The 54704-nt window shown below is 66.7% G+C and carries 60 protein-coding genes (1 of these 60 running past the window's edge); 23 read left to right on the forward strand and 37 right to left on the reverse strand.

Annotated elements, in window-relative coordinates:
* A partial coding sequence (locus N0B15_RS04180; protein WP_263018213.1) for a PKD domain-containing protein occupies positions 1-869 on the forward strand: 869 nt, incomplete at its 5' end.
* A gap of 269 nt (positions 870-1138) precedes the next feature.
* Entirely contained in the window at positions 1139-2773 is a 1635-nt protein-coding gene (locus N0B15_RS04185) for a cellulase family glycosylhydrolase (RefSeq protein WP_263018214.1), read from the forward strand.
* A 302-nt stretch (positions 2774-3075) separates the two neighbouring features.
* Here the strand turns inward: N0B15_RS04185 and N0B15_RS04190 are convergent, their stop codons facing one another.
* Positions 3076-3318: a hypothetical protein gene (locus tag N0B15_RS04190; RefSeq protein ID WP_263018215.1), complete on the reverse strand. Its 243-nt coding sequence runs from the start codon at positions 3316-3318 to the stop codon at positions 3076-3078.
* Positions 3319-3353: 35 nt separating this feature from the next.
* Positions 3354-4163 carry a tRNA pseudouridine(38-40) synthase TruA gene (gene truA / locus N0B15_RS04195; protein WP_263018216.1) on the reverse strand — a complete coding sequence of 270 codons (810 nt, stop codon included), beginning with the start codon at positions 4161-4163 and terminating at the stop codon, positions 3354-3356.
* Positions 4164-4302: 139 nt separating this feature from the next.
* On the opposite strand from truA, the gene N0B15_RS04200 reads away from it, so the two are divergent.
* Entirely contained in the window at positions 4303-5793 is a 1491-nt protein-coding gene (locus N0B15_RS04200) for a sulfatase (protein ID WP_263018217.1), read from the forward strand.
* Here the strand turns inward: N0B15_RS04200 and N0B15_RS04205 are convergent, their stop codons facing one another.
* From N0B15_RS04205 to hisS, 5 genes are all read right to left on the reverse strand, one after another.
* Positions 5794-6147 carry a thioredoxin family protein gene (locus tag N0B15_RS04205; protein WP_263018218.1) on the reverse strand — a complete coding sequence of 118 codons (354 nt, stop codon included), beginning with the start codon at positions 6145-6147 and terminating at the stop codon, positions 5794-5796.
* A 42-nt stretch (positions 6148-6189) separates the two neighbouring features.
* A complete protein-coding gene (locus N0B15_RS04210; protein ID WP_263018219.1) occupies positions 6190-7101 on the reverse strand; it encodes a peptidoglycan recognition protein family protein in 912 nt (303 codons plus the stop codon).
* Positions 7102-7189: 88 nt separating this feature from the next.
* Positions 7190-10450 (reverse strand): hypothetical protein, encoded by a 3261-nt coding sequence (locus N0B15_RS04215; RefSeq protein WP_263018220.1) that lies wholly within the window; start codon positions 10448-10450, stop codon positions 7190-7192.
* Position 10451: 1 nt separating this feature from the next.
* Positions 10452-12413 carry a hypothetical protein gene (locus N0B15_RS04220; RefSeq protein WP_263018221.1) on the reverse strand — a complete coding sequence of 654 codons (1962 nt, stop codon included), beginning with the start codon at positions 12411-12413 and terminating at the stop codon, positions 10452-10454.
* Between the two features lie 134 nt (positions 12414-12547).
* Entirely contained in the window at positions 12548-13846 is a 1299-nt protein-coding gene (gene hisS / locus N0B15_RS04225) for a histidine--tRNA ligase (protein ID WP_263018222.1), read from the reverse strand.
* A gap of 137 nt (positions 13847-13983) precedes the next feature.
* Between hisS and N0B15_RS04230 the strand changes: the two genes are divergently transcribed.
* Complete coding sequence (locus N0B15_RS04230) at positions 13984-15030, forward strand: sensor histidine kinase (protein ID WP_263018223.1); 1047 nt, start codon at positions 13984-13986, stop codon at positions 15028-15030.
* Positions 15031-15041: 11 nt separating this feature from the next.
* Here N0B15_RS04230 and N0B15_RS04235 read toward each other — a convergent pair whose 3' ends face one another.
* The 3 genes from N0B15_RS04235 to N0B15_RS04245 all read right to left on the reverse strand — a co-directional run bounded on the left by N0B15_RS04235 (position 15042) and on the right by N0B15_RS04245 (position 16716).
* Entirely contained in the window at positions 15042-15632 is a 591-nt protein-coding gene (locus tag N0B15_RS04235; RefSeq protein ID WP_263018336.1) for a DUF7411 family protein, read from the reverse strand.
* 102 nt (positions 15633-15734) lie between these two features.
* Positions 15735-16088: a DNA-binding protein gene (locus tag N0B15_RS04240; RefSeq protein ID WP_263018224.1), complete on the reverse strand. Its 354-nt coding sequence runs from the start codon at positions 16086-16088 to the stop codon at positions 15735-15737.
* A gap of 172 nt (positions 16089-16260) precedes the next feature.
* Entirely contained in the window at positions 16261-16716 is a 456-nt protein-coding gene (locus N0B15_RS04245) for a 30S ribosomal protein S19e (RefSeq protein WP_263018225.1), read from the reverse strand.
* A gap of 103 nt (positions 16717-16819) precedes the next feature.
* Between N0B15_RS04245 and thiL the strand changes: the two genes are divergently transcribed.
* Positions 16820-17695 (forward strand): thiamine-phosphate kinase, encoded by an 876-nt coding sequence (gene thiL, locus N0B15_RS04250; RefSeq protein WP_263018226.1) that lies wholly within the window; start codon positions 16820-16822, stop codon positions 17693-17695.
* A 4-nt stretch (positions 17696-17699) separates the two neighbouring features.
* On the opposite strand, the gene N0B15_RS04255 is transcribed toward thiL, so the two are convergent.
* The 3 genes from N0B15_RS04255 to N0B15_RS04265 all read right to left on the reverse strand — a co-directional run bounded on the left by N0B15_RS04255 (position 17700) and on the right by N0B15_RS04265 (position 20311).
* Positions 17700-18830 (reverse strand): site-2 protease family protein, encoded by a 1131-nt coding sequence (locus N0B15_RS04255; protein WP_263018228.1) that lies wholly within the window; start codon positions 18828-18830, stop codon positions 17700-17702.
* A gap of 147 nt (positions 18831-18977) precedes the next feature.
* Entirely contained in the window at positions 18978-19217 is a 240-nt protein-coding gene (locus tag N0B15_RS04260) for a DUF7123 family protein (protein WP_263018229.1), read from the reverse strand.
* Between the two features lie 257 nt (positions 19218-19474).
* Positions 19475-20311 (reverse strand): molybdopterin synthase, encoded by an 837-nt coding sequence (locus N0B15_RS04265; protein WP_263018231.1) that lies wholly within the window; start codon positions 20309-20311, stop codon positions 19475-19477.
* A 141-nt stretch (positions 20312-20452) separates the two neighbouring features.
* On the opposite strand from N0B15_RS04265, the gene pyrH reads away from it, so the two are divergent.
* The 3 genes from pyrH (at position 20453) to N0B15_RS04280 (ending at position 24844) form a co-directional block, all read left to right on the forward strand.
* Positions 20453-21184, forward strand: a complete 732-nt coding sequence (pyrH, locus tag N0B15_RS04270; RefSeq protein WP_263018233.1) for a UMP kinase — start codon at positions 20453-20455, stop codon at positions 21182-21184.
* Complete coding sequence (gene lysS, locus N0B15_RS04275; RefSeq protein WP_263018234.1) at positions 21174-22826, forward strand: lysine--tRNA ligase; 1653 nt, start codon at positions 21174-21176, stop codon at positions 22824-22826. Before pyrH ends, lysS begins: the two co-directional genes overlap by 11 nt.
* A 155-nt stretch (positions 22827-22981) precedes the next feature.
* Entirely contained in the window at positions 22982-24844 is a 1863-nt protein-coding gene (locus N0B15_RS04280) for a site-2 protease family protein (protein ID WP_263018236.1), read from the forward strand.
* 41 nt (positions 24845-24885) lie between these two features.
* On the opposite strand, the gene N0B15_RS04285 is transcribed toward N0B15_RS04280, so the two are convergent.
* The gene (locus N0B15_RS04285; RefSeq protein ID WP_263018237.1) at positions 24886-25407 is read right to left on the reverse strand and encodes a PadR family transcriptional regulator; all 522 of its coding nucleotides are present in this window, start codon (positions 25405-25407) and stop codon (positions 24886-24888) included.
* A 150-nt stretch (positions 25408-25557) separates the two neighbouring features.
* On the opposite strand from N0B15_RS04285, the gene N0B15_RS04290 reads away from it, so the two are divergent.
* Positions 25558-27036: a heme-binding protein gene (locus N0B15_RS04290; RefSeq protein ID WP_263018238.1), complete on the forward strand. Its 1479-nt coding sequence runs from the start codon at positions 25558-25560 to the stop codon at positions 27034-27036.
* Positions 27037-27146: 110 nt separating this feature from the next.
* On the opposite strand, the gene N0B15_RS04295 is transcribed toward N0B15_RS04290, so the two are convergent.
* The gene (locus N0B15_RS04295) at positions 27147-27332 is read right to left on the reverse strand and encodes a hypothetical protein (RefSeq protein ID WP_263018239.1); all 186 of its coding nucleotides are present in this window, start codon (positions 27330-27332) and stop codon (positions 27147-27149) included.
* A gap of 97 nt (positions 27333-27429) precedes the next feature.
* On the opposite strand from N0B15_RS04295, the gene N0B15_RS04300 reads away from it, so the two are divergent.
* A complete protein-coding gene (locus N0B15_RS04300; protein ID WP_263018240.1) occupies positions 27430-27888 on the forward strand; it encodes a hypothetical protein in 459 nt (152 codons plus the stop codon).
* Between the two features lie 21 nt (positions 27889-27909).
* Here the strand turns inward: N0B15_RS04300 and N0B15_RS04305 are convergent, their stop codons facing one another.
* The 3 genes from N0B15_RS04305 to N0B15_RS04315 all read right to left on the reverse strand — a co-directional run bounded on the left by N0B15_RS04305 (position 27910) and on the right by N0B15_RS04315 (position 29648).
* Positions 27910-28293, reverse strand: coding sequence for a DUF5611 family protein (locus N0B15_RS04305; RefSeq protein WP_263018241.1), 384 nt, complete (start codon positions 28291-28293; stop codon positions 27910-27912).
* Positions 28294-28364: 71 nt separating this feature from the next.
* A complete protein-coding gene (locus N0B15_RS04310; RefSeq protein WP_263018242.1) occupies positions 28365-28769 on the reverse strand; it encodes an SHOCT domain-containing protein in 405 nt (134 codons plus the stop codon).
* Between the two features lie 66 nt (positions 28770-28835).
* The gene (locus tag N0B15_RS04315) at positions 28836-29648 is read right to left on the reverse strand and encodes a DUF7093 family protein (protein WP_263018243.1); all 813 of its coding nucleotides are present in this window, start codon (positions 29646-29648) and stop codon (positions 28836-28838) included.
* Between the two features lie 125 nt (positions 29649-29773).
* On the opposite strand from N0B15_RS04315, the gene N0B15_RS04320 reads away from it, so the two are divergent.
* Together N0B15_RS04320 and ygfZ are read left to right on the forward strand one after the other, a co-directional pair.
* A complete protein-coding gene (locus N0B15_RS04320; RefSeq protein WP_263018244.1) occupies positions 29774-30067 on the forward strand; it encodes a DUF6432 family protein in 294 nt (97 codons plus the stop codon).
* A 72-nt stretch (positions 30068-30139) separates the two neighbouring features.
* Positions 30140-31258, forward strand: coding sequence for a CAF17-like 4Fe-4S cluster assembly/insertion protein YgfZ (ygfZ, locus tag N0B15_RS04325; protein WP_263018245.1), 1119 nt, complete (start codon positions 30140-30142; stop codon positions 31256-31258).
* A 1-nt stretch (position 31259) separates the two neighbouring features.
* Here the strand turns inward: ygfZ and N0B15_RS04330 are convergent, their stop codons facing one another.
* The 6 genes from N0B15_RS04330 to N0B15_RS04355 are packed head-to-tail and all read right to left on the reverse strand — an operon-like array spanning position 31260 to position 35414.
* On the reverse strand, positions 31260-32369 hold the full coding sequence (locus N0B15_RS04330) for a geranylgeranyl reductase family protein (RefSeq protein ID WP_263018247.1): 1110 nt from the start codon (positions 32367-32369) through the stop codon (positions 31260-31262).
* 47 nt (positions 32370-32416) lie between these two features.
* The gene (locus tag N0B15_RS04335; protein ID WP_263018248.1) at positions 32417-33001 is read right to left on the reverse strand and encodes a GTP-dependent dephospho-CoA kinase family protein; all 585 of its coding nucleotides are present in this window, start codon (positions 32999-33001) and stop codon (positions 32417-32419) included.
* 6 nt (positions 33002-33007) lie between these two features.
* Entirely contained in the window at positions 33008-33205 is a 198-nt protein-coding gene (spt4, locus tag N0B15_RS04340; protein WP_263018249.1) for a transcription elongation factor subunit Spt4, read from the reverse strand.
* Positions 33206-33207: 2 nt separating this feature from the next.
* Positions 33208-33777 carry a DNA-directed RNA polymerase gene (locus tag N0B15_RS04345; RefSeq protein WP_263018250.1) on the reverse strand — a complete coding sequence of 190 codons (570 nt, stop codon included), beginning with the start codon at positions 33775-33777 and terminating at the stop codon, positions 33208-33210.
* Positions 33778-33788: 11 nt separating this feature from the next.
* Positions 33789-34175, reverse strand: coding sequence for a type II toxin-antitoxin system VapC family toxin (locus N0B15_RS04350; protein ID WP_263018251.1), 387 nt, complete (start codon positions 34173-34175; stop codon positions 33789-33791).
* Positions 34176-34181: 6 nt separating this feature from the next.
* Complete coding sequence (locus N0B15_RS04355; RefSeq protein ID WP_263018252.1) at positions 34182-35414, reverse strand: translation initiation factor IF-2 subunit gamma; 1233 nt, start codon at positions 35412-35414, stop codon at positions 34182-34184.
* 305 nt (positions 35415-35719) lie between these two features.
* Between N0B15_RS04355 and N0B15_RS04360 the strand changes: the two genes are divergently transcribed.
* Both N0B15_RS04360 and N0B15_RS04365 read left to right on the forward strand, forming a co-directional pair.
* Positions 35720-36631, forward strand: coding sequence for a helix-turn-helix domain-containing protein (locus N0B15_RS04360; RefSeq protein WP_263018253.1), 912 nt, complete (start codon positions 35720-35722; stop codon positions 36629-36631).
* Between the two features lie 61 nt (positions 36632-36692).
* Positions 36693-37694, forward strand: coding sequence for a DUF5787 family protein (locus N0B15_RS04365; RefSeq protein WP_263018254.1), 1002 nt, complete (start codon positions 36693-36695; stop codon positions 37692-37694).
* 696 nt (positions 37695-38390) lie between these two features.
* On the opposite strand, the gene N0B15_RS04370 is transcribed toward N0B15_RS04365, so the two are convergent.
* On the reverse strand, positions 38391-39215 hold the full coding sequence (locus N0B15_RS04370) for an MBL fold metallo-hydrolase (protein ID WP_263018255.1): 825 nt from the start codon (positions 39213-39215) through the stop codon (positions 38391-38393).
* Between the two features lie 161 nt (positions 39216-39376).
* Here N0B15_RS04370 and N0B15_RS04375 point away from each other — a divergent pair, with 161 nt between their 5' ends.
* Complete coding sequence (locus tag N0B15_RS04375; RefSeq protein WP_263018256.1) at positions 39377-39637, forward strand: hypothetical protein; 261 nt, start codon at positions 39377-39379, stop codon at positions 39635-39637.
* Positions 39634-40098, forward strand: coding sequence for a type II toxin-antitoxin system VapC family toxin (locus N0B15_RS04380; RefSeq protein ID WP_263018257.1), 465 nt, complete (start codon positions 39634-39636; stop codon positions 40096-40098). The genes N0B15_RS04375 and N0B15_RS04380 overlap by 4 nt, the downstream gene beginning before the upstream one ends.
* Positions 40099-40155: 57 nt before the next feature.
* Here the strand turns inward: N0B15_RS04380 and N0B15_RS04385 are convergent, their stop codons facing one another.
* Positions 40156-41598, reverse strand: coding sequence for an ATP-binding protein (locus N0B15_RS04385; RefSeq protein WP_263018258.1), 1443 nt, complete (start codon positions 41596-41598; stop codon positions 40156-40158).
* Positions 41599-41763: 165 nt separating this feature from the next.
* Between N0B15_RS04385 and N0B15_RS04390 the strand changes: the two genes are divergently transcribed.
* On the forward strand, positions 41764-42132 hold the full coding sequence (locus N0B15_RS04390; RefSeq protein ID WP_263018259.1) for a universal stress protein: 369 nt from the start codon (positions 41764-41766) through the stop codon (positions 42130-42132).
* A 2-nt stretch (positions 42133-42134) separates the two neighbouring features.
* Entirely contained in the window at positions 42135-42698 is a 564-nt protein-coding gene (locus N0B15_RS04395) for a GNAT family N-acetyltransferase (RefSeq protein WP_263018260.1), read from the forward strand.
* Here the strand turns inward: N0B15_RS04395 and N0B15_RS04400 are convergent, their stop codons facing one another.
* Entirely contained in the window at positions 42699-43169 is a 471-nt protein-coding gene (locus tag N0B15_RS04400; RefSeq protein WP_263018261.1) for a universal stress protein, read from the reverse strand. It lies immediately after the preceding gene.
* A gap of 117 nt (positions 43170-43286) precedes the next feature.
* On the opposite strand from N0B15_RS04400, the gene N0B15_RS04405 reads away from it, so the two are divergent.
* The 3 genes from N0B15_RS04405 to N0B15_RS04415 all read left to right on the forward strand — a co-directional run bounded on the left by N0B15_RS04405 (position 43287) and on the right by N0B15_RS04415 (position 45355).
* A complete protein-coding gene (locus tag N0B15_RS04405; protein WP_263018262.1) occupies positions 43287-43745 on the forward strand; it encodes a universal stress protein in 459 nt (152 codons plus the stop codon).
* A gap of 133 nt (positions 43746-43878) precedes the next feature.
* A complete protein-coding gene (locus N0B15_RS04410; protein ID WP_263018264.1) occupies positions 43879-45045 on the forward strand; it encodes a DHH family phosphoesterase in 1167 nt (388 codons plus the stop codon).
* Between the two features lie 61 nt (positions 45046-45106).
* Positions 45107-45355, forward strand: a complete 249-nt coding sequence (locus tag N0B15_RS04415) for an antitoxin VapB family protein (RefSeq protein ID WP_263018266.1) — start codon at positions 45107-45109, stop codon at positions 45353-45355.
* Between the two features lie 192 nt (positions 45356-45547).
* Here N0B15_RS04415 and N0B15_RS04420 read toward each other — a convergent pair whose 3' ends face one another.
* The 8 genes from N0B15_RS04420 to N0B15_RS04455 all read right to left on the reverse strand — a co-directional run bounded on the left by N0B15_RS04420 (position 45548) and on the right by N0B15_RS04455 (position 52374).
* Positions 45548-46240 (reverse strand): hypothetical protein, encoded by a 693-nt coding sequence (locus N0B15_RS04420; RefSeq protein WP_263018267.1) that lies wholly within the window; start codon positions 46238-46240, stop codon positions 45548-45550.
* A gap of 74 nt (positions 46241-46314) precedes the next feature.
* A complete protein-coding gene (locus tag N0B15_RS04425; protein ID WP_263018268.1) occupies positions 46315-46758 on the reverse strand; it encodes a DUF5807 family protein in 444 nt (147 codons plus the stop codon).
* A 133-nt stretch (positions 46759-46891) separates the two neighbouring features.
* Entirely contained in the window at positions 46892-47896 is a 1005-nt protein-coding gene (locus N0B15_RS04430) for a DUF7958 family protein (RefSeq protein ID WP_460691609.1), read from the reverse strand.
* 1 nt (position 47897) lies between these two features.
* Positions 47898-48449 carry a hypothetical protein gene (locus N0B15_RS18235; RefSeq protein WP_317618587.1) on the reverse strand — a complete coding sequence of 184 codons (552 nt, stop codon included), beginning with the start codon at positions 48447-48449 and terminating at the stop codon, positions 47898-47900.
* 1 nt (position 48450) lies between these two features.
* Entirely contained in the window at positions 48451-49452 is a 1002-nt protein-coding gene (locus N0B15_RS04440) for a DUF7958 family protein (RefSeq protein WP_263018270.1), read from the reverse strand.
* Between the two features lie 2 nt (positions 49453-49454).
* The gene (locus N0B15_RS18295; protein WP_425494208.1) at positions 49455-50306 is read right to left on the reverse strand and encodes an eCIS core domain-containing protein; all 852 of its coding nucleotides are present in this window, start codon (positions 50304-50306) and stop codon (positions 49455-49457) included.
* A gap of 8 nt (positions 50307-50314) precedes the next feature.
* Positions 50315-51226, reverse strand: a complete 912-nt coding sequence (locus tag N0B15_RS04450; protein WP_464502955.1) for a DUF7958 family protein — start codon at positions 51224-51226, stop codon at positions 50315-50317.
* Positions 51227-51231: 5 nt separating this feature from the next.
* Positions 51232-52374, reverse strand: a complete 1143-nt coding sequence (locus N0B15_RS04455) for an eCIS core domain-containing protein (protein ID WP_263018273.1) — start codon at positions 52372-52374, stop codon at positions 51232-51234.
* A gap of 400 nt (positions 52375-52774) precedes the next feature.
* Here N0B15_RS04455 and N0B15_RS04460 point away from each other — a divergent pair, with 400 nt between their 5' ends.
* Positions 52775-52939 (forward strand): hypothetical protein, encoded by a 165-nt coding sequence (locus N0B15_RS04460; RefSeq protein ID WP_263018274.1) that lies wholly within the window; start codon positions 52775-52777, stop codon positions 52937-52939.
* Between the two features lie 110 nt (positions 52940-53049).
* Here the strand turns inward: N0B15_RS04460 and N0B15_RS04465 are convergent, their stop codons facing one another.
* Entirely contained in the window at positions 53050-53574 is a 525-nt protein-coding gene (locus tag N0B15_RS04465) for a DUF7500 family protein (RefSeq protein ID WP_263018275.1), read from the reverse strand.
* Positions 53575-53617: 43 nt separating this feature from the next.
* Positions 53618-54223, reverse strand: coding sequence for an archaellin/type IV pilin N-terminal domain-containing protein (locus N0B15_RS04470; RefSeq protein ID WP_263018276.1), 606 nt, complete (start codon positions 54221-54223; stop codon positions 53618-53620).
* Positions 54224-54654: 431 nt separating this feature from the next.
* Here N0B15_RS04470 and N0B15_RS04475 point away from each other — a divergent pair, with 431 nt between their 5' ends.
* Positions 54655-54704, forward strand: the 5' end (the start) of a protein-coding gene (locus N0B15_RS04475) for a FlaD/FlaE family flagellar protein (protein ID WP_263018277.1). It continues 967 nt past the right edge of the window; 50 of the gene's 1017 nt are visible here — the first part of the coding sequence; the start codon lies at positions 54655-54657; its stop codon lies beyond the right edge, outside the window.

Consider the following 54704-nt stretch of genomic DNA (forward strand, 5'->3'; position numbering starts at 1 on the left):
TGGGTCACGCACCGAACGCCCTGTCCGGGTTCGGCGTCGACGTAACGGTCGACAGTTCGGTGGCGGAGATCACTGGCGCCGCAGCCGGCGACGAGTTCGAACTGGGCTCCACCGACGTGGCGGCGGACGGCTCGGTGGTGGAGATCTCGGCGGTCGACTTAGAGAGTACGCTGACGGGAAGTGTCAGCGACATCCACCTGGCGACGATCGACCTAGACGGCGTCGCGGACGGTACGACGGACGTGACGGTGGTCGTGGACTCGATCCAGGACGACGACGGCGGCGAGATGGACATCGAGGACGTCTCGGTGGAACTGGTCGTCGGTGACGGCGTCGGCGACGACGATGACGACGATGACGATGACGACGATGACGACGACGTTGGAGACTACCCCGCCTGGGACGCAGACGAGGTCTACCTCGAGGGCGACCGCGTCTCCCACGACGGCACCAACTGGGAGGCCCAGTGGTACACCCAGAACCAGGAGCCGATGCACCAGGACTGGTACGTCTGGCAGCCTGTCGAGGGCGGCTCGGACGACCCGAGCGACCCTGGTAACGGCGACGACAACGGTGGCGACGACAACGGTGGCGACGACCCTGTCGACACGGGTGATCTCTACGCGGAGCTGGACCCCACGACGACGTCCGCGTCGGCTGGTGAGCGCATCGAGTTCCACGTGACCGACACCACCGACGAACAGCACTGGGTCACGGACCTCCAGTGGGACTTCGGCGACGGCACGACCGGCAGTGGCTGGTTCGGCGCTCACAGCTACAGTTCCTCGGGAACCTACACCGTCTCGCTGACCGCGACGAACAACGACGGCGACACGACGACCCACGAAGTCACCATCACGGTCTCCTGAACTGACCACCTGCGGTTCTGAGTGACCGACCTCGTTCGGTCGGTTTTGCTTCCATTTTTCGCTGGACTCGCTTCGTTTTTCGGTTCGTTCAGTACCCGTATCAGCCGCTGCACTCGCCTCTCTCCTGATAGCGATTCAATACGATTAGTCTATTAATTTCATTAAGCACTAGAAAGTTTTAATCTATTGTAGGAACCACTCTACTGTGTCTTGTCCGTAGGGTATGAGACATGGTACAACGGAGGTAGCGCATAACGCGCACACCAGCAATGAGTGAACGCACTACAGCACACGAGACGGACGAACAGCGACGCGACCGACCGGCGTTCGATACGACACGCCGAAGCTTCATGAAAGCGGCCAGCGCCGGTGCGCTGGCCACCGGTCTCGGTGTCGGACTCTCCGGCACCGCGGCCGCCTCCCAGGAGGACGGCCCGGGCCAGGACATCCCGCTCCCGAAGCTCTCGGTCGACGGCAACCTCGTCGTCGACACCGAGGGGAACACGGTCAAACTTCGCGGCCTCAACATGGCCGACCCGGGGAAGCTCGACCTCACCGCACACGTTCGCGGGAAGACGGCGCTCGACGTCGTCGACTATCTGACCAACCAGGACGAGGGCTGGCACCCACGCGTCCTCCGTATCCCGACGGAGCCGGGTAACATCGCCGGTCTGACGCCGGTGCCGCTCGCCGACGACTACGCGACCGGCGACTACCCGATCGGCGAGTTCGACGAGAGCGACCTCGAGGCTTACTGTGAGAACCACCTCGACGCCGTGATCGACCGGTGTGCCGAGCGTGGCGTCTACGCCATCATCGACTACCACCGCCACTGGGGCAGCGGTGACCAGCCGTGGGACGACCCGGCGCTCGACCCCGAACTCCAGCTCTACTGGGACTTCATCGCCGAGCGCTACGGCGACCGCGACCACGTCCTCTTCGAGGTCTACAACGAGCCGACGAACCCCGGTATGTGGGGCGACCCACAGGAAGAACAGTGGGTCGCCGACATCTGGTACGACTGGTTGGACGTCGCCCAGCCGTGGGTCGACACCATCCGCGAGCACACCGACAACATCATCCTCATCGGCTCGCCAAGCTGGACGCAGAGCCCCGAGGGTGCGCTCCTCGAGCCGTTCGAGGGTGAGAACCTCGCCTACACCTACCACATCTACGGTGGCCACACCGTCAGTATGAACCAGGCGTGGGGCGAGGCTGCAGGCAACGGTGAAGGCGTCGACGGCGTCTACGAGGAGTTCCCGCTGTTCGTCACCGAGTTCGGCTGGGAGCAGGCCCAGGGCGGTGGCGTCACGGACATGCACATCGCTGGCTCGTACGACGACTTCGGCGCGCCGTTCCTCGAGTGGCTCGAGTCACACGAGGCGATCAGCTACACGGCCTGGTGTGCCGACCCGATCTGGCGGCCGGTCATGTTCTACCGCCCCTTCCTCGACGAGGACCCGAACCACCCCGAGCACCAGGACGCCGCTGGTGACCCGTTCAACGAGGACCTCCCCGAGTACTGTGAGGACCTCCCGTGTGAGTGGGCGCTCGCGACCCAGGACGAAGGTGAGTTCCAGGGCGAGATCATCCGCGCACACCTAGAGGAGTACAAAGACGACCTCGTCCCCATCGCCGAGGGTGAAGGCGACGGCAACGGCGGTGAAGACCCTGAGCCGTCCGGTCTCGACGTCAACGGCGACGGCTACGACGCCCAGGACCTCACTGGCGACGGTCTCTACGAGGACATCACCGGCGACGGCAACCTCGGCTTCAACGACGTGGTGACGTTCTTCGAAGAGCACAACGGTGACGTCGTCCAGAACAACGTCGAGTACTTCGACTTCAGCGGGAACGGCAGCGTTGGCTTCAACGACGTCGTTGCCCTGTTCGAGCGTCTGTAAGACGCTCGGGCGTACGAGACTCTCGTCTCGGAGTGTTCGAGATGCTGTAGGGTCTCGCGAGTCGACGACCCCGCGATTTTTCGATCGGCACGTTCCGTTTCGAGGGATCCGTCTGCTGAGTAGCACTATCTCCCGTACGTCAGCCTGCGCTGTATAATACTGAAAATTCATTTCAGGCTGGAACCCTTCGAACCACCCTATTTCCTCGGAGAGGGGCCGTTCTCTCTCCGTAGGTCTCTCTCCCACACTCTCTGAACCAGAGAATTGTCGGATATCTCTGTATCATCGAAGGATTCTACGTCCTACCCTCGCATCTCCGCGTCGACGGCCGTTCGAATCACGCGAGCGAGACCGAGGACGATCAGGTAGACGCTCACGAGGACGATTCCTACGTAGAAGACGATGCCGAGGACGATGGGACCGACTTCCGAGAGGGCCAGCAGCGCGTCGGGCAGTCTGCGACCGAAGACGACGACGAGCACCCCGGCGGCGATGCGCAGCGACGCGCGCCAGTACGCGCCGTACTCCTCGGGTGAGAGATCCATGCCCACTGGTCACGTGGGGACTACCTAAAGGCCACTCACTCGAGTCCGGTCCCGATCGTTCGCGCCACCCGTGCGCCGGTGGTGTGAGCGATCCGCTGGCGCTCGAAACACTCGCGGGCGCGCTCGAGCGCGTCGGGGTCGGTCTCGAAAGAGAGGTCGGGATAGGCGACGCGCGTCAACACCAGCGGCTCCGGTGGTGCAGGAGCGATTCCCTCGTGGCCCGGGAGCGGGTCGGCCGCGAGCACGCGATCGATCTTCTCCAGCGGTGTATCGCCCGTCGCGACCGCCTCGACGAGCGAGACCAGTCGGCGGACGAGTTCCCGGCAGAAGCCGCCCGCTCGAGCCGTCAGTACGAGGTAGGCACCGTCGCGGGTCGCCTCGAGTTCGAGCGTCCGGTCGGTGTTCCAGTCGTCCGGGGTGAGGTTGTGTACGTCGTGGCGACCCGAGAGTGCCTCGAGCGCCGCCTCGGCGCGTTCGTCGTCGACGCGAGCGGGTGGCGCGTAGAGGTGGTAGGTGTAGGTGCGCTCGCTCGCGTGGTGGGTGGCGTGAAAGTCCGCCGGGGTGTCACAGGCGGCCCACGACCGGACCGTCTCGGGAAGCCGACTGTTCAGCGCACGCGGCGTGAGCCACTCGGGGGCGTCGAGGGCGACCGTCTGGGCGAGCGCGGAGACGCCGGCGTCCGTCCGCCCGGCGGCGGCGTAGCCGGGGGGCTTCTCCCCCTCGAAGACCTCGAGTGCGCCGAGAGCGTCGAAGATCGTCCCTTCGACGGTTCGAACGTCCGGCTGGCGCTGGAAGCCCGAGAACGGCGTTCCGTCGTAGGCGATGCGGAAGGCGCGTCGTGGCATTCGTCTCGAGCGTCGCGCTCGTCCGTGTTAGCACCATCTATCGTGCTCGGTGGACCGGACCCGGGTGTCGGCTGGCGTTCTCAACGGCCTGCACACGCCGGGGGGTCGACCTTCTCCGTGACGGGTGGATATCGCTGTGATGGCCGACTCTTCCGATCGTGAGGTTCCTGCGTCACATGAACGCGTAGAGAACGTCGTCCTCGTCGTCCTCGACACGGCTCGAGCGACGAGCGTCGACGAGGGGACGATGCCGACGCTCACGGCGCTCGGCGAGGCGGGAACGACGTTCGAGCGGGCGTTCTCGACGGCGCCGTGGACGCTCCCCTCACACGCGTCGCTGTTCACCGGCGTCTACCCGTCAGAACACGGCGCACACGGCGGGCACACCTACCTCACAGACGACTACCGGACCGTCGCGGAGGCGTTCTCCGACGCCGGCTACGAGACGATCGGCGTCTCGAACAACACCTGGATCACCGACGAGTTCGGCTTCGCTCGCGGCTTCGACCACCTCCGTCGCGGCTGGCAGTTCGTCCAGTCCGACGTCGACATGGGCACCGTCGTTCGCGCCGAACACTTCTCGGGAAAGTTCGAGGCCGCACGCGACCGTCTCTTCGAGGGCAACCCGCTGGTCAACGCCGCGAACGTCCTCTACAGCGAACTCCTCCAGCCGGCGGGTGACGACGGCGCGGACCGGACCACGACCTGGATCACCGACTGGCTCGAGAGCCGCGACGACGAGCGGCCGTTCTTCCTCTTCGCGAACTACATCGAACCCCACGTCGAGTACCGACCGCCCCGCCGCTACGCCGAGGCGTTCCTCCCCGACGGCGCGAGCTACGAGGAGGCGATCGCGATCAGACAGGACCCACGCGCCTACGACGTCGGTGCCTACGAACTCACCGAGCGGGAGTTCACGCTGCTCCGGGCGCTCTACCACGCCGAGGGTGCCTACGTCGACGACCACCTCCGGCGACTCGTACGCGCGCTCGAGGTGAGCGGTCTCCAGGAGAACACCCTGCTCGTCGTCTGTGGCGACCACGGCGAGAACGTCGGCGACCACGGCTTCTTCGGCCACCAGTACAACCTCTACGACACGCTGTTGCACGTCCCGCTCGTCTGCTACGGCGGCCCGTTCGTCGACACGCCCGCACGCGAGGACCTCGTCCAGCTGCTCGACCTCCCGGAGACGCTGCTCGAGACCACGGGCGTCGACGACCCCGAACTCCGCGCACAGAGCCGTGGCCGCTCGCTCCACCCGGCCAGCGACGACCCGCCGCGCGAGGCCGTCTTCGCCGAGTACGCCGCGCCACAGCCGTCGATCGACCGACTCGAGGCTCGCTTCGGCGAACTTCCCGACCGCGTCTACGACTTCGACCGGAGCCTCCGGGCGATTCGAACCCGCGACGAGAAGTACGTCCGCGGCGACGACGGCTTCGAGCGTCTGCACGACCTCACGACCGACCCCGACGAGTCGGTCGACCTCGCCCCCGACCGGCCAGCGCGTGTCGCCCGCCTCCGCGAGCGACTCGAGGCTCACGCCGAGGGGCTCGACGCGGCGACGCCGACGGGCAGCGTCTCGATGCGCGCCTCGACCGAAGAGCGCCTCGCAGACCTCGGCTACCTCTGATCACTCCTCGCTGACGGCGTCCGGCGCGTGCTCGCGGACGAACGCGACCACGTCGGCCGTCGGCTGGAACCCCTCCGCGAGGCGGGCGACCTCCTCACCTTCCGCTACCAGCACCAGCGTCGGGACCGACCGGATCGCGAACCGGTCGGCGAGGTGCACGTCGTCACCGGGGTTACATAGCCCGACCGGGACGCCCGTTGCCCGCGCGACGTTCCCGAGCACCGGCTCCATCGCCTGACACATCGAACAGCCAGCCGTGTAAAACTCGAGCAGCGCCAGGTCGTGCTCGTCGAGAAACCGCTCGAGTGCGGCGGCGTCGGCAAGGTTGACCGGTTTCGCGTCGTGCTCGGCCATACGACGCGTACGGGCCGACGGCACAAAGGCTCCCGGTCCCGCTCAGAACCCCTCCCAGTCCCACCAGTGCGGTTCGCCATCGGCCGGCGGGGCCGCTTCCTCTTCTTCCTCCTCTTCTGGTGGCTCCTCGAGCGGGATGACCGGCCGGCCGTCGAGTCCGTGGTCCGTGAGGCTCCCCGCCGGTGCGTACCGGCCGTCTCCGGCGAGGTGGATGGCTCGCTCGAGCGCTGCGGTGTGGCCGAGACGGCCGCCAGCGCCGCTCAGGCGCAGCCACAGGTAGAGCGTGGGGACGTGGCCATCGACTTTCGACGTGAAGTTCGCGTGGGCGACGACGCCCCTGATCGGGTCGGGATTCGGCCCTCGGAGCGCCGGAATCGGGAACGCGACGTAGTACTCCCCGATGACGCCCGGCCACTCGAGCGGCACCGAAAGCGGTGAGCCGGTCCCGCCGATCACGACGTGCTCGAACAGGTGGTACGTTGCCCGGAGCTGCTCGCCGGTCGGCAGCCGGTAGGGCCGATCACCGGAGGCTTCGGTGTTCCAGATCGTCGATTCGATCTGTGGATCGCCACTCCCGGCGGGGTCTGGCTGGTTGACGAGTTCGATCCCGATCGAGGAGCCGTTGTGCGGTCTGGCGTGGCCCAGCCGCTGGACCACGTCGTTGTGCTGGTAGACGGTCCCGTCTCGCAAGACGGCGAAGTGGACTCCTTCACCTCTGTTCTGGAGGGCCTGCATGCTCGCTTCGGTCCACTGCATCGAGTCGGTCTCGTGGACGACGATCGCCTCGACGTCGTCCGGGTGGCGACACTCGTTCCGGCGGCGCTGGAAGTGGTGTATCTCCTCGTACGACCAGTTGCGGATCTCGGGCCGGTCGGCGAGGAGCTGGCGTCCGTCGACGATCAACGCGTCGCTCTCGAGCGGCGTGTAGTTGTAACAGTCCTGGTGGGTGCTCATCGGTACTCACCTCGTGGGGGTTGGCGCGCTCTCGCTTCCGCGGCGGTCCATCGGTCGGCGTGTGGTGTGTGGTTCATCTGTCCTCCGTTCACTCGAGTCCGACGTCGTCGGCCCGCAGGTGGAGCGTCGCCGAGTCGCCCAGGTGGTGGCGCTGCCAGCCGAGCACGCGCTCCTCGCCCGACTCGAGCCGGACGGTCACCTCGTACTCGAGTACCCGCTCGTCGGGCGAGAGGTAGTAGGTCACCGGCAGGCGGAAGTAGGCGACGCCCGTCACGCCAGCGAACCGTCCGTCCTCGGGGACGAGCTCGAGACGGCGCGTCTCACCGACGCCCGGGAACCGGACCTGGAGCTCGAGTCCAGCAACCGCCTCGGCCGCCGCGCCGAGCTGGGCGGTCACCGTCAACGGCACCTCGAGTCGGTCGACGTCGATCCGGCGCTCTTCGAACGCGCCGTCGGGGTCCTCGTCGATGCGAAACGCCGGTGCCGCTCGCGTCTCCCCGGCCGCGAGGACGTCGTCGATCCGTGTCTCGCCACCGGCCTCGAGTTCGAGTGGCTCGTCGAACGTGTGGGTCGTCGGTTCGGTGTGGTCCTCGGCGAAGAGCAACAGCTTCTCGACGAAGACGGGGCGGTCACAGCGACTCTCGAGGGTGACACGTCCGGTGTCCGGATCGGCCCTCGCGTCGAGGACGTCGCCCGCCGTCTGCGCTAAGTCGAGGGTGACGGCCGACCCTGCGCTCGTCGCGTCGCCGAACGCCCACTCGACCGACCCGCTCAGGTTCGACCCGCGCTGGCGAAGCCGGTCGAACGCGAGCGTCGCCTGGGCGGTGTCCCGGAAGTTCGCCGTCAGCCTGAGTCCGCCCCCGACCGGTGTCGGCGTCCCCTCGACCTCGAGACCGCTCGTCCACTCGAACGCCTCGAGCGCACCGAACAGATCCGTCGGCCACTGGAGTATCGGTGCGTTCGGGACGCCGTCGACTTCGCGGGTGTGGCCGTAGAGGTGCTTGTAGATCGCTGCCCGGTCGTACGGCGAGAGCGCGGGGACGAGCGCGACGTCGAGCTGGACGAGCGTCAGGCGGTCGTCGCTCGGTGAGGCCTTTCCGGCGACGTAGACACTCGGTGCGCCGGTCTCCGGATCCCTCCCGATGACGTACCGGTTGGGAACGACGAGGAACGTATCGCGCTCGCTCAGCGAGCGGAAGACGCTCACCGGGGCTGGAACCGAGCCGTCTCGCAGGCGTTCGTAGTGTTGTCGGTCCGGGAGTGGTTCCTCCCACGGCGGGCCACAGCCGACCGTCACCGTCTCGCCGCTGTCGGTGACCGCTGCGTAGGCGTGACGGTTGTCCTCACAGGGGTAGCCCACCGGCACCGGCTCCTCGAGTGTCACCGTCCGCAGGTCGTAGCGGGGCGCACCCCTCTCGACGGCGACGTACCCCACGGTCTCGTCGGTGAGCGCCGCTCCTCGCTCGCTTCGTTGCAGTCTGGTTCGGAACCGATCCGTCCCGACCGACCGCTGGCGCGTCACCACGTCCGGGCCGTTGTCCGCCGTCTGGCGCTGGCTGATGACGACCGGTTCGTCGTCGAACCCGCTTCGCAACGCCGTCGACGCCCACTCGCCGTCGGTCTCGACGGTTCCCGCGTCGATCACGGTTCCATCGAGGAGTTCGTAGCCACCGGTCCGGAGGACTGCGAACCCGACGCGCGTCGGCTCGGCTCCGTCCCAGGGCTCGAGTGCGTACTCGAACCCGCTGGCACTGACGTTTCGAAGCCCGACCGCGACGTGCCCGTCGCCAGCCGCCTGCGCCAGCACGACCGGATCGTCGACCTCGCCTGCGAGTTCGACCGCGCTCCAGGCGGCTGTCGACGGCGAGCGCTCGAGTACCGCCTCGCCGACAGCTTCGCCCTCGGCGTCGAGGACCGGTCCCTCCGGCAGGACGACGACGCCGACCGTTTCGGGTTCGACCGACGGCTCGGGGTCGCTCGAGTCGCGCTCGCGGTGGTCACGGACGACGACGTCCCGACTCCGCCGGTTGCGAGCCCGGGCGCTCCGACTGTCTCTCTCGTCGCTCGAGTCGCGATCGGTGGCGTCCCGGCCCCGCCGTGACGGGACACGCTCTCGAGGCCGGTCCCCGTCGTCCCTGCTTCGGTCGGTGGTGTCCCGGCCCCGCCGTGACGGGACACGCTCTCGAGGCCGGTCCTCGTCATCCCTGCTGCGGTCGGTGGCGTCCCGCCCTCGCCGTGACGGGACGCGCGTTCGAGACCGCTCTCGACGCTCGCTCGAGTCGCGATCGCGGTGGTCACGGACGACGGCGTCTCGCCTCCGCCGGTCGTGACTGCGAACCCTCCGGCTGTCTCTCTCGTCGCTCGAGTCGCGGTCGGTGGCGTCCCGGCCCCGTCGTGCGGGGACACGCTCCCGAGGCCGGTCCCCGTCGCCACCCGTCGGACGCTCGAGACCGACCTCGACGCCCGTCGTCTCGACGGACCCGACCGTCACGCCGACGGCGCCCCGGGTCTCGTCGGTCTGGGCTGCCCCCAACACGACGGGTGGCGCTTCGAAGTACCGTCCCTGGCCCGCGGGTGGCTCGAAGCCGACGCTCGTTCCGTCGTCGACGTCATCCAGCCGTCTCGAGACGACGGGCTGGCTCCAGACGAGGTCCGCGTCGGACCCGTCGTTGGCGTCGACACCGGCGGTGTCCTCCCAGGCGTCGACGCCGACGGCGAACACGAGAGCCGGTCTCGCCTGCCCGTCTCTCTCGGGATCCTCGCGGGCGATCAGCTGATACGCCTGTTTGAGGCGCTCGCCGGTGAGTTCGAACGTCACCACACCATCCTCGAGCGCCACCGACTCGTGTTCGACCCACTCGCGCTCGCCGGTCTGTGCGTCGACCTCCGGAATCCGCAGCGTCGTCTCGGTGATCCGTGTCGGGGCTGCCTCGAGCCTCCCGTCGTCGGTCCGCTCGGCGACGGCCGGTGGCGTTCGGGACTCGAACGCGTAGCGGAGCGTCGCCCCCCACACCGGCTCACCCGACTGGTGGCCCACCACCTCACACAGCATGAGCGGCTCCTCGGGCACCGAGCCGACGTACTCGGGGACGTACCACGACCGGTCCGACCGGTGACGGTCCGCGAGAACCGCCCCGAACTCGAGGGGCGTTCCCGCCTGGACGACCGGCAATCCGGACGGGAGGTGCTCGTAGAGGCGCCCCTCGGCGTCGCTGGTTCGCTGGCGTTCCTCGGCGTCGGCGGTCGCCGGTTCGAAGATCGGTTCTCCGAGCGCGCGAGTGAGTAGCTGGGTTCCCGCGCTCCGAACCGTCTTCCAGTCGATCGGAAACGCCGTCGGTGTCTCCCCCATTTCAGTCACCCTGGAGGTACTCCCGGAGGTCCTCACGGAGCTCCTCGGGCGCGGGTGGCACGTCGGCGATCAGCGGGCCGTTGCCCTCGACGGTCCGCCAGTCGGACTCCCACCGGAGTTCCTCGAGTCCGAACATCGGCGGCCTGACGACCGCCTCGACCTTGTACTCGTAGCTCCCGGGGTGCTCCTCGGGTGGGTACCAGACGTCCCAGTAGGCCGGTCCGGGCTCGTCCGCGCTGAACTGGATGCGTTTGTCCGGTACGTCGGGTGCACGAAGCGTCAGGACGACCGCCACCTGCTCGCTGCCCAGCGGCATGTCGGGTTCGATCGGACCGACCGCGAGGTGGCCCGCGCTGTCGGCACGGATCTCGAGGGTGTGGTCTTCGGTCGTGTAGGCCCGCTCGAGTGTGTCGACCAGCACGTACGCGCCGGCCTCGTCGAAGGCGATCCGCTCCTGGACGTGGATCTCGTTCGGGTTCTCGACGGCGTCGGTGTGGTCCTGTTTGATGAACTCCCAGACGAACAGCCGGTGGGGTGTGTCGGCCACCCAGAGCGTGTCGGTGTTCTCCTCGGAGAGGTCGGGATCGGTCGGATCGTCGCGGTAGCGTGCCTGGCCTCTGAACTGGACGTCACCCTCGCTGGTCGGGTAGCCGACGTCACAGGAGACGTGGTGGATCGGATCGCCCGCTCGCTCGCCGTCACCCCAGTTGGCGTTCACCGTGGCGATCACGTACACCTTCTGCCAGCCCTCGTCGAGGTAGACCCGGCTGAAGTAGCGATCCCAGGCGTCTTCGTCCGTCTGTAGCTGATCGAACAGGCCGTCCATCGTCGTCGAAATCGTCTCGTACCGGTTCGTCCGGCCGGTGATCCGCTTGCTGTACTCGAGTGAGAGGCCGTGTTCCTGCTGGACGTCTTTGAGTTCGGCGTCCCCGCTCCAGCGCCACCAGGGCGAACTGGCCTCTGCAGCCTCGACGTCGGGCGCTTCCTGGCTCAGTATCGTCTCGCTCGCCCGCTCGAGGAAGGTGTCTGCGATCTCGTTGGCGGCCGACTCCCAGCGCTCGAGGTCACCCTCTTCGACGAACTCCTCGTTGTAGTCGATCTCGACCTCGAGGACGCCCTCTCTGACCATCGATTCGACCTCCTTGTTCAGTTCGCCGCGGAGCCAGAAGATGCCGCCCTCGGCGGCGGCCGAGAAGTGTTCGAAGATGGCCTCCCACTCGCCACGGACCGTGATCGACACCTCGGGTGCGTTGACGTTGTAGGTGATGTCGTTCTCGACGGTGATGTTGCTCTCGCCGCTCTCTGCGGCCCCGCGGATGAGCAGCGTCGGGAAGTTCCCGAGGAGCACCGAGAAGGCGTTCGTCGAGGTCGGGTTGATCGGTCCCTTTCCCTCGCCCTCGACGTGCCAGCCCCACGGCGGAATGTCGACGTCGTCGAGTTCGTCCTCGCCCGCAAGCCGTTTCTCGGCGTCACGGACGCTGACCGGATGGAGCCTGGTCTCCGAGTCGACGATCGGTACGTTGTCGAACGCCGGTTCGGGCAGGCTGTTGTTCCACCCCAACAGCGGGTGGCCCTCGTAGCGGTCCTCGAGCAGCGCCTTGAGTTCGTCTTTCGACGCCTCCATCACGGGTTCGGGCACGCCCATCGTCGTCGTGAACGTCAGGTAGCCGCCGCTGACCTCGGCGTGGCCCGGCGCACCCACGTTGACGTCCGGATCGAGCACGCCAGCGAAGTCCTGTAAGTGAAACTGATAGTGTGGCGAGTCGTGTTCGGTCGCGAGACGGATCTCCTGTGGCAAGTAGTAGAACCGCATCGGCTCTCCGGCCTCTCGCAACGCCCGATTGTTCTTATCGGGCAGCCACCGTAGCGAGTAGTCGTAGCCCTGTTCGTCCGCGGTCGTCGTCACCAGATCGCCACCGAACCAGATCGGTCCGTCCGGAATGATGTCGCTCTCTATGGACATGGCCCTGACCCGAGTTCTTCCACCACAAGAGGGGAGCTAAAGCTTTTCGGCGGTGCGAGAGATTATCTACCATACTCACCAGTCCTGTCATCGGCTCACCCGAGACGTGCCGCCGAGACCGACACCGAGCGCGCTCACTCGAGACCGTCGACGGTCGGCCGGGTCGCCTCGCCGGGGAAGCCCTCGACCGGCACCTGCACCTGCTCGCCACTCTCCATGTCCTTCAGCGTCACCTCGTCGTTCTCGAGGTCCTGCTCGCCGACGATCACCGTCGTCTCGGCGTTGATCGAGTCGGCGTAGTTCAGTTGCGCGCCGAACGAGCGCCCGGCGACGTCGGTCTCGACGACGTTCCCGTGCGCGCGGAGGTCGCGGGCGATGCGCGCGGCGACCGGCCGGGTATCGCCGACCTGGAGGACGTAGTAGTCGGTCGTGATCGCTTCCTCGGGCCAGACGCCCGCGCGCTGCAGCAGCAACGACAGCGTCGCGTGGCCGGGGGCGACGCCGACCGCAGGCGTCGGCTGACCGCCGAAGCGTTCGATCAGGTCGTCGTAGCGTCCGCCGCCGAAGATCGATCGCGAGACCTCGCCCGTCGAGTCGAAACACTCGAAGACGACGCCCGTGTAGTAATCCAGCCCGCGCGCCGTCTCGAGCGAGATCGTACAGTACTCACGCGCCCCGAAGTCCTCGGCCGCCGCGAGCACCGCCTGGAGGTTCTCGACCGACGCGGTGACGGTCTCGCTGTCTGCGACCTCGACGACCTCCTCGAGATCACCGCCCGCGACGAGGTCGGCGAACTCCGCGGCGTCGCCCGCCGTGAGTCCGGCGTCGGCCAGCAGGCCGTGGTACTCGGCCTGCTCGAGTTTGTCCGACTTGTCGACGGCGCGGATCGCCGCCGCGGTGTCGACGCGCTCGTCGTAGCTCTCGAGCAGGCCACCCAGAATGTCCCGGTGGGAGATCCGGAACTCGAAGTGCTCGCCGGTGAGTCCGAGTTCGGTGAGCGCGTCGGCCGCCCACGCCAGCACCTCGGCGTCGGCCTCGGGCTCGCTCGAGCCGAAGATGTCGAGGTTCGTCTGGTAGAACTCGCGCTGGCGGCCCTGCTGGACCTGCTCGTAGCGCCAGAACGGCCGCGTCGAGAACCACTTGATCGGCTTCGAGAGCGCCTGCTGTTTCGCGACGACCATCCGTGCGACCGTCGGCGTCAGCTCCGGCGTCAGCGTGACGTGACGCCCGCCCTGGTCTTCGAACGCGTAGAGTTCCTCGACGATGTCGTCACCGCTCTTCTCGGTCCACATCGCCGCCCGTTCGAGTGCGGGCGTCCCGATTTCGCGAAAGCCGTACCGGCGAGCGACGCGCTCGAGACCGTCGATCGCCTCTCGTCGAGCGGCCATCTCGCCGGGGTAGAAGTCACGAAATCCCTTGATTCGGTCGTACATGGCCGTCCGTTCGGCTACCGCCCACTTCTAAGCTTCCGTTCGCGGACGTTTCCTCCCGATCCGTACAGATTGATTACTCTCATAACCGACGGATATTCTCCCGTAGTTTCATACTCTCCGCCGGTGACGACGACCACATGCAACACACCGCCGACACGGACGACTGGCTGTGGACGCTCGGTGAGCAACTGCCAGTCTCGCCGCTGTCCGCACTCGGCGTCGTCCTCGCCGCGGTCATCGGTCTCCGTGTCGCCGCCCAGAACGTGGCGACGCAGGCGCTCTTAGAGGGTGTCTTCCCGCTGCTGGCCGCGGCGACGGTCGTCCTCGTCGACCGGTGGCTCCTCACCCAGGACGTCACCGCGCGCGACCGCCTCTCCGTCTTCGCCTACGGTCTCGGGGGGTTTCTCGCAGCCTCGCTCGTGACCGGTCTCCACCTCCACGTGCTGACCCTCCACGGCACGTCGGTCGTCGAACCGCTCTACCTCACCCTGCTGAGCGGCACCGTCGGCGTCGCCGCGGGCTCGATCGCCGGTCTCTACGAGGTCCGCCAGCGCGCCGCCGTCCGCGAGGCCCGCCGCCAGAACGCCCGTCTCGAGGAGTTCGCCTCCGTCGTCAGCCACGACCTCAGAAACCCGCTCAACGTCGCCCAGGGCCGTCTCGAGGAGACCTACCGTACCGGCAACCCCGACCACCTCCGCGAGGTCGCCGCTGCGCTCGAGCGTATGAACGTCCTGATCGACGAGACGCTCTCGATCGCTCGCGGCGGCCGCTACGTCGACGACCCCGAGGAGGTGCAACTCGTCGCGCTCGTGAGCGACGCCTGGGCGACCGTCGACACCGGCGAGGCGACCCTCGAGACCGACGGCACTCGCACGCTCTCGGTCGACCGGTCCCGGGCGCGACAGCTCTTCGAGAACCTGTTTCGAAACGCGGTCGACCACGGTCCCGACGACGTCTGCGTCCGCGTCGGTACGACGCAGACGGGCTTCTTCGTCGAGGACGACGGACCCGGTATTCCCGCGGTGAAACGCACCCGGGTACTCGAGCGCGGCTTCTCGACGGCGGCCGACGGCTCAGGATTAGGTCTCTCGATCGTTCGCGCCATCGCCGATGCGCACAACTGGTCGGTGTCGGTCACCGAGAGCGAGAGCGGCGGTGCGCGCTTCGAGTTCACCAGACGCTGACCCACGGCCGATCACCGGAGTCCGGTGACGTGCGTCTGCTCGTGCGCCGGAAAGTAGGTTTCCACCGCGTCGGCTCCCTCCTCCTGGGCGATCAGGTGGCGTAACTCCGCCTCGTAGTCTGCGCGCGTAATCTCCTCGCTCGGGCCGACGGTGACCTCGAGTCGGTCGGCGACGAGGCGGTCGACGGCGTTGCGGCCGAACCCCGATAGCGGTGCGATGTAGTCGACGTCGTGGCGGTCTTCGAGGCTCTGGGCCTGTGCCCTCGAGACCGTCGGCACCCGGTCGTCGCGGCGGGTGCCGTCGGCGACCGCGTCGAAGCCAGCCTCCGCGAGCGTCTCGAGGGCGTGGCCGTGGACGAACTGAATCGCGTTCCGGGGGTAGCCGTCCTCGCGGATGCGCTCGACGGCCTCCTCGGCGACCGCCCGCTCTACGTCGACGCGCTCGAAGGCGAACCCTGCGGCTTCGGCGGTGTCGCGGGCGTGTTTCCAGTCGTCGGTGATCCCGAAGTGTGCGGTCGCGAGCGTCACCTCGTAGAAGTCCGCGAGCAGTAACGCCGCGAGCGTCGAGTCCTTCCCGCCGCTGTAGAGCAGGCCCAGACGCATCACGGCCTGCCCTCCGTCCGTGAACCGCCTGCGTGGCCCGTCCGTCGGCGCCACCGCTCGAGGGTTCGGGCGGGTGGCTCTGGCCGCTGTCCCGGACTCACGTTAGCGGCGTTTGATGTCGAAGCTCTTCTTCTCGGGCTGGAGCTCGGTCAGCAGCTGTTTCATCTGTGCGTCGTCGACCCGTCCCTGGAGACGGCCGCTCTGCGCGAGGGCGACGACCTGGTTTTCGACCTGCTCGCCGAAACTCGGCTTGCTCATCTTCACCGTGTTGAGACGCTTTCTGGCCTCGTCGGTGAGGAACTGGCGCAACAGCGCCTGTTTCTGTGCCTCGGCTTGCTGCTGTGCGGCCTCCTGTGCCGCCGCGTCTCCCGTCCCTTCACCCTGTTCCGTTCGCTCCTGAAGCTCTTCGAGACGCTTCTGTCGAAGCTCGTCGAGTTCGTCGGGCTGTTCGCTCATATACGCCCGTTCTGTCGCCCGAGGGAAAATGATTACGGACGAAGGCAGGAGCCGCGTGTTCCGACGACGCGCGCTCTCGAGTGCTCGCTATAGTACCAACTGCAACGATTTACACACCGATCGCCGACCCGTCTGGCGATCATGTGTGCACCGACTTGCAGTGGCTCCTAGTTCAGGCGTACCGCTCGAGTTCGGGCCGGTCGAGCTCCGTGAGGACGGTGCCGGCGGTGTCGTCGAGGAAGCTCTGTCCCTCGGCGGTGATGCGTCGGCCCTCGCCGTCTGCGGTCTCGACGTAGCCTTCCTCCTCGAGCTGCTGGAGGATGGTGCGGATGAGGTTTCGCGAGCCGTTCGCGCGGCGGTCGGGGGCGACCTGGTAGCGGTTCGAGCCGTTTTTGCCGCCGCCGTACTCGGTCGCGAGACGGTCGACACCGATCGGTCCCTTCATCGAGACCTTCCGCAGGAGACTCGCTGCGCGAACCGCCCAGAAGTCCTCCTGTTCGGGTGGGAGTTCGCGGTCGACACCGCTCTTCGCGACGGCGGCCCAGTCGGGTTCGTCGAGTCGGTCCTCGAGGTCGGCAGCGAGCGCTTCGAGCAGCGCCTCCGCCGGAACGTCGTACATCGTAGCCATTGGGGTCTGGTTTCCTGTCGCGACATTTAAGGCCGTCGTTTGTGCCCGCTCGAGCGTACTGGCCGTCCGGTTCGTTTTTCCCGCCGCACGCCGAGCGAGGGGCATGGACGAACGCGCCGCGTTGCGGTTGCTCGAGACCGAACTCGAGTCTGCGGGCGACGACGCCGCCGTCGTCGGCGACCTGGTGATCACGACGGACATGCTCCACGAGCGAACCGACTTCCCCGCGGGGACGGCCCACTACACGGCGGGCTGGCGGGCCGTCGGGGCGTCGCTCTCCGACGTGGCGGCGATGGGTGCGCAGGCGACGGCGGCCGTCGCGGTCTACGCCGCCCCCGCGTTCGACGCCGAGGACCTCCTCGCGTTCGTCCGCGGCGCGAGCGACGTCTGTGAGACCGTCGGCGCGGCCTACGTCGGCGGCGACCTCGATGACCACACCGAGCTGACCGTCGCGACGACCGCCATCGGCCACCTCGAGACCGACCCCGTTCTCCGGAGCGGGGCGACCCCCGGTGAGGTCGTCTGTGTCACCGGCACGCTGGGGCGGAGCGCGGCGGCGCTCGACCTGTTCGCCCGCGGTGACCTCGAGCGCGCGAACACGCTCTTCCGGTTCGAGCCACGCGTCGCGGCGGGGCGTGCGCTCGCCGCCCACGCGGGCGCGATGATGGACTCGAGCGACGGCCTGGCGCGCTCGCTCCACCAGCTTTCGGAGGCGTCGGGCTGTGGGTTCGCCATCGAGTCGGCACGGCTGCCGGTCGACGACGCCCTCCTCGAGACGGCCGAAGACGAGGCGGCGGCGCTCGAGACCGCGACCACCTTCGGTGAGGACTTCGAACTCGTCTTCACACTCCCCGAAGCGGCCGTCACCGACCTCGCGGCCGATCTCGACGTACCGATCTCGGTCGTCGGCGAGGTCCGCGAGGCGGGCGAGATCACGCTCGACGGTGAGGCGCTCGCCGACGAGGGCTACACCCACTGAACGGTCAGCCGACGATGGCGATGGGCACCGGCATGAAACACAGCGCCCCGAGGACGAACGTCACGAGTCCCAGCGCGACCCGCCCGCGGCCCAGTCGGGTGTCGTCGACGGGGTTCGCCGGGCCGACCCGGACGAAAAAGAGCGCGAACGCCCCCCAGAGCAGCCAGACGAACACGGAGTGGAAGCCGTAGCCGGCGACGTAGTAGAGGTAGCCCGCGAGTGCGAATAGCACGCCCGGGACGACGCTCGCGATGGTCTCCTGGTACTCGCGGGTCATCGCCCGGAGGATGTGGCCGCCGTCGAGCTGGCCCACCGGGATCAGGTTGAGGAAGGTGACGAACATACCGACCCAGCCGCCGATGACGACCGGGTTGACGACCGTGGCCGGATCGTCGCGGTAGAGCGGCTGGTCGAACGCCCAGGCGAGAAACTCGAGCAGCGGCGGATAGCCCAGGCTGATCGTGATCGCGTCCGGGTCGGCGACGAGTTCTGTGGGCGCGGTCACCGGCTCTAAGTGCAGGCCGACGACCGTGACGATGACGGTCGCGACGAGCCCCGCCAGCGGCCCGGCGACGCCGATGTCGAACAGCGCCTTCCGGTCGGGCATCCGGCTCTTGATGCTGATGACGGCTCCCATCGTGCCGATCAGCGTCGGCACCGGCAGGAAGTACGGCAGCGAGGCGTCGACGCCGTGGTAGCGACTCATCACGTAGTGGCCCATCTCGTGGATGCCGAGGACGGTCAAGATTGCGACGGTGAACGGCCAGGCGGTTGCCACCGCCCCGAGCGGGTCGCCGAAGGGATCGACGTAGTACCAGCTCGCCCCGGCGAACAGCGTCGAGAGGATGGTCGCGACGAACAGCAGCAGGTTCGTCCACGGAATTCCGTCGATCCCCTCGCTCACCGGCTCGGCGACGATGACGTACTCGCCGTGGCGCACTGTCAGGCGGGGTTCGTAGCCCTCCTCGCGGAAGAGCCGCCAGAGCCGGTCCATCATCGGCTCCGGCGCTGCCCTCGGCGTCCCGTAGTAGACGAGCGTCTCCCCCTCGAGCGCCGTCTCGTAGACGTCGAACAGCGGCGTGATCGCCTCGAGCGGGGGCCCGTCGCCGGGCGCGCCCACCTCGTCTCGCTGCATCTACCTCGAGTTGGGAAGCCCGCCGTATAAATCGACTGCGTCGCTCGAGTGGGTGAGAATCAGGAGACGAAGCGGGGAATCCGGCCGGGCGGTCCCGGTGCATGGCGGATGCGGACGGCCGTGGCCGGCTGTGCGGGGAGGACCAGTTCAGGCAGGGGCGACGCGCCAGGTCGTCGCGCTCGTGTACGACCACTTCTCGATCTCGAGACCGGTGTCTGCGTCCGCGAGTTTGACCATGAGCGCGCCGATCTCTTTCGGCGAGAGACCGACGTCGTCGGCGATAAACTTGCCCTTGAAGTAGAGTTCGCCGTCGGTCGCCTTCTCTCGCAGATAGCGCTTGAGGCGGCGTTCCTTGCTTTCCGTGGAGGGGGAGGCTGTCGTGCTCATCGACACTCCTCCCTACCCACCGGGATATGTTATAAAGGCAGGTTGGTTTGGCGATTTTCGATTGTGTTCAGCGTTCGAGGGGGTAATCGCCGTTTTATGTGGTTTCACTGAACTCTTCGAAACCGTCTGAGATCGCTCGAGACGTTTTAAAACCCGATCTGATCTATTATCTCTGCCAGGCGATTCACGTCAGGTTCGGTGGGGAAACACCGCCAAACATCCTATGTAGCAATAATTAATGCACTGAATAAAATAACTCAGGGGCGGTCGTGGACCCAGAACTCGTCGTCGATCGTGACTTCTTTCTTGAAGATGGGGACCTCCGCTTTCAGCCGGTTGATGCCGTCTTCGACCGTCCGGAACGCCTCTGCGCGGTGGCCGGCGAGGACGACCACGAACACGATGTCCTCGCCGTCGCGAACCACGCCCGTCCGGTGGTGGAGTTCGACGGCGTAGACGCCGTCTCTCGCCTCGAGTGCCTCGCGTAAGGCCGCGAGTTTCTCGTCGGCGACCCCGTCGTACTTCTCGAACTCGAGGTACTCCGTCGGCGTGTCGTCGTCGCTGTCTCTCGCGCGTACCCGGCCGGTGAACGTCGCGATCGCGCCCGCGCGGTCGGCATCGTCGGCGCGCTTGACCCGTTCGACGAGCGTCTCGAGTGTCACGTGGGGTTCGTGTTCGTCGACGCGGTCGACGAGCGACTCGAGGTCGAGGTCTGCGGGTGTCTCGACCGTCGCCACGACGTCCGTCCCCTCGGGTACGTCTGCACCGACGGTGACGGTCGGATACTGACCCGTCCGGTGGCCGACGACGACCGCGTACGCACAGTCGTCACGCGCGAGCGCGTCGACGGCGTCCTCGATCGAGAACCCGGTTCCACAGGCGACCCAGTCGCCGTCGGCGCCGAGGTCGTAGGTGACGTCCCCGCCGGGAGTGAGCCCCGGATCACGCACCACCGAGGTTCCGTCGGCGATCGTCGCGTCGTAGCGGACGACGCCGACGCGTCCACGCTCTGCGAACGCGTCGACGAGTCGGTCGACGACGCGCTCGACGGTCTCGCCACCGCCGCCACAGTCGAGCACTCCGAGTACTTGCATATCCCAGAGGTGGCTCTCTCGCACTTTGTAGCTATCGCCGAGGTGAATCTCAGGCGCGAACGGGCGGGCGTGTCACTCGAGACCACCCGGAACCGGTAGTTGGCAACCCTTAAGGCCGAATCCCGGTTACTCGGCGATAGTATGAATGTGGTCGTCTCTATCGGCGGGAGCGTGCTCGTTCCCGAACCCGGCGCAGACCGGGTCGCCGCACACGCTCGCGTCGTCGAACAACTCCTCGAGGACGGGTGTCGCGTCGGCGCGGTCGTCGGCGGCGGCGGCGTCGCCCGCGAGTACATCGGTGCCGCCCGAACACTGGGTGCCAACGAGATCGAACTCGACCAGCTCGGCATCGACGTCACCCGGCTCAACGCCCGCCTGCTCATCGCCGCGCTCGAGGAGGAGACGGTCACCGCCCCCGCACGCGACTACGAGGAGGCCGGTGACGCCTTCCGAACCGGGAACGTCTGCGTGATGGGCGGCGTCGCCCCCGCTCAGACGACCGACGCCGTCGGCGCGGCGCTCGCGGAGTACGTCGACGCCGACCTGCTCGTCTACGCGACGAGCGTCCCCGGCGTCTACAGCGCCGACCCCAACGAGGTCGACGACGCCACGAAGTACGACCACCTCACCGCCGCCGAACTCGTCGAGGTCATCGCCGGTCTCGAGATGACCGCCGGTGCCTCCTCGCCCGTCGACTTACTCGCCGCGAAGATCATCCAGCGCTCGGGGATGCGCACCATCGTCTTAGACGGCACCGACCCCGAACGGATCGCGCGGGCCGTCCGTACCGGTGAGCACGACGGCACCGACGTCGTCCCCGAGGGCTCGGGCGACGAACCGACCGCCTGGACGCGAGACGACCATGACGAGTGAACACGACTCGCCGTTCGAGACCGAGACGGACGCCCACCACGTCTTCTGGGCCGACGAGGTCGCAGACCGCGTCGAGGCGCGCGACCCCGAGGAGCCGATCGTCGTCAAAGGCGGGATCTCCCCATCCGGTGTTCCGCACCTCGGCAACGTCAACGAGATTCTGCGCGGCTACTTCGTCGCCGAGGTGTTACGCGAGCGCGGCCACACCGTCCGCCAGGTGTTCACCGCCGACGACCGCGACCCGCTCCGGAAGCTGCCGCGGACGCTCTGTGATCTCGAGGGCCGTCTCGTCGACTTAGGCGAGGTCAACGCGGGCGCGCTCGGGCGCAACCTCGGTGCGCCCTACACGGCGATTCCCGACCCATTCGGCTGCTGTGACTCCTACGGGGCGCACTTCTCGGCCATTATCCAGGACAGTGCCGACGCCGTCGACGTCCCCATCGAGCTGGTCTCGACCAGCGACCTCTACGAGCGCGGCGAGATGGATGACGTCGTCCGCTACCTCCTCGAACACCGCGAGCGCGCCCGCGAGGTGCTCGCCGACTACCAGGCCAGCGTCGAGGCCGACGAGGCGTACGTCCCGTTCACGCCCATCTGTGCCGACTGCGGAAAGCTGACCGGCACCGTCACCGACGTCGACCTCGAGGCGGGCACCGTCGCCTACCGGTGTACCGACCTCGAGGCGGGCGAGCGGACCATCGAGGGCTGTGGCTACGAGGGAACCGCGACCCTCCGCGAGGGGAAACTCCCCTGGCGCTTCGAGTGGCCCGCCCAGTGGCAACTGCTCGGCGTCGACGTCGAACCCTTCGGGAAGGACCACGCCGAGGGCTCCTGGCCCAGCGGCGAGGACATCGCCCGGAACGTCCTCGGGATCGAGCCGCCCGTTCCGATGGTCTACGAGTGGTTCACTCTCGATGGGGAGCCGTTCTCCTCCTCAGAAGGGAACGTCGTCCTCGTCTCGGACGTGCTCGAACTGCTCGAGCCCGAGGTGTTGCGGTACTTCTTCGCGAAGGACCCCCGGAAGGCACGGGACTTCAGCATCGAGCGCCTCGACTTACTCGTCGACGAGTTCGACCGCTTCGAGGCGATCTACTTCGGCGAGGTCGAGGCGAGCGACGACGAGGTCGCCTTCGCCGAGCGCGTCTACCCGCTGGTCGTCACCGAGACTCGCGAGGAACGGATCCGCCTCCCCTACACCTTCGCCGCCGTCCTCGGGATGAGCGACGACCCCGCCGTCCGCGAGGAGATCGCCCGCAAAGAGGGCCACATCCCCGAGGACGCCCCCGAGTGGGCCGTCGAGGCCGCCCTCGAGCGGGTCGAACGCGCACGCACCTGGGCGCGCCGGACGGAGAACGAGTTCAACTACGAACTCGAGCGGGCAGCGATTCCCGCCCACGACTTCGACGAGGCGACCGAGACCGCCCTCGACGACCTCGCGAACTTCGTCGCCGAGGGCCACGGTCCCGAGGAGATACAGGGTGAGATCTACGAGAGCGCCCGCCGTCACGACGTCGACGTGGGTGGTTTCTTCGCCGCCGGCTACCGCCTCTTCTTCGACGACGAGCGCGGGCCGAAACTCGGCCCGTTCCTCGCCCGTCTCGACCGCGAGTTCGTCGTCTCGAGGCTCAGACGCGAGGCGTAGCGCCTCACAAGCTCACGGCCGCTCGTTTGCGTCCCGCCGCTCGTCTCTTCGTACTCCCTCTCGAGACCGTCTCGAGAGGCGGTCAGTCACCGACGGCGGGCGGTTCGAGACCCGCGAACCAAAGCCCTTTGACGCTCCCCGACCCAGTTCGGGTAATGGCCGTCGCGGTATCTTCCCTCCACACCCTCTCCCCGTCACCGCTCACACTGAGCCCCATCACGGACAATCTCGGCCTGTGGGTGCTCGTCGGCATCGCCTGTTACTGGCTCGCGGTGATTCAGCTTCGCCGACTCGACGTGCTCCCGAGCTACGTCGGCGCGCAGGGACCGCTGCTGACGATCCACACCAAGCGCGGCCGCGAGTTCTTAGAGCGTCTCTCCGGCCCGAAACGCTTCTGGCGTGCGTGTGCCAACCTCGGCGTCGGCGTCGCCATCGCGGTGATGGTCGGCGCGTTCGTCATGTTCGTCACCATCGTCTTCGCCGTCCTCCAGGCCCCACAGCCGACGGCGATCAACCAGCCGCGGAACGTGATCGCCATCCCCGGCGTCAACGACTTCCTGCCGCTGTCTGTCGCCCCGGAGATCGTCGCCGGACTCGTCGTCGCCCTCGTCGTCCACGAGGGCGCGCACGGCCTGCTCTGTCGCGTCGAGGACATCGAGATCGAGTCGATGGGTCTCGTCTTGCTCGCCATCTTGCCGATCGGTGCGTTCGTCGAACCCGACCAGCGCTCGAGCAAGGAGGCCGACCGCGGCGCGCTCACCCGGATGTTCGCCGCGGGCGTCACCGCGAACTTCGCGGTCACGGTCGTCGCCTTCGCCCTCCTGTTCGGTCCCGTCGCCGGCGCTATCGCCGTCGCCCCCGGCGCGAGCGTCGGCGGTGTCGTCCCCCACTCGCCCGCGGCCGACGCCGGTCTCGAGCCGAACGACCGGATCACCGCGATCGACGGCGTCGCCATCGAGACCAACGACGACCTCGAGCGTGCGCTCGCGGACGTCCCCGCCGACGCCGACGCCGTCGAGATCGAACGCAACGACGGCGAGACGCTCACGGTCGAGCTGGCGCTGACGGTGACTGGCTCGCTCGAGGAGGGACCCGCCGTGCTCGATCTCGGCGATCGGATCGTCGCCGTCGACGGCGACCCGGTCACGACCCAGCGGGCGTTTCTCGACGCCGTCTCGGGGACCGAAACCGTCGAACTGACCGTCGAGAGCGGCGAGACCGGCGAGCGCGAGGTCCGCGAGATTCCGACCGGTGCGGCGGTCGCCGTCGCCCCCGACGGCCCGCTCGCAGCCGCCGGCGCACCGACCGACCGGCCGTTGATCGTCACCGGGTTCGACGGCGCGTCGGTCTCCTCGAGCGACGATCTGACGGCGCTGTTCGCCGAGACCGACGCCGGACAGGTGGTGACGGTCTCGGGCTACGTCGGCGACGAGCGCGTCAGCTACGAGGTCACGCTGGGTGAGGTGAGTCCGAACACCGGCGGCGGCACCGTCGGCGTGTTCACCAGCCAGGGTGTCTCCGGCATCGCCGTCGACGACGTCGGCGTCCAGCTCTACCCCGCCGAGGCCTACCTCTCGGCGATCGGTGGCGACGCCGACGACGACACCTTCGGCGCGTTCGCCGACTCGTTCCTCGGGAAGATCGGGATCGCGCTCTTCTTGCCGATCGTCTCCATCCTCGAGATCCTGCCGTACAACTTCGCGGGCTTCACCGGCGGCGTCGAGAACTTCTACCAAGTGACGGGCCCGCTCGCACTGCTCGGAACGACGGGTGTGTTCTTCCTCGCGAACCTCCTGTTCTGGACCGGCTGGATCAACGTCCAGGTCGCCTTCTTCAACTGCATCCCGGCCTTTCCGCTCGACGGCGGCCACATCCTCCGGACCTCGACCGAGGCGGTCGTCTCGCGCCTGCCGATCGAAGCCACGCGCGGGATGGTTCGGATCGTCACGACGAGCGTCGGCCTGCTGATGCTCGCGAGCCTCTTGCTCGCGCTGTTCGGCCCGCGGCTGCTCGCCTGATCGTTCACCTGCCTGCTACCGGCTCGTCCGCCCTGCCCGGCTCACTCGTCGTCGATGCCGTGGCGCTCGTAGAACTCCTCGAGCGAGTCGGGGATACGCTCGAACTCGCCGTCGAAGTACCACTCGTGGTGGCGGACGACCAGTTCGGCGATCCAGGCGCTGAAGGGCTCGTCGAAGCGCCACTTCCCTTCGACGGCGGGAATCTCGAAGCGCTCGTCGGTCGCGAACGCGGCGTAGACGTGGAAGAAGCCGAGGATGACGTCGGCGAACTCTTTGGCCTTGTCGGCGCTCCGCTCGCGGCGGTCGTCGAGTTCCTCGTAGCCAGCCTCGGTGAGTTCGAAGTACTTCCGGTCGGGTTCGTCCTCGCGCTCGACGCGCTCGGTCCAGCCTTTCTCCTCGAACTTGTACAGAATCGGATAGACGGAGCCGTAGGAGGGCTCCCAGTGTCCACCGCTGATCTCACGGATCTCTTTGAGGATCTCGTAGCCGTACCGCGGTTTCTCCTCGAGTAACTCGAGGACGAGGTAGGCGATTAATCCCTTCGGCGGCCCACTTTTCCGCATGTGTGCGATGATTTAAACGGGGAAACGTAAAGGGTTTCGGTCGCCAGCAACCCCCAGGGAGAACACCCGTTCTGGGTGGCGAAACGCCGCCGTGTGTCGCCGTCGGCCGAAACCCGTTCTTTCTTACGCTCGCTTCGCTAACGCGCGGACATGGACCGACGGAGACCGCCACAGACCGACGAGGGCTGGTACGTCTTACACGACTTCCGCTCGATCGACTGGGACGCCTGGCGCGAGGCTCCCGACCACCGCCGCGAACGGGCGCTCGAGGAGGGCATCGCCTACCTGCGCGCCTGCGAAGCGCTCGAGGACGCAGACGAGGGTGGCTCGGCGACCTTCTCGATTCTCGGCCACGAGGCGGACCTGCTCGTCTTACACCTCCGGCCGTCGATGGCCGGCCTCGACCTCCTGGAGCGACGGTTCGAACACACCGCGCTCGCGGCGTTCACCGAGCGCACCGACTCGTACGTCTCGGTGACGGAGGTTTCGGGCTACATGTCCGAAGAGTACTTCGAGGACGATGGCGACGCGGACGCGGGGCTGACGCGCTACATGCGCTCGCGCCTGCACCCGGAGATTCCCGACGCCGAGTACGTCAACTTCTACCCGATGGACAAACGCCGCGGTCCCGAGGACAACTGGTACGACCTGCCGTTCGACGAGCGCGCCGAGCACCTCTCGGCCCACGGCGACATCGGCCGCGAGTACGCCGGGAAGGTCACACAGCTCATCTCCGGCAGCGTCGGCTTCGACGACCACGAGTGGGGGATCACCCTCTTCGCCGACGACCCCGTCGACATCAAAGACCTGCTCTACGAGATGCGCTTCGACCCCTCGAGTTCGCGCTTCGCCGAGTTCGGTCGCTTCCGCTTCGGCCGCCGACTCCCGCCGGCGAACCTCGGCGCGTACCTGGCGGGTGAACCGGTCTCGCAGTCGGCCGACGAACACGGCCACGGCGACCACGGCGGCGGCCACGGCCACGGCGACCACGGCGGCGGCCACGGCCACGGTGGAGACGAAGACGACGGCGATGCCGTCCGCACCGAACTCGAGGGCCTCGGCGTCTACGCGGGCAAACCCCACGGCGAGGACGTCCACGCGGTCGTCCTCTACTCGGCGGCCGACCCCGACGAACTGTTCGCGGAGGTCGACGGCCTGCGGACGAACTTCGACCACTACGACTCACACGTGAAGACGGCGGTCTACGAGGGTGACGAGACGGTTTCGCCGGACGCGGAGACGGCGGTGGTCAGCCTCTGGAAGACCGAACGCGCCGCGAACACGGCCGCGGGTTTCCTCGCGGACCTCCCGGAGGTCGTCCGCCAGGCCGGCGACGACTCCGACGGCTCCTGGGGCACGATGGGGATGTTCTATACGGTCAAACCCGACTACCGCGAGGAGTTCGCCTCGACGTTCGCCGACGTCGGCGCACTCCTGACCGAGATGGACGGCCACCGCCGGACCGACCTCCTCGCCAACCGCGAGGACGAGAACGACATGTTCATCGCGAGTCGCTGGGACGCCCGCGAGGACGCGATGGCGTTCTTCCGCAGTGACGCCTTCTCGGACACCGTCGAGTGGGGCCGTGACGTGCTGGCCGACCGGCCCCGCCACGTCTTCCTGGCCTGATTCCGGCGCTCTCATCTCTCACCCTCTCTTTCGCCCACTCGAGTCCTTCGCTCTCGTCACTTGTTCTCGCCTCCGCCTTCGCCCCCGCTCGAGTCACCTGCTCGCCAGCCTCAGCTCAGCTTCGATTCGGTTTCCTCGTAGAAGAAGTAGCCCGCGACGCCCGCTAACCCGAACGCGAGCGTCAGGTACGGCCAGTTGCCCGGGTCGCGGTCGGTCAGTCTGGCGTGTGCGGTGATGGCGACGGCGAAGCCGACGTGAGCGACCGCCGATGCGATGAGAAACGTGCGGAGATCCATCGTCACCCGAGCTATTCCACCTCGAGCGTATAGCCGTAGCGATTTCACGCGACTCGAGGGAAAAGTACTCCTTTCGGACGCCCGGAGGATGTGTGTAATGAACCGACGAACGTTCCTCGCGACGTTCCCCACGACCGTCCTGGTCACCGCTCTCGCGGGCTGTGCCGTCCGCCTGGGGCTGGCCGACCGCGTCGAGGTCGCCCGGAAGGTCGTCGAGGTGACCGACGCCGACGGTGAGACGACCGTCCTCGTCGAGCGCCGCTACGACCCCGAGCACGGTCCCGCCTACGCCGGGTCGGGGTACGAGGAGTTCGTCGACGACCCCGACGACCCGTTGCGCGTCGACGCCGCGACCGGCGAGGAACTCTCGAGTGCGTACGCGTCGGTCACCTACGGCGTGCGTCTCTGTGAGCGCCTCGACGCGCCCGGGTCCTGTCGGGAGACGGCGCTCTTTCTCGACGACTTCAACGACGTCACCGTCGGCGACGTGATCGACGTCCGCTTCGGCGACGAGACGACGGGCGTCGTCGACGTTCACGAGCGCCGAAACGGCTGAGAGAACAGTTTCTGACAGATCCTACAGGTCCGCGTCCGCGTCGTCTTCGACCGTCCGTTTCAGCGAGTCGCGACGCGACTTTGCATCCCGGCCGGTCGCCTCGAGTAAGAACTCGTTTTTCGCCGAGACGGCGTCACCTGCGGCCTCGAGTTCGTCGGGACCGAGTTCGGTCGGGTCGCGCTCGACGAAGTCGACGGCGAGGGTGTCTTTCTTCCCCGAGTACGTGACGGCACCGACGACGACGCGCTCGAACACCGGGTTCTTCGGCTCACCGACGACGTGGAGGTCACTCCCCTTGTACTCCTCGGTGCCGGTGATCGTCCCGAAGTACTCCTCGACCGACTGCTCCATGTCGGGGATCCGCTCCTCTAAGTGTTCGCCGCGGCGCATCTTGTACTCTTTCATGAATCGAGCATATACGGGGGAGCGTTTACCTTTTTTCATAGCTCCCGCTCAGGCGCGCTGTGGCGTCTCCGTCACCGCGACTCGAGGAGCGTCTCCCGCTCGGACGCCGGTGACTCCTCGAGTACGCGCTCGAGTTCGCGTTCGAACTCGAGTTCGTCGATCTCGCCGGCGACGTAGCGCTCGCGGAGGGCGGTCCCGTCGTCGCTCTCGGTGTCCCTCGCGGGTCGCTCCGGTGCACTGACGGTCGTCTCCGGACGCGGCGTCTCGGCGGTGTCACGGCTCGGCAGGAAGTGGGCGAGCAGACTCACGCTGGCGAGGACGACCGCGCCGATGGTGGCGGCGATCAGCGCGAACGTGACGGCCGTCGCGACCACGCCGAGGACGAAGGCGACGATCGTCGCGATCGCACCGAGGAGGACGACGCCGACGACGACGGCACCGACTCCGGTCAGGAGCAGGCGGGTGAGTGTTCCCATCGTCTGTCCAGTGGGTGACGAGTCCTCAAAAATCCTCCTCAGCGAGAGTGACCGATCAGACCACTGTTACGCTCGGTCGCGCTCGCCGAGGTAGCCCCGTCGACACTCCGGGCAGATGTCGCCCGGCCTGAGCGAGCCACGGTCGCCGGGGGCGACGAACGAACACCGCGGGCAGAAGAACTCCGTCGGCACGTCCTCTTCGCGCGTCGCCGCCTCTCCGGGTACGGGTGCGGACTGGGCGCTCGCGATTCCCGTCCCCGCATCCGTCACCCCTTCGGCGTCGGGTGCGCCCTCGGCCTGGCCGGCATCAACGGATTCGGAGTCGACGAACACCGCGTCGTCGACCGGTTCGACGTCTTCCCACTCGCTCTCCTCGAGTTCGGTCCACTCCTCGCTCGTCTCGGCGTCGGTGACCGGCCAGGCGGCCGGTTCGTTCTCGGCACCGACGGGCGGGCCGACGTCGTCGGACTCCGGCCAGGCACCGCGTTCGCGATCGCCGGTCTCGGCCGGTTCGTCCTCGAGTATCTCGCCGTCGTCGGTGATCGGCTCGCCGTGTTCGTCGGTCGGGAAGTCGGGTGCGAACGCGGCGTCGTCGGTAGTTGCTCCGTCAGCGTCCGCGCTCGCGGCGCTGTCGGTCGGTTCCTCTGGTGGGCTGTCGGTCGTCTCCGTCGCGTCGGGCGTCGGACTCGAGTCGGGCGTCGGTTCGGGTGCCAGACTCCGCACCTCGGTGTTCTCGCTGATGAGGTGTCGCTCGCCACAGCGGGCACACTCTTCGTACTCCCGGACCGTGACGACGACCTCGCTGCCCCGTTCTTCGCGCTCGTGGTCGACCTGTGGCTCCCCGTAGTCGTGTCCGAGCAGCGAACATCGCAGGACCATCGTCCCACCGTACCCGTTCACAACATAAAAAACGTACTGCACACGTAGACCGTCTTTTCGAGTGGACGCCTGCCGTGTTGGCCGACGGCAAACGTAAAACCCCGCGGCGACGAATGGATGACGTGATGCGAGCGAAGCGAGAGTACCGGGACCGGCGAGGGACGGAAGTTGCGGTACTCGACGCGCTCGTCAACCGGCTCGAGGACGGCATGACCGTCTTCGAACTCCGGGCGGCCGTCTCCGTCGGCATCGACGACTTAGAGCGCGCACTCGAGAACCTCAAAGACGACGGTCTCATCACCGTCGAGTCGCGCGGCAGCGAGACGGTGATCAAACCCGCAGCGCGTGTCGTCCCCGACGAACCGGTCGACGACGAGGAGTCGCTCGGCGAGTGGCTCCGCCGTCGGATTCCGTTCTGAGCGCCGACCGCCCGTCCCGACGCCCGATTCTCGACCGAAACGCCTGTGAGCGGACGGCCCGTTCACACGGCCATGACCCGCATCGAGTCCATCCACGCCGACCGCGGCGCGACGTTCACTGCACGCGGCGGGCGGCGTGTCGTCGACCACTACGGCCGCCCCGAGCGGGCCCACCGCGCGGTCAGAAACGGCGTCGGCGTCGTCGAACACGTTCCCGGCATCCTCGTCGTCGAGGGAGCGGACCGCCGCGAGTACGTCGACAACGTCGTCTCCAACCGGGTACCCGCCACAGACGGCGAGGGCTGTTACGCGCTCCTCCTCGAGCCACAGGGACGGATCGAACTCGCCTGTTACGTCTACGACGCGGGCGAGCGACTGCTGGTGTTCACCCCGCCGGGACTCGAGACCGACCTCGCCGCCGACTGGCGCGAGAAGGTCTTCATCCAGGACGTCGACATCGGCGTCGCCACCGACGAGTTCGCCGTCTTCGGCGTCTGCGGCCCGCGCGCGACCGAGGCCGTCGCGAGCGTCTTCGCCGGACCGTCAGTTCCCGACCGGCCGCTCTCGTTCGTCCGCGGGTCGGTCGACGGCGCTGGCGTCACCGTCGTCCGTTCCGACGGTCTCACCGGCGAGGAGGGCTACGACCTGATCTGCGCCGCAGCCGACGCCGCGGCCGTCTACGAGACGCTCACCTCCAGGGGGGAACTCCCCGCACCCTTCGGCTACCGCACCTGGGAGAGCCTGACGCTCGAGGCCGGAACGCCGCTGTTCGCGAGCGAACTCGAGGGGCGGATTCCGAACGTCCTCGGCGTCAGGAACGCCCTCGACTTCGAGAAGGGCTGTTTCGTCGGCCAGGAGGTCGTCTCGCGCGTCGAGAACCGCGGCCAGCCCTCACAGCGGCTCGTCGGCCTGACGCTCGAGTCCGACCCCGACGACGCACTGCCCGACCCCGACGACGCACTGCCCGACCCCGGAGCCGCCGTCGTCGACGTCGAGACATCCGTCGGCGAGGTGACGCGCGCGCTCGTGAGTCCGTCGCTCGAGCGTCCGCTCGCGCTGGCACTCGTCGACTTTGGACTCGAGGAGACGGCGCTGACGGTCCGCACAGCGAGCGAGGAGACACCGGCGACGCTGACCGACCTGCCGTTCGTGGAGGGGTCGGCGCGATCAGCGCGGCTGCCGACGTACTAGGTCAGGACCAGGAGAGCATCGCTCTCAGGTGTTCGACGCTGAACACCGAGGTCGGCCGGTCCATGTGGACGCCGATCTCGCCCGCGGCGGCGCGGAGACCGACGCGCTGGACCGGTTCCGGTAGCGAGTAGGCCCGCCGCAGGAGGTGGCCGAGTTCGATCTCGCGGGCGAGGTCCGCCCGCCAGGCGTGTTCGTAGGCGGCCAGCGTCGTCGGCCGGTCGGGATCGATCTCGCGAATCGCGTGGTCGGCACAGCGCATTCCGTAGAGGATACCGCCGCCGGTAAAGGGCTTGGTCTGGGCGGCGGCGTCGCCGACGAGAAAGCCCCGGCGACTCGTGATGCGCTCTGGCGGGCCGACGGGAATCAGCCCCGAACAGCGGTGTGAGACGCTGATCTCGTAGCCGTCGATCAGCTCCTCGAAGAGGCGGCCGACGTGTGCACCCGGCGGGGCGGCTAAGCCGTACTCGACGCCGCCGCTGTCGCGGGGAATCCGCCAGGCGAAAAATCGTGGTGCTGTGAGGTGGACGTCGACGAAGTCGCCGTCGTCCGGCTCCTCGGAGAACGCCAACACGCCGTGGAGCAGCTCCGCAGGCTGGCCCAGCCCGAGCGCGTCGCGAACCCGCGAGCGCGGCCCATCACAGCCGGCGACCAGTTTCGTCTCGAACACCTCGGTTCCATCGGGTCCCTTCGCCGTCACCTCGACGTGGTCTGCGAACTCCTCGACGCCGGTGACGGTGTGGCCTTCGCGCACGTCGGCGCCCGCCTCCTCGGCGAGCGCGGCCAGGTGGCGGTCGAGTCCCACGCGGTCGATCACGTTCGAGACGGGTTCGCGTTTGTAGAAGGTGTAGGTGTCCCGGCCGTCGCCACCGTTTCGGCTCACCTCGGGACCGCCGACGTGAAAGCGCGCGCCGTAGACCTCGTTCTGGCGCAGCGTCGCCTTCGCGTCGCTCCCCGTGTACTCCCAGATGTCCGTACTGACGTGGCCCGAACAGGCGAGCGGGTCGCCGACCGATCCCTGCTCGAGCGCGAGGACGTCGTGTCCGGCTTCTGCGGCGCGCCGGGCGACACGCGCCCCGGCGGGACCGACGCCGACGACGACGAAGTCGTACATACCCGTTCGAACTTCGGCGACCGGTAAATAGCTTCTCGAGTGACTCCTCAGGCGACACCGAGGAGCGCGAACGCCCGCTCGTGGTCGCCCTCGAAGCGCTCGAGGAGGTCTCGAACCGCCGCGCGACTCTCGTCGGTGACGGCGACGTAGACCATGCCCTCGCCAGGCTGGCCGTAGACGACGCTCGCGCCCGCCGGCGCGGCGAGGATGGCGGGCAGCGCCGCCAGGTCCTCCTCGCCGTCGACCAGCACCGTCGTCGGTTCCGCCTCGGCGAGCGCCTCGGCGAGCGCCTCGAGCAGCGACGCGCTCAGCCCCGCCGGGGGGTTCGTCGCCTCGAGCGTGCGTTCGCCGTCGGTGACCCGCTCGTAGACCACGTCGTCGACGCGCTCGCGTTCGGTGTAGCCGTCGACGACGGCGACGGCGGGGACACAGCCTGCCTCGAGCAGGTGGTAGGTGACCACGTCGCCGACGGCGACGATGGGAGTCGGGGCACGCTCGAGCAGGGTCTCCGCGTCGGTCTCGACGGGCCCAAACGGTGCTTTGAGTTCGCCTCTGAGCGTGTCGGGGAGGCGGAGCAGAAGCTCTTCGTTGGGCGCCCCTCGAGAGGAATCGCCGGTGCGCTCGTCGTCCACGTCTCCTTACCGGACCTTGAGCGCGTACGCGCCAGGCTCGTCGACCTGCATCTCGCGAGCGATTTCGCTGGTTTCGGGGTGGGCGATGACGACGTAGCCGGCCCAGTCCTCGGTGAGCGACGAGGAGCTACAGGAGACGCAGGTGGTACGGTCGGGGTCGTTCACGCGGTGACACTCCCGACAGACGAGGCGGTTCGACGCCATCGTCACTCACCCGCCGCGGCTTCGCGCTTCTCGCGCTCTTCGTCCAGCCAGCCGTGCTTGCCGAGACCGGGTTGTTTCGCCGTGAGTCCGATCTTCGAGTCGCGCGGGTTGCGCTCGTCGATGCTCTTGGTGACGATGCGCGTCCTGACGGCATCCTCGACGTCGAGCGAGCGGTTGGACTCGTTCGAGGCCAGCCGCTGGTTCTCGCCGTCGTAGGCGAGGTACTCGTCGGAAATCTGCGAGACGTGGAGGAGTCCGTCGACCGGTCCGATGCCGACGAAGGCACCGAACTCGACGATTTCGACGACGGTGCCGTCGACGACCTCCTGCATGTGCGGATCGAACGTCACCGCGTCGAACTCCGCCTCGTAGTAGACGCCCGGCCGGTTCGGCAGGACGGTCCCATCGCCGACGTCGTGTACGTCGACGACCGAGACGACGCTGCCGACTTCTTCGTCCATCTGCCCTTCGAGCTTGTCCTGAAGCAGTTGCTTGACGAGCTGCGGTGAGACGTCACCGAGCGCTCGCGGGGGCACTTCCACCGTATCTTTGAGTCTGACCCGTTTGTACATCGATATGTTCTCTATGGTCGCGTGATCGCCAATTTGTTTCTCCCGCGTAATGCAATTACCGGTCTGCCCGCCTCGAGTACCCGGTCGCGAAGCGCCAGGTCGTTCGTGACGACGTAGTCGACGACCGCCTCTTCGGCGAGTTCGACGAGCGCGTCGTCGGCGTAGGAGGCGGTGGTGTCGACGAGCAGGCAGCGTTCGGTCGCCAGGTCGTGGCCGACGTTCGCCGCCGTCCCCTCGGTGCCGCCTTTCTCCGAGAGCCGCCTGAGTTCCTCGACGACCGCCTGCGGCGCCGTCGGTTCGTAGCCGTCGAGCAGCCGGTCGAGTTCGTCGAACAGCCTGACGTCGAGTTCGACCGGCATCATGAGCGCGCTGGTGTCGAGGGCGACCTGCGTGGTCATGTCGCGTCAGTCCGTGAGCGTCCCGAGACCGATCAGCCGCCAGCGGGCACCGAGACGGCGGTTGATCGCGATCTTCGCCCCTGGCTCGGCACAGACCGGGCGTTTGAGCTTCACTTCACACTCGTTGCCGCGCGCGCTGGTCACCGCGCCGACCGTGGTCGCGGTGCCGACGGTCATCATCAGCGGCTCGCCCGTGCTGATCTCCTCGACCGTCTCGCCGCCGTCGAGTCCAACGACGCGCTCGAGTAAGTCGACGTCCATCGTAAACTCTTCCCACGTCGGCGGGAGCGTCCCGGGCGGTCCGGCGATCCGGCCACCGAGGGCGTCACCTTTCGTGAGCGCGGGGTCGAGCGCGGTGCCGACGCCGAGTAAGCCGCCGGGTGTCGCGGTCTCGAGGCTCTCGCCGGCCGCCTGGAGCGACTCGACGCTGGTCTGGATCGGGACGTACGTCGACTGGCCCGCCTCTTCGACCTGCCGGCCGGGGCGGATCTCGAGGTCGTCGCCGACGGCGAGTTCGCCGTCGACGAGGCTGCCGCCGAGGACACCGCCGGTGATGTTCTCCCAGGTGGTGCCGGGTTTGTTGATGTCGAAACTGCGCGCGACGTGCATCCGGGCGTCCTCGCCGGGGTCGCGCTCGGGCGTCGGGATGTGTTCTTCGATCGCGCCGATGAGCAGGTCGATGTTGACGTCCTGGCCCGCGGAGACGGGGACGACGGGAGCGTCTTCGGCGACGGTGCCGGCGACGAACTCCTTGATCTGCTCGTAGTTCTCGCGGGCGGTCTCGGCGTCGACGAGGTCGACTTTGTTCTGTGCGATGACGATGTTCTCGATGCCGATGATGTCGAGCGCCATCAGGTGCTCTTCGGTCTGGGGCTGGGGGACGTCTTCGGATGCGGAGACGACCAGCACCGCCCCGTCCATCAGCGCCGCTCCGGAGAGCATCGTCGCCATCAGCGTCTCGTGACCTGGGGCGTCGACGAACGAGACCGTCCTGAGCGGTTCGCTCTCCGTGCCGTCGGGACACTCCTCCTCGACGGTGTAACAGTCGGGTTCCTCGAGGTCCGGACAGCGCCGGAACGTCGCGTCGGCGTAGCCGAGGCGGATCGAGATCCCACGTTTCATCTCCTCTGAGTGCTGGTCGGTCCACGAACCACTCAGCGCTTGCACCAGCGTCGTCTTGCCGTGGTCGACGTGACCGACGAGTCCGATGTTCACCTCCGGTTGTCGATTTCCTGCCATAAGAGAGTGAGTAATCTTGGATACAATTTCCCCGGTGCGACTGATAAACCTACTGTTCTGGGGCCGTCGCGTCTTCACGTCGAACGACTTGTTTCCACGGATTTTTCGACGGCCGGCTGGCGGTCTGGGGTCACACTGCTCGTCGCTCTCGGCTGCCGTCGGACCTTCCACTCGATACGCTCTAGAACCCGTCCCTGCGGGGCACGCTGGCACCTCGCCCGGCCCACCTTCTCGACTCATATCACTCTCGCAACAAAAATTCGCCTGAGCGAACCGTTTAGGTCTCCGACAGCAATTGAGTACGCATGAGCGAGTCCGACTTCTCGAGCGAGCACACCACCCCACTCGAGGCGACCGACGAGGGGCTCGAACCCGCCGCCGCGTTCGCCCTGATCGGCAACGAGACGCGCCTGGCGATTCTCGAGGCGCTCTGGGAGGCAGACGCCGTCAGCCAGCCAGTGACCTTCTCCGCCCTCCACCGCGCGGTCGGTGTCCGCGATTCGGCGAGGTTCAACTACCACCTCCAGCAACTCACGGGCCACTTCATCACCCGGACGGAGGCGGGATACACCTTCAGACACGCTGGCGAGAAGGTCGTCCGCTCGGTCATCGCCGGCTCGTTCAACCGGCAACCCACACTCGAGCCGTTCCCCGTCGAGGGCTCCTGTGTCGCCTGCGGTGACGCGCTCGAGGCACGCTACGAGGACGAACGCCTCGCCATCGTCTGTCCGACCTGTGAGCACCCCCACGGCGAGTATCCCTTCCCGCCGGGTGGGCTGGCCGACCGAACCGCTGCCGAGGTCGCCGACGCGTTCGACCAGCGGGTCCGCCACCTCCACTGTCTCGCCGCCGACGGCGTCTGCCCCGAGTGTAGCGGCCGCATGGAGACCCACCTCACGGAGACCGGACCCTGCTGTCTCGGCGTCTCCGTCCGCGCCGACCACGAGTGTAGCCAGTGTGGCCACTCCCTCTGTGCGGCCGTCGGTCTCCGCCTGCTCGACCACTCCCGTGTCGTCGCCTTCCACGCCGACCGCGGCGTCTCCCTCGACGCCCACCCATACTGGACGCTCCCGTGGTGTGTCAGCGACGAGTACACGCGCGTCCTCGCGCGAGACCCCTGGCGACTCGAGGTCCGCATGCCGCTCTCGGGCGAGGAACTCCGGGTGACCCTCGACGGGACCCTCGAGGTGCTCGAGACGGCGGTCGTACGCCCGTAGCTTCCGCCGGGCCGGCGGCTGACCCGCGCGCTTTTTGCCGTCGCCGCCCCTCACCCCACCCGTGCGCGAGTTCGCCTTCGAACTGCGACTGTGCGCCGCCCTCGAGCGCCGCCTCGGGTCCGACACCGTCGTCGCCCGCCAGCTCGGCGCGAGCGTCGCGAACCCCGGCGGGCGCATCGTCGACGTGCTCTGCGTTCACCCGGGTCCCGAGTTCGCGGCGCGGACGGCGCTGACGGACGCGGCGATACCGGCGGCCGCGATCGAGAGCCGCGTCGGCACCGGTCGGGCGCGCTTCTGGAAGGACGCCTTCGACTGCCACCCCCGAACCGCCAGACGGGCCACCGACCGCGCCCTCGAGATCGGCTTCTTCGAGCGCGAGCGCCGCGGCGGGCGCGACTACGTCCGCCAGCGGGCGCGCTACCCCGACTGGTTCGGCCGGCTCGTCGCCATCGAGAACAAACCCGACCTGGCGCGGCCGGGCGACCTCGAAGGCCAGCTTCGAACCGACGTGAGCCTCGCGCTCGCCGACGAGGTGATCCTCGCGACCGAGAGCTACGTCACCGGCGCACACCTCAACCGCATTCCGGAGGTGGTCGGCGTCTGGCGGTTCCACCCGGAGCGCGTAGGCGACGCGAGCGCCGACGGCGATCCGATCGAGGTGATCCGAGAGCCGACGCCGCTTCCGGTCGAACGCCCGGGCACCGAACCGCTCGAGAGCTACCCCGGCCGGACCGACGTCGCGTTCGTCTCGTCCGAGCGCAAGGCCCGCGCCCGGCGGCGTCTCGCCGAGCGCGCCTACGGGAAGGGCTGGCGCACCTACGCGTTTCCAGCGTGTGCGGTCTGTGAGACCGACGCCTCGAGCGGGGCGACGCTGCCGCACTGTCCCTGGGCGGGAAGCGTGGTCGACGCCGGGAGTGACTGTGGGACAGACTGTGCGGGGTACGAGCCGGGCGAGGAGCGGGTTTCGGCGGCCGACCTCGAGTCCGAGCGCGAGGCGCGAACCGGCTGGGTTCGCGACCCGGCGGGACCATCCGTTCAGTCGGGACTCGACCGGTTTCTTTGACATCCTCCCCGCGCTGAAGCGCGAGGATTCCTTCGTGGGGTCGTTCGAAACGGCTTCGCCGTTTCGTGATGACGGGAGACCTCTGGTCTCCCGAACCACGTCGGGCCGTTCCGTCAGCCCCCGAAGGCAACTTCCTCACCCGCGTGGTGAGTACCGGGTTCGTGCGCTACACGTCGGCCCTCGAAACGAGGGTATGGTGTATTCAACGTCCGAGATGGACGCGGTATCCGCTTGTGCCGTACCCGATACCGCTTGACCGAAGCGTCCGAATACCGAGCAACCGCCCACGGTTGGAACGTAGACGGACACGGGTCGTGCCATCGACCGTACTCTGCCGACGAGGGCGGAGTGCAACCACGAACGGGGCGTGTTTTAGTGTGCTGTCGCCCCCTCGTGTGCGCGGTCGTTGCCGACCGTCTCCAGTGACGGGTAGGGGTACTGTGAGGACGGCGGACGAACCTCAACCACGTACTCCCCACCGGTTTTGCCGGTGGTGGGCGTGGAACCGTCCGTATCAGCGGGAAGCGACCCCGTGTCTTCCGATTGAGAGTTTACGCGAGTTGTCTTACCGCACGGTAAGACGCCGGGCGACTTGATAATGTCGGTTGTTGAGAGGTTGTCGAATTCATCCCCGCGCTAAAGCACGGGGCTTTCTCCTTGACTTTCCGTAACCGGCGGCCGCCGTTCGCGCTACGTTCAGAGTTCGTAGCGCTCGCCGTCGACTGCGAGGGGCGCTTCGAACGCCTCTTCGGCGGGGTAGTAGTGGGCGAGGTGGACCAGCCGCGTTCGCGTCGCGCCCAGTTCGTCGGCCAGCGCGAGCGCGCCCTCTCGAGTCATGTGTTTCGAGCCGAACGTCCGGGGGACGCCCGCCTCGTCCTCGTGACGGCCGCCCGCCGGGTGGGAGGCACAGAGGCTCGCGGGGACGATGGCGTCGGCCAGCAGGAGGTCCGGGTCGGCGAGGGCCGCCCGCGAGCGTTCGGGCACGGCGTAGCTCGTATCGCCCGTCACCGAGAGCTTCGCACCCGTCTCCGGGTCGACGATCGCGAGACCGTAACACAGCAGCGGCGGGTGGTCGACGGGGACGAGCGTCACGTCGAACCCGCAGATCCGGACGGACTCGAGCGGCGTGACGGGCGTGACGGTGACCGCGTCGAGGTAGTGGTAGTCGTTCGCGACGGTCTCGGCGACGCTCTCGCCGGTGACGGGGTCGGTCTCGTCGGCGGCGTAGACGGTGAGGTCGCGGAGCACGCGGAAGACGTTCCCCAGCCCATCCAGGTGGTCGAAGTGGACGTGGGTGATGATCGCCGCGTCGGGCAGGGCGACGCCGTCACGCAGAAACTGGTAGCGAAAGTCGGGACTCGCGTCGATCAGCAGCGACTCGCCCGTCCGCTCGTTCTCGACGTGGACGGAGAAGCGGGTCCGCTCGAGACCGCGTTCGCGCGCCAACAGACACGTCTCACAGTCACAGCCAACCGTCGGCGTCCCCGTCGTGTCACCCGTCCCGAGTAGCGTGACCCGCATCGTCTCGAGCATGGGGGGACGGGACGATAGGTCCTCCGCTCGAGTGTCGTGGGTGGGAGATGGCTGTCGGCACGAACCTGACGACCGTTCGTCTCGACGCACCCGTACCATGGCCACGCCTAAGTACAGGCGACGCGTTTCTCCATGTACTGCCCAATCTCATGTCTTCATCAGACGAACGCGTCGTGCAAACGACGCTCGAGCAACCCGAGTACGAACGCTTCAGACGCATCGCCGACGAGGAGGGGCTGTCACTCAAAGATGCCCTCCGTCTGGCCGCTCGGCGCTACGTCACCGAGAGAGAGCGCGTCGACGCCGACGACCCGTTGTTTTCGGCTCTCGACGACCTCGAGGACGACACCGGCGAACCGACGAGCGCAACCGAGATGGACGAGGACCTCTACGGCCGACGCGACGAATGACCGACCTCGAGACGTTCTCCCCCGCTTCGCCCGGGACGACGGCACTCTTCGTCGACTCGAGCGCCCTCTTCGCGGCATTTCACACCCGGGACGAGTGCCACGAGAGCGTCCGCTCGTTCCTCGACGGCATCCGCGACGGCAGGCTGCCCTACCGACGACTCTACACGAACGACTACGTACTCGACGAGACGGTTACCAGACTTCGCTACCGTGTCAGCCACGACCGGGCCGTCACGGCGCTCGAGACGGTCCACTCGAGTGCGGTATTTCGCTTCGAACTCGTCGACGAGGAGGTATACGAGGCGGGGCGCTCGATCTTCGAAACGTACGACGATCAACAGCTGTCGTTGACGGACGCGACGATCGTCGCCCACATGGACCGACTCGGTCTCGACCACGTGCTCACCTACGACAGCGACTTCCGTGCGTTCGAGTGTACCGTGCTCCCGCACACGCGGTGATAGTTGATATAGGTCTCGCCCGCTCGGGCACCCACCGGCTTCGTCCCGGCTCACAGATCAGTGTTCGTGACTGTGATCGTGGGCGTGACCGTCGTCGTGACTGTGATCGTGGGCGTGACCGTCCGCACCCGCCTCCTCGCCGCCGTCGCTCGCTTTCCCCGTACTGCCGCCGGCGACGAGCGCCTCGTGGTCGCCGTCGATCATATCCATGTTCTTCAGGTTGTCACGCTCTTCGAAGTCTTCGACGGCGGCGACCAGGTCGGCCTGGGTGAGCGTCGTCCGGTTCTCGGTGAGCGCCTCGAGCACCGCCTCTCGCATGACCATGCGGAGGTCGCTGCCGGTCAGTCCCTCGGTCGTCTCGGCGATGGCTTCGGGGTCGAACTCGTCGATGTCCATCGCGTAGGTGATGACCCGGAGGATGTCGGCGCGCATGCCGGAGTCGGGCTTGGGGAAGTTGACGATCTCGTCGAAGCGCCGCCAGGCCGCCGCATCGAGCTGGTCTGGGTGGTTCGTCGCGCCGATCAGGAGGACGTCGTCTTCGATGAGCGAGACGTCGTCGATGCTCTTGAGCAGGGTGTTGACCGCGCGTTTGAGCGCGGCGTGTTCGTCGCTCCGGCGGGTCTTGGCGACGAAGTCGAACTCGTCGATGAAGAGGATACACGGCGAGAGCCGTTTGGCCACCTCGAAGGTTTTGTCGACGTTCTTCGCCGTCTCACCGAGGTACTGGGAGGTGATCATCGAGAGTTTGACCTCGACGAACGGGAGGTCCATGTCGTGGGCGAGCGCCCGCGCGACGGAGGTCTTCCCGGTCCCCGGCGGGCCGACGAACAGGAGTTTGCCGATCTCGCGTAAGCCGATCGAGGCGAGGTAGTCGCGGTGTTCGATCGCCTTCGCGATCTTCTCGATCTCGGCCTCCTGGTTCGCCGTCAACACCAGGTCGTCGAGGGTGATCTCGACGTCTTCGGGCGCGCGAACGTCGACCAGGTCGAGCATCTCCTGGTCGTCTTCGTCGTCACCGAAGTACTCCGCCAGCAGGCCGTCGATCCAGACCCGGTCGGCCTGAATCGGCCGGTTTCGCTCGAGCGCCGTCTCGTAGTCGACGCGCTCGCCGACGTCCTCGCGCCCCTCGAAGTGGGCGGCGAGCGTCGGGTTCTCGAGGAAGCGCTCGTCGTCGGCGCGCTCTGCGTACCAGCGCTCGGCGAGGTCGCGCTGGGTGAGGGTGAGGGTACTCGAGAAGTCGTCGCGGTCGGTGAACATCAGGTCGGAGACGGCCCCCCAGGGGTCGGCGACGCCGGTCGCCTCGCGGGCGAGCTGTTCGGTCGCCGCCAGCGGGCGTTCGATCCCGCTCCTGTGCTGGCCGTTCTCGGCCGCGTCCGTGCCGTTCGTCCAGTACACCCGCCGGATCTGTGGCGGGAGATCGTTCTCGTCACGTGCTCTGTCGCTCGAATAGACGCTCGTCGTGAGCAGAAACTCGACGACGTCGAGCGCCGAAGTACTCATTCTCCGGAACTACTCACCACACGGTCTTAACGCCGTCGTCCGACGGGTGCCGTGGCCGGTGGTGACACACCGCCACGACGCGGACCCGGTTCGACCGCGAGCGACGACGGCTCGAGACCGGATACCGGCGCAACCATTTTCGTCTACCGGGTTCGACTCGTGGGCATGAACGTGCTGTTGGGCATCGAAGGCAGCGACGAGTCGGTGCGGGCGCTCGAGGCGACGCTCGAGCGGACGCTCGAGGCGGATGACGAACTCACGGTCGCCGTCGTCGAGAAGTCGACGGCCGAGCGCTCGGTGGCCGAAACCCGGGCGCTCGCGACCGACCGACTCGAGACGGCGGGAATCGACGCGACCGTCACGACGCTCGAAGGTGATCCTGGAAGTGCGCTGGTCGACTTCGCCGAGCGAGAGTCGTTCGACATGGTCGTCATCGGCGGCGGGACCCAGAGTCCGATGGGGAAGATCAGACTCGGCCCGATCACGGAGTTCGTCCTGTTGAACGCCCCCGCGACGGTCAAACTGGTTCGGTAACCATGGTTCGCAGACGCACGCGAGTGTACCCAGACGACCCGTCCGGGCCGTTTCCCGCACCGCCCGCGACGATCACTGACCGGGAGGGACGGCCGATCGAGATCAGGCCGCTCGCCGACGGTGACCGCGAACCGCTCGTCGACCTCTACGTCCGCTTCGACCCGGTCGACCGCGCGCAGGGAATTCCGCCGACCGGCGAGGAGCGTATCCGCACCTGGCTCGAGCCGATTCTCGCCGACGGGAAGAACGTCGTGGCGTGTCACGACGGCGCGGTCGTCGGCCACGCGACGCTCGTCCCCGACGTCGAGGACCCGGCCGCCGTCGACGATCCGCGCGAGGTCGCCTGGGAACTCGCCATCTTCGTCCTCCAGGCCTACCAGCGCGCGGGTATCGGGACCCGACTGCTCGAGCACCTCCTCGGCCACGCGGGCGAGCAGGGGATCGACCGCGTCTGGCTGACCGTCGAGCGCTGGAACGCCCCCGCAATCGCGCTCTACGAACGCGTCGGCTTCGAGGTCTGCGGTGCCGAGAGCTTCGAACAGGAGATGTCGATCAGACTCGAGTGATCAGACCGAGAGGACGGGCTGGCTCGCGTAGGAGAGGACGTACTCGGCGGCCTTCTCGAGCACTTCTGCGGGCCGTTCGATCATCGACTCGCGTGGAACGACGATGAAGTCCGCGCCGACGGCGTCGGCGGTGTCGAGGACGACGCTGCCCGGGTGTCTGGTCTTTCGCGTCGGCGAGAAGCCGTGGGTCATCGAGGTCGACATCGGGACGCCGTAGGCGTCGCCGACCGCCTCGGTGTCTTCGAGAAAGTGCGTCGCGTTCTCGGCGATGGTCGCTTCGTCGACGGTGCCCGCGTCCATGCCGACGACGAGTCCCCGGCCGAGGACGAACACGACGTGTACGCTCCCGCCGTAGCGGTCGGCGACGGCGACCGCGTACTCGACCGCTCGAGCGGACTCTTCACTCCCGTCGACGGGGACCAGAACGGTCTCGACGGCGACGGGTTCTGGGTCGGTCCTGTGCTCGTCCATAGCGGAGGATGGGTTGCCAATGGTGAAAAATCACCCGTGTGCGCTGTGGACATCACCCACGGGGCGGCCGTCTACACGTTCCGTGAAGTCTATGCGGGCGTGCGCCGAACTCGAGGTATGTTCGATACGATCGTCGTCGCGACGGATGGATCGACGAGCGTCACGCGGGCGATCGACGTCGCCCTCGACCTCGCCGCCAGGTTCGACGCCGACGTCCACGCGCTCTCGGTGGTCGACGAGCGCGAAGTCGATGCCTCGCCCGAGGAGTTGCGCGACGACCTCGAGCAGGCGCTCGAGCGCCACGCCGAGTCTGCACTGGCGACGGTCGACGACCGCGCCGGATCGGGGGTCACGACGGCCGTTCACACGGGCCGCCCCGCCGAGGTGATCTGTGACTACGCGCGCGATCACGACGCCGACCTGCTCGTCACCGGCACGCGCGGCCGCCACGGTGAGAACCGCCTCCTCCTCGGGAGCGTCGCCGAACGGGTCGTCAGAACCGCACCGATCCCGGTACTGACGGTCCGCCAACTCGAGACGCCTGCCGACGACGAGACCGCCGTCGCCGACGCCTGAGCGCGGCAGAACGGGAGTCCACTGACAAGTCCCGACCCTTGAGGTCGGGGGTATTGACCGGCCGTCTCTGTGTGGCCGGTTTCAACCACCGGCGACCGGCGGGTACTTCTCACTCGACCACACAGATGCGAGCATGTACGAGGACCTCGTCTCCGCCGACCTCTCGATCGCTCGCAAGTCCGTCCTCCCCGGCACCGGCTTCTTCCTCCCTGACGACCGCGACGACGACGCCGCAGACGAGCGCGCGAAGGCCGAACTCGAGGGCGCAGAAGCCGCCGTCGTCGCCGACCCCGACGCCGACGGTCTCGCCTGCGTCGCCCTGATCCGCGAGACCTACGACGACGTCCGGGTGGTGCCCGACGCCAGCGCCGTCGACTCCGACGCCGAGGACGCGAGCGAGGACGAGCCCTCTCCCCACCGCGTCGTCCTCCTCCCCGCGGCACCCCACGAGATCGAAGACGGTCTCGAGCGCGTCGCCGACTACGCCCCAGAGGGGATCGACCTCTTCGTCTGTGACCTCGCACCCGACCGCTTCGGCTACGTCGCGAGCGAACTCGCGGCCGCGAGCGAGGTCGCCTCGAGCGTCCGCTGGTTCGACCACCACCAGTGGGACGAGGACGTCGCCCACTCGGTCCGCTCGGCGGGCGTCGACCTCGTCGTCGGCGACAGCGACGAGGAGTGTACCGCAGACGTCGTCTACCGGTCGCTCGAGACCGAGTTCGATCCGCTCTACGAGGAACTCGCGGCGGTGACGCGCGACCACGACCTCTGGCTGCGCGAGGACCCCCGCAGCGACGACTTAGCGGACTTCGCCTACTGGTCTGCTCCGGCGGTCTACGTTGAGACGGTCCGCGAGTACGGTGCGGACCTCCCCGAGTGGGCGGAGGCGTACCTCACCGAGCGGCGCGTCGAGAAGGAGGCGCTGATCGAGCAGGCGCTCGGCCGGACCGAGATGCGCGAGATCGGCGGCTACACCGTCGGCATCACCTACGGCCGCTGTTCGCAGAACGAGGTCGCCGAAGCGATGCGCGAGCAGGGTGCCGACGCCTCGGTGATCGTCAAACCCGCCGGCAGCGCCTCGATTCGCGGCACCGACGCCTTCCAGCGCTGTCACGAGGTCGCTGGCCGTCTCGGCGGCGGCGGCCACCCGAAGGCCGCGGGCTGTAAGCCGGACGTCCTCCACGACGTGCTCGACTACGCCTACCACTGGACGACCCGCGGCGCGGTCACGAGACAGGTTATTCTCGAGGCGTTCGCCGCGGTGTGCGAGGAGCACGAGGATTCAGCAGAGACCGCCTGAAGCCGCTGCGATGGACGCGCACCAAAGACCGAAGTAGCGTCGACGCCATCGTCAACGCGAGATGGGTACCGCAGACGAACAGATCAGGGTGAGTACTACGGTGAAACGTACGCTGGAGAAACGGATGCGTGAGGGAGAGAGCTACAACGATGTACTCGAGCGCGTCCTTGGCGAGAAGGCCGCTGGCGACTTCGACGATGGGTTTGGTCGCTGGTCCGATGCGGACGCCCACCGCGTCCGCACTGCCCGTCAGAACGCGAAAGCGGCCCGGAAGGATCGGATGCGACGGCGGACCGAGACCGCTTCATAAAAGTCCTCGCGCTCGAACGTTGGTGGTGTTTAGTTTAGCTCGATCCGCCGGTCCGTTGGCCGCGAACGCCCAGAAAGCCCCACCCAGCGGCGGTTGGTCGGCTGGTTTTCGCCTAACCAAACACGACCCGAACGTTCGATCACCTCGCGTCCGGACACAGGTGCTTCTACTACCGTCGCGTTCCGGCGTCGGTCACCGCCGACTGAGCACGCGCATCACGAGCTGGAGGACGTGGACGAACACGCCAGCGACGGCGATGTAGACGCCGACCGTCTGGAGCGCCACGTTCTCGACGCGCCGGTCGCGCACGCGCCAGATCTCCCAGCCGAGACGGAACAGGAAGCCGAGGAAGATGCAGACGAACCCCACTACCAGGAGTTGGCCGAGGACGAACGTCCCGATACCGATGGCGACGAGGCCGGCGACGAACGCGACGGTCGCGTAGCGGTTCCACGACTCGAACGTACTCGAGCGCGCGTAGACGTAGGTCGCGACCACCGCCGTCATCAGCGTGACGACGACGGCGGTGACCGCGAGAATAGTGAGCCGCTCGGCTGGCGGGGCGAACGAGATGACGCCTGCGCCGAAGGTTCCGAACGCGACCAGCAGGACGACCACGCCGAGGAAGGCGACACCGGTGTCCCCGCCCTCGAGTCCGCGCTCGGCGAGGAGGTGGCCGCCGGTGATCGCCGCGCCGTAGACGAGGACGCCGACGATGGGGGCGGCGAAGAGGTAGTCGTTGACGACGGCCAGCGGCGTCGCCACGAAGACGGACATGAGCGCGACGGTGAGCGCCATCAGCGCGCTCGCACCGCCGATGACCGTCCACTCGCGACTCGAGAGTGGCCACCCGCGTTCGGTCTCGGACTGGGTCTCGAACGACATCGACCGTCTCTACACGGGGTGTGCGTAAAAGCCTGGGTTAGCCCGGCGTCCGCCCGCGAGTGGCCCGCCGGTGTTCACTCGGCGGACTCGAGCGTCCACCGGTCCGAGTAGGCGAGACCGCACGAACAGCGCGCGTAGGCGTGGAGCACGTCGCCTTCGGCGTAGAGACCGCCGACCTCCTCGTTCTGGGCTTCGGCGAAGGCGAAGACGAACTGCGTCTCGTGGTCGCTCGCCTCGCCTCCGTCGCCCGCCGCTTCGGGACAGGTGCCGTCGGTGAGGTCGCGCTCGATCAGTCCCTCGACGCCCATCGCCTCGCCCGCGAACGTCATCGCGTCGGTGCCCGTCGCCGCGCGGAAGGCGTTCCGGCCGCGCTCGCCGTCGACGACGATGAGGACGCCATCCGCGACGTCCTCGCCGAAGCGCTCGAGGCGGTCGTCGGAGACGTAGCTGTCGGCGAGGTAGAGGGCGACGTCGTCGAGGCGGTCACCGGCGAGGAACTCCTCGCGTGCGCTCGTCATGGCTCGAGGTTGCGACTCGAGGGCCAAAAAGGACGCGACACACGGCCGTGGTTCGGACCGCTCACGCGCAAGCGGTGAGTGGTTCGATCAGGATGTCCAGTACTCGAGCGATGCCGCCCGAACACACCCTTTCTCAGGCCGTCTCGGAGGTGTAGGCGTCGTCGGGTGTGTGTTCCTCGAACCAGGTGGTGATTTCTGCATCGGGATTCCAGTACCGTTCGTAGAGGTCGATCGAATTGTACCAGCCGTTGGCACGGCGGAACCCTGGGCCACCGATTCGAAGTTGTTTGGGTGGCGCAATCCCTGCCAGAAGGTAGCAATCTCGAGCCTGGCAGACGAGGTTGTTCACGAGTCGCACGTGGAAGTCACTGATCGACGGCTCGTCGTAGGCGTAGAGTTCGAGACGTGCGTCGGGGTCGCGCTCGAGCGCTGGCTGGTCTCCCTCGATGATCGTCGCCTCCCCAGATGGGCCGTACTGCACATACACGCCCGAGACGGCGTCGATGAGCAGCCCGTCTCGCAGGCTGGGTAACGAGTCGGGGTCTCGGCCGCTCGCCTCGGCGACGATGTCGCGAAACTCGGGGAGGAACTCCGCGCCGTCCGGGCGTTCACCGCCGACGTTCACCGTCGCGCCGATGAGGGTCATCAGCTTCGGCTGGGCGAGGATCTCCGCCGCTGCGGCGTCGAGCCCACCCTCACCGAGTCCGAGGTAGATGTCTTTCATGTAGACGGCTTCTTTCGAATCGGTGTCTTCGGGGAGGGCGACGACGCTCTCTACGTCCTCGTGAACGCTGCGCAACTGCTGGTGGAGGTCGCCAAAGTAGCGTTCGACGGCGTCAGCCGTCAGTGGCGCAACCGCGACCACTGCTGCGAGGATACGGTCCGGGTTCCACCGTGGCTCGAGGGTGTCGTACCCACGCTTGCGGTAGACCCAGTACTTGGCGAAGCGACGGACCTGGGCGACGTGTTCGTTCTCTTCCTCTGTGCGCTCGGTGGGTTCGTCAGCGTAGCCGTCTTGCTCGTGGTAGTACACCTCTCCTCCACGCTTTCGCATCTCGACTTTGTGCGTGACACCATTATTGTCGATAACGTGGAGTCCGACGCTACGGTCGTTTTCACCAGTGATGTTTGCCTCCATACTATGTCAGACCCTCTGATCCATCAGCGCCGGTTGTTCCCGTATCTGGTGAGTCGATCTCGCTTGTCACAACATTCACGATGTCGTTCGTGAGTTCGAGTTTAATCTGTGAGAGCCAGCGGTCCGGAATGGTGGCACTCTCGAGTTGGTCCTGAAACGAGGGTTGGAGCTGTTCGGAGGCGTTGTTGTAGCCTTCTGTGACGGCTTTGACACCGGGGAGTTCGGTGACGAGACTGGTGACCCGGCCCAGGTCTTTCTTCCCGCCCTCGTAGGCGGCTTCGAACCAGTCGACCTGGTCGCGGTTCTCGTAGACGTCGGCGGCTTCGGAGGCCTTCTCCTCGACGTCGCCTTTGACGTAGGGGGCGAACATGGGGAGCATCTGCATCATCTGGGGAGCCATTCCGAGCAGCGGTACCAGCGAATCCATACCCAGCCGCTGGATGTGAACCTCGGTCCCGAGTCGGTGAGCCACCACTGGCTCCTCACCCTCGAGCGCCTTCCTCGCTACCTCGTCGGCTTCGCGCTCGAGTTTTATCACCTGAACACGCCCCATCTCAGGATGTGTCAGAGGTATATGCGTCGCTGGGTGTGTGTTCGTCGAACCAGGTCGAGATCTCGACAGCTGGATCCCAGTACTGTTCGTATAGTGGATTTGCGTTATACAATCCGAGTGCCTCGCGAAATCCTGGTCCACCGATTCGAAGCTGTTTGGGCGGCGCGATCCCTGCCAGCAGGTAGCAATCTCGAGCCTGACAGACGAGGTGATTCACTACCCGGATGTGGAACTCAGAGAGCGACGGTGCATCGTAGGCGAAGTGTTCAACCCGTGCATCAGGGTCGCGCTCGAGCGGTGGCTGTTCTCCCTCGATGGTCGTCGCGTCGTCGATCGACCCGTACTGGACGCCGATCTTGGAGACGGCGTCAATGAGGAGTCCGTCTCGCAGACTCATCAGTGAGTCCGGATCTCGACCGCTCGCTTCGGCGACAATGTCGCGAAATTCGGGGAGGAATTCCGCGCCGTCCGGGCGTTCACCACCGACGTTCACCGTTGCACCAATGAGCGTCATTAGCTTCGGCTGGGAGAGGATCTTCGCTGCCGCGGCATCCAGTCCGCTCTCACCGAGACCGAGGTAGATGTCTTTCATGTAGACGGTTTCTTTGGGATCGACACCCTCTGGGAGGTCAACTGTTGGTGTAGCGTCTCCGTAGACGCTTCGATACTGCTGGTAGAGGTCGCCGAAGTAGTGCTCGAAGGAGTCGGTGGTCAGCGGAGCAACTGCGACGACGGCCGCGAGGATGCGGTCAGGATTGCGTCGTGGCTCGAGGGTATCGTAGCCGCGCTTGCGGTAGACCCAGTATCTGGCGAACCGTTGGGCTTGAGCAATATGTTCGTTCCCCTCTAAGGTACGCTCGGCTGGTTCGTCAGCGTAGCCGTCTTGGTTATGATAGGTAATCTCTCCATTTTTAAATAAAGAGATTTCGTGTAACACGCCGTTATTGTCGTGTACGTCTATCGCGACACCTTTGTCGTTTTCATCGATAATTGTCCCCTTCATTTTCAGTCGTTTCTGAGACCTGTTTCGTCCTCAGTCTCCCCGGTTGTTCCCGTATCTGGTGAGTCGATCTCGCTTGTCACAACATTCACGATGTCGTTCGTGAGTTCGAGTTTAATCTGTGAGAGCCAGCGGTCCGGAATGGTGGCACTCTCGAGTTGGTCCTGAAACGAGGGTTGGAGCTGTTCGGAGGCGTTGTTGTAGCCTTCTTTGATAGCTTTCATACCGGGGAGTTCGGTGCCCAGATTGATGGCTCGGCCGAGGTCCTTTTTCCCACCCTCGTAGATGGCTTTGAACCAGTCGACCTGGTCGCGGTTCTCGTAGACCTGAGCGGCTTCGGAGGCCTTCTCCTCGACATCGCCTTTGACGTAGGGGGCGAACATGGGGAGCATCTGCATCATCTGTGGGGCCATCCCGAGCAGCGGCACCAGTGAATCCATGCTCAGCCGCTGGATGTGAACCTCGGTCCCGAGTCGGTGAGCCACCACTGGCTCCTCGCCCTCGAGCGCCTTCCTCGCCACCTCGTCAGCTTCACGCTCGAGTTCGGGATCGGGGTCGATGACCAGCGAACTCCCCTCCTGGGGGAGCATACTAATCGCACCACCGGTCTGCTGTCTCACGTGAGCCAACTCGTGCGCCAAGAGGTACTTCCCCTCCGCACTCTCTGGGTCGTACTCGCCGCGGTTGAACACCACGTGGTTGCCGGTGGTGAACGCCCGCGCCTCGAGCGCACTCGCGGCCTTCGCAGCCTCCGGCCCAGTGTGAAGCTGCACATCACTGAAGGAGTCGCCCATCCGCGCTTCCATCTCGTCTCGGACAGCTCCCTCGAGCGGCGTTCCGTGCTGTCCTCCGATCACGGCTCTGGTCATTCGAGGGGGAAGTGCCCGTTGGGTGTGGTGGCTTCTTGCCAGTCGGTGATGGTGGCGTTGCGCTGGTGATACGGCTGGTACATCGAATCGAGTTTCTGATAGCGGATGTAGTACTCGTACGTTCCGAAACCCTGGACGCGCATCTCTTCCGGTGGCGCAATACCCATCCCAATGTAACAGTCACGTGCCTGGCACGCCAGGTTGTGTACCAGCGCATCCCGGAACGAGTCGAGCGAGTCGGGAACGAACGGCCGACACTCGAACCGGACCGTCGGATCGCGCTCGAGTGCTGGTTCGTCGTGTCTGACGACGTGTTCGGTTGCACTCCAGTCGAGCCAGCGGATGTGGACGCCAGAGACGGCCACTACCGCCCGGTCGGCGACGCTCGCGGGGTCCACGTCGGTCACAGAGTCGGTAACTGGCTGGAAGACACCATCGCGCCACTCGAACTGCTCGAACTCTTCGAGTGCCGTTCCGAGGTAGAGATCCTTCTGATAGAAGAGGTAATCGCGTTCCTCGACTGCCGCCGGAATCTCGACCGCTGGCGCTGTGTGGCCACCGTGGCTGCGCAACTGCTGGTAGTAATCCCCGAAGTACGCCTCGATGCGCTCGAGCGAGAGTTGCCCGACGACCAGCGCCGCCGCCGTCAGGTTGTCGGGATGCTCGAGTGCTGGGAGTGTGTCGTAGCCGCGTTCGCGGTAGACGTGGTAGCGAGCGAACCGGCGGGCCTGCTCAACGTGTTCGTTTTCCTCGTCGGTACGCTTGGCCGGATCGTCTGAGTAACCAGACTGATCATGGTACATAATTTCTCCGCCAAACTCTATTTCTATCCAATGTTCCACCTCGTTGTTATCATCGACGTAGAGTCCAACCCGTTCGTCATTTTCACCAGTGATATTACCATCCATAATACTCACCTGCCAAGCTCACTAGCCTGTGAACTGCCTGTTCCAGTCTCAGCTCCACCAAGCTCGAGTCGGTCGAGGACTGCTCCGGCGATAGCGTCGGTCCAGGAGGGTGGTGGCGGGTGTTCATCGAGGTCGTTGATCAGTTGCCTGGTACCGCCGAGTTGACTGTGTAACTCTTCAGACATGGCGTTTGCCTCGGCGATGCCGGGAATGCGTTGCTGTGCGAACTGCATGACACCTGCTTTCAGGACCGACGAGACGCTCACCTCGGGAATGTCCTCCTCGTCTGCATCGGTGATACCCCCACCAAACACGAACTCACGTCGGCCAATATCTGAGGTGCGCTGGATGGCCACATCCATCCCCAAGCGGTGGGCGACTACCGGGTCAGCCGCCTCACCCTCGAGCGCTCGTTTGGCCACTTCGTCGGCCTCGTGCTCGAGCGCCGGATCGGGATCGATCACGAGCGAACTCCCTTCCTGCGGAAGCATACTGACCTGGCCACCGGTCTGCTGGCGGACGTGAGCTAACTCGTGCGCGAGCAGATATTTCCCCTCCGCGCTCTCCGGGTCGTACTCCCCGCGGTTGAACACCACGTGATTGCCGGTCGTGAACGCCCGTGCCTCGAGCGCACTCGCTGCTTTCGCAGCCTCCGGCCCCGTGTGCAGCTGTACGTCAGAAAACGAGTCCCCCATCCGCGCTTCCATCTCCTCGCGGACGGCTCCCTCGAGCGGCTTTCCTGGTTGGGAGATCACCCGCCGCACCACCTCTGGTGTGGCTGTCTCACCTACCAGATCACTCTCCGCCTGCGCCTGGACCGAACGCATCGCACTCGGCGTATCGAGTTCGACACCCGCTTTCCAGGAGCTACGCACTCGAGCATCACGGACCTGTTCGCCTGTCGGCGTGTTACAGCCGCGCGGGAGTTCACCCCGTTCGCCCAACTCCTGGACGTCCGCGAGACCACGCCTCAGGATCATCTGATCGAGGATGGCCGCGTGCTCGGGTGAGGGCTGTCGCACGCTCGAGAGATGGTGGTGGGGGCGCGCTCCGCGCGCGGCCTGGGCCTGCACTCGAGCGCGCCGTGTTCGTTCGTTTCGCTCGCTGTCGTCGTTCGACCGGTCCCGTCGGTCCCGGTCGTAACTCATCCATCCCACCTCGGCTGTTGCTGCATTGGTAATTGTCAGACCGTTACTGTTCGATCCTATTAGGTGTTAGTATTCGGACACTCGAGCGGGCACACTCCTTGACTCGAGTCCAGCGACGCCGCTCATCACCGACATCCATTTCCAGAAATTATATGTATCTCTCCGTGAAACTCTCGTCTGGAAGCTGCGCCCGCCAGACACTGGTTGGGGCACGCTCAGAACGTGCCCCGGGTGTCACACCACCCGAGGCGTGGCTTCCAACCCGCGAGGGTTAAGCAGCCATGACTCAGTACCAACTACGCAACCTTAAAAGGTGCGCATACACGCTGTACAGCCCGCGAAACGCCCGTTTTCGGAGTGCCAACGCTCGTACTCGAGTGCCCCACACGGGGAGGTGCCGATGAGCGAGGAGTACGGCCGGTGGGGTGGCGAGGGGTGGAACCCGCCGCGCTGTCCGCACTGTGAGAGTGTCGTCGTGGGGGTGACCGCGACGGGTCCGTACACCATCGTCGCCTCCTGTGGCTGTTATCTCACCCAGGAGGAGGCGCGGGCGTTGCGCGGCTAGCTCGCTCGAGCGGTCGCCGCCGTCTGGCCAGTCACGGGTGTTCTGTCGTCGTCCGTGCGGCCGGTCGGCTCGCACGTTGTGACCGCAAAAGAGCGGGCGACGGCGCGACGCTATCGTGGAGCGTCGAGGTCGCACGTCGCCAGCATGACCTCGAGCGCCTGTGCGGGCGTGAGGTCGTCGTCGAGCTGGTTCGCGTACCAGCTCAGTAGTTCGACGAACACCTCGCGGACGTCGTGAGACGTCACGGTGAGGTGTGCGAGTTCGCCGTCGGTCTTCAGCGTTACGTCGATACCGTGCGGGTCGGGAACAGACTCGAGTGCGACTGCGCCCGCGTGTCGCGGGGCCGCTCCCGCGTGTGAGCGCTCGCCGCCGACGTCGGGTTCGGACGCACCGATCGCTGCGGACGATTCGTCCGTCGCAGGTACATCCCCGACAGCAGCGATGGCCGTCGTGAATCCGTCGTCGAGACTCGAGTGCCCGCGGTCGGGCGTGCCCTCGAGCGTGTCTGTCTCCGAACGGTCCGGTCGGATGACGTAGCGGTTCTCGCCCAGACGGTCGACACGCTCGTCGTCGAGGCGCAACTCGTCGGGGCTGAGGACACCATCTTCGTCGGTGTTGACCGGTTCGGAACTCATATCACGGTGGTTATGTGAGGCGGTTCAGATCGTTGCTGGCCGATTAGACCAGGACGACCGAGCGGTCACCGAAGGTGTTCGGCACGCTCACACCGTAGGTGAACTGCGCACCGGACTGGTCGACGAGCAGGACCGTCACGGACGAGCCTGCCTCGAGACCGTTCCCGTTGTCTTCGATCTGACTGACGTCGAGCGTGAGTTTCACGCGCTCTTCAGTGTAGATCAGCGAGGTGTCGTCCTCGTTTCGGTCCTCACCAGCGACCTTTTCGGTGGTGAAGTTCGATGCGTCTGCGTCGTCACCGTGGACGAGTGTCGTATCTTGATGGTCACTCGTGTACTGGATCGTCATCGAGGAGAGGTCGATCTCCTCAGATCCTGCGGACTTCTTCACCGTCAGGTTCAGCACGTCCACGTAGCGGTCACCGTTCTCTGGCGTCACGTTACCGACCGCGTGGACGACTTCGATCTGGTTCGCGACAGCCTGTTGCGTGTCGGATCCGGTGTTGGTCGCCTGGGTCTGTAACAGCCCTGCTGTGTTGATCAGTACGCCCGCCGCGACCGCCGCGACGAGGATCATTGCGATGAAGATGATCAGGGTACCGATACCGACCTGACCACGTTCCTCTTCGTCTGTTATTTTCTCGAACATTGTGCGTACACCCTGCGTGCTCCCGTTCGCCAGTGCCGCTCTCGAGCGACTCGAGACGCCGCGTCTCTCCGACACACCGCGGATGGGCGCACGCCGTCGCGCCCCCGAGGGCCGGTCCCCGGGACGGTAGCGACAGTGCGTGCGGTGTTCCCATCGAGCGTCGGGTGGCGAGCCGGTAGCATCACAGATTCTGGGGATGCACCCCGACAGACCCATTGTCCAGTCGTACTATCAACGTCCGCATCATTTCAGCCGGCGTTTCGACACTCGACTCACGGCTCGATACGCCGTCCGAATCGGCCGCCGAACTCGAGCGTACAGCTATACCGCCTGTCTGGGTATTGGGAGGGTAGATGATCGTGCGACGTACAGACGAAGACCGGGACGCCTCGCCCTCCGGCGTCCGACGAACCAGCGGGTCGTGACCGCGAATGAACCTCGGACTCGACAACATCCGTGAACTCCTCGAGCGCTTCCTGAG

It is taken from the genome of Natronobiforma cellulositropha, assembly GCF_025629245.1.
GTDB lineage: Archaea > Halobacteriota > Halobacteria > Halobacteriales > Natrialbaceae > Natronobiforma > Natronobiforma cellulositropha.

Coding starts and splice junctions, on each gene's coding strand:
- N0B15_RS04320 (WP_263018244.1), top strand. CDS start 29,774: ATGCGAGCGAAGCGAGAGTACCGGGACCGGCGAGGGACGGAAGTTGCG.
- N0B15_RS04360 (WP_263018253.1), top strand. CDS start 35,720: ATGAGCGAGTCCGACTTCTCGAGCGAGCACACCACCCCACTCGAGGCG.
- N0B15_RS04300 (WP_263018240.1), top strand. CDS start 27,430: ATGAACCGACGAACGTTCCTCGCGACGTTCCCCACGACCGTCCTGGTC.
- N0B15_RS04390 (WP_263018259.1), top strand. CDS start 41,764: ATGAACGTGCTGTTGGGCATCGAAGGCAGCGACGAGTCGGTGCGGGCG.
- N0B15_RS18235 (WP_317618587.1), bottom strand. CDS start 48,449: ATGGGGCGTGTTCAGGTGATAAAACTCGAGCGCGAAGCCGACGAGGTA.
- N0B15_RS04265 (WP_263018231.1), bottom strand. CDS start 20,311: ATGCAAGTACTCGGAGTGCTCGACTGTGGCGGCGGTGGCGAGACCGTC.
- truA (WP_263018216.1), bottom strand. CDS start 4,163: ATGCCACGACGCGCCTTCCGCATCGCCTACGACGGAACGCCGTTCTCG.
- N0B15_RS04330 (WP_263018247.1), bottom strand. CDS start 32,369: ATGTACGACTTCGTCGTCGTCGGCGTCGGTCCCGCCGGGGCGCGTGTC.
- ygfZ (WP_263018245.1), top strand. CDS start 30,140: ATGACCCGCATCGAGTCCATCCACGCCGACCGCGGCGCGACGTTCACT.
- N0B15_RS04295 (WP_263018239.1), bottom strand. CDS start 27,332: ATGGATCTCCGCACGTTTCTCATCGCATCGGCGGTCGCTCACGTCGGC.
- N0B15_RS04205 (WP_263018218.1), bottom strand. CDS start 6,147: ATGGCCGAGCACGACGCGAAACCGGTCAACCTTGCCGACGCCGCCGCA.
- N0B15_RS04450 (WP_464502955.1), bottom strand. CDS start 51,226: ATGGATGGTAATATCACTGGTGAAAATGACGAACGGGTTGGACTCTAC.
- N0B15_RS04420 (WP_263018267.1), bottom strand. CDS start 46,240: ATGTCGTTCGAGACCCAGTCCGAGACCGAACGCGGGTGGCCACTCTCG.
- N0B15_RS04380 (WP_263018257.1), top strand. CDS start 39,634: ATGACCGACCTCGAGACGTTCTCCCCCGCTTCGCCCGGGACGACGGCA.
- N0B15_RS04260 (WP_263018229.1), bottom strand. CDS start 19,217: ATGAGCACGACAGCCTCCCCCTCCACGGAAAGCAAGGAACGCCGCCTC.
- N0B15_RS04305 (WP_263018241.1), bottom strand. CDS start 28,293: ATGAAAGAGTACAAGATGCGCCGCGGCGAACACTTAGAGGAGCGGATC.
- N0B15_RS04460 (WP_263018274.1), top strand. CDS start 52,775: ATGAGCGAGGAGTACGGCCGGTGGGGTGGCGAGGGGTGGAACCCGCCG.
- spt4 (WP_263018249.1), bottom strand. CDS start 33,205: ATGGCGTCGAACCGCCTCGTCTGTCGGGAGTGTCACCGCGTGAACGAC.
- N0B15_RS04370 (WP_263018255.1), bottom strand. CDS start 39,215: ATGCGGGTCACGCTACTCGGGACGGGTGACACGACGGGGACGCCGACG.
- N0B15_RS04200 (WP_263018217.1), top strand. CDS start 4,303: ATGGCCGACTCTTCCGATCGTGAGGTTCCTGCGTCACATGAACGCGTA.
- N0B15_RS04395 (WP_263018260.1), top strand. CDS start 42,135: ATGGTTCGCAGACGCACGCGAGTGTACCCAGACGACCCGTCCGGGCCG.
- N0B15_RS04455 (WP_263018273.1), bottom strand. CDS start 52,374: ATGAGTTACGACCGGGACCGACGGGACCGGTCGAACGACGACAGCGAG.
- N0B15_RS04410 (WP_263018264.1), top strand. CDS start 43,879: ATGTACGAGGACCTCGTCTCCGCCGACCTCTCGATCGCTCGCAAGTCC.
- N0B15_RS04345 (WP_263018250.1), bottom strand. CDS start 33,777: ATGTACAAACGGGTCAGACTCAAAGATACGGTGGAAGTGCCCCCGCGA.
- hisS (WP_263018222.1), bottom strand. CDS start 13,846: ATGTACGACCGAATCAAGGGATTTCGTGACTTCTACCCCGGCGAGATG.
- N0B15_RS04415 (WP_263018266.1), top strand. CDS start 45,107: ATGGGTACCGCAGACGAACAGATCAGGGTGAGTACTACGGTGAAACGT.
- N0B15_RS04405 (WP_263018262.1), top strand. CDS start 43,287: ATGTTCGATACGATCGTCGTCGCGACGGATGGATCGACGAGCGTCACG.
- N0B15_RS04425 (WP_263018268.1), bottom strand. CDS start 46,758: ATGACGAGCGCACGCGAGGAGTTCCTCGCCGGTGACCGCCTCGACGAC.
- N0B15_RS04440 (WP_263018270.1), bottom strand. CDS start 49,452: ATGAAGGGGACAATTATCGATGAAAACGACAAAGGTGTCGCGATAGAC.
- N0B15_RS04190 (WP_263018215.1), bottom strand. CDS start 3,318: ATGGATCTCTCACCCGAGGAGTACGGCGCGTACTGGCGCGCGTCGCTG.
- thiL (WP_263018226.1), top strand. CDS start 16,820: ATGGACGAACGCGCCGCGTTGCGGTTGCTCGAGACCGAACTCGAGTCT.
- N0B15_RS04315 (WP_263018243.1), bottom strand. CDS start 29,648: ATGGTCCTGCGATGTTCGCTGCTCGGACACGACTACGGGGAGCCACAG.
- N0B15_RS04215 (WP_263018220.1), bottom strand. CDS start 10,450: ATGGGGGAGACACCGACGGCGTTTCCGATCGACTGGAAGACGGTTCGG.
- N0B15_RS04375 (WP_263018256.1), top strand. CDS start 39,377: ATGTCTTCATCAGACGAACGCGTCGTGCAAACGACGCTCGAGCAACCC.
- N0B15_RS04255 (WP_263018228.1), bottom strand. CDS start 18,830: ATGCAGCGAGACGAGGTGGGCGCGCCCGGCGACGGGCCCCCGCTCGAG.
- N0B15_RS04235 (WP_263018336.1), bottom strand. CDS start 15,632: ATGCGTCTGGGCCTGCTCTACAGCGGCGGGAAGGACTCGACGCTCGCG.
- N0B15_RS04430 (WP_460691609.1), bottom strand. CDS start 47,896: ATGGAGGCAAACATCACTGGTGAAAACGACCGTAGCGTCGGACTCCAC.
- pyrH (WP_263018233.1), top strand. CDS start 20,453: ATGAATGTGGTCGTCTCTATCGGCGGGAGCGTGCTCGTTCCCGAACCC.
- N0B15_RS04350 (WP_263018251.1), bottom strand. CDS start 34,175: ATGACCACGCAGGTCGCCCTCGACACCAGCGCGCTCATGATGCCGGTC.
- N0B15_RS04285 (WP_263018237.1), bottom strand. CDS start 25,407: ATGCGGAAAAGTGGGCCGCCGAAGGGATTAATCGCCTACCTCGTCCTC.
- N0B15_RS04290 (WP_263018238.1), top strand. CDS start 25,558: ATGGACCGACGGAGACCGCCACAGACCGACGAGGGCTGGTACGTCTTA.
- N0B15_RS04470 (WP_263018276.1), bottom strand. CDS start 54,223: ATGTTCGAGAAAATAACAGACGAAGAGGAACGTGGTCAGGTCGGTATC.
- N0B15_RS04230 (WP_263018223.1), top strand. CDS start 13,984: ATGCAACACACCGCCGACACGGACGACTGGCTGTGGACGCTCGGTGAG.
- N0B15_RS04385 (WP_263018258.1), bottom strand. CDS start 41,598: ATGAGTACTTCGGCGCTCGACGTCGTCGAGTTTCTGCTCACGACGAGC.
- N0B15_RS04240 (WP_263018224.1), bottom strand. CDS start 16,088: ATGAGCGAACAGCCCGACGAACTCGACGAGCTTCGACAGAAGCGTCTC.
- N0B15_RS04465 (WP_263018275.1), bottom strand. CDS start 53,574: ATGAGTTCCGAACCGGTCAACACCGACGAAGATGGTGTCCTCAGCCCC.
- N0B15_RS04310 (WP_263018242.1), bottom strand. CDS start 28,769: ATGGGAACACTCACCCGCCTGCTCCTGACCGGAGTCGGTGCCGTCGTC.
- N0B15_RS04355 (WP_263018252.1), bottom strand. CDS start 35,414: ATGGCAGGAAATCGACAACCGGAGGTGAACATCGGACTCGTCGGTCAC.
- N0B15_RS04210 (WP_263018219.1), bottom strand. CDS start 7,101: ATGAGCACCCACCAGGACTGTTACAACTACACGCCGCTCGAGAGCGAC.
- N0B15_RS04400 (WP_263018261.1), bottom strand. CDS start 43,169: ATGGACGAGCACAGGACCGACCCAGAACCCGTCGCCGTCGAGACCGTT.
- lysS (WP_263018234.1), top strand. CDS start 21,174: ATGACGAGTGAACACGACTCGCCGTTCGAGACCGAGACGGACGCCCAC.
- N0B15_RS04185 (WP_263018214.1), top strand. CDS start 1,139: ATGAGTGAACGCACTACAGCACACGAGACGGACGAACAGCGACGCGAC.
- N0B15_RS04280 (WP_263018236.1), top strand. CDS start 22,982: ATGGCCGTCGCGGTATCTTCCCTCCACACCCTCTCCCCGTCACCGCTC.
- N0B15_RS04245 (WP_263018225.1), bottom strand. CDS start 16,716: ATGGCTACGATGTACGACGTTCCGGCGGAGGCGCTGCTCGAAGCGCTC.
- N0B15_RS04220 (WP_263018221.1), bottom strand. CDS start 12,413: ATGTCCATAGAGAGCGACATCATTCCGGACGGACCGATCTGGTTCGGT.